General features: G+C 69.9%; 50 protein-coding genes and 1 pseudogene (2 of these 51 only partly in view). 17 read left to right on the plus strand and 34 right to left on the minus strand.

Going from position 1 to position 55784, the window contains the following annotated elements; genetic code table 11:
• The 4 genes from ACH4U7_RS04450 to ACH4U7_RS04465 all read left to right on the plus strand — a co-directional run.
• Position 1, plus strand: partial view of an ATP-binding protein gene (locus ACH4U7_RS04450; protein WP_398526542.1) — a 1-nt sliver only. It extends 2291 nt beyond the left edge of the window; a 1-nt sliver of its 2292-nt coding sequence is all that appears in the window; its start codon lies beyond the left edge, outside the window; its stop codon straddles the left edge of the window (only 1 of its three bases is visible, at position 1).
• A gap of 48 nt (positions 2-49) precedes the next feature.
• On the plus strand, positions 50-661 hold the full coding sequence (locus tag ACH4U7_RS04455; RefSeq protein ID WP_398526543.1) for a DUF6924 domain-containing protein: 612 nt from the start codon (positions 50-52) through the stop codon (positions 659-661).
• A 451-nt stretch (positions 662-1112) separates the two neighbouring features.
• Positions 1113-1691, plus strand: coding sequence for a hypothetical protein (locus ACH4U7_RS04460; protein ID WP_398526544.1), 579 nt, complete (start codon positions 1113-1115; stop codon positions 1689-1691).
• Between the two features lie 86 nt (positions 1692-1777).
• Positions 1778-1999 carry a hypothetical protein gene (locus ACH4U7_RS04465; RefSeq protein ID WP_398526545.1) on the plus strand — a complete coding sequence of 74 codons (222 nt, stop codon included), beginning with the start codon at positions 1778-1780 and terminating at the stop codon, positions 1997-1999.
• Positions 2000-2038: 39 nt separating this feature from the next.
• Here the strand turns inward: ACH4U7_RS04465 and ACH4U7_RS04470 are convergent, their stop codons facing one another.
• Positions 2039-2980: a LysR family transcriptional regulator gene (locus ACH4U7_RS04470; RefSeq protein WP_398526546.1), complete on the minus strand. Its 942-nt coding sequence runs from the start codon at positions 2978-2980 to the stop codon at positions 2039-2041.
• 138 nt (positions 2981-3118) lie between these two features.
• On the opposite strand from ACH4U7_RS04470, the gene ACH4U7_RS04475 reads away from it, so the two are divergent.
• The 3 genes from ACH4U7_RS04475 to ACH4U7_RS04485 are packed head-to-tail and all read left to right on the plus strand — an operon-like array spanning position 3119 to position 5542.
• Complete coding sequence (locus ACH4U7_RS04475; RefSeq protein ID WP_398526547.1) at positions 3119-4066, plus strand: zinc-binding dehydrogenase; 948 nt, start codon at positions 3119-3121, stop codon at positions 4064-4066.
• Positions 4063-5073 (plus strand): alpha/beta hydrolase family protein, encoded by a 1011-nt coding sequence (locus ACH4U7_RS04480; protein ID WP_398526548.1) that lies wholly within the window; start codon positions 4063-4065, stop codon positions 5071-5073. Before ACH4U7_RS04475 ends, ACH4U7_RS04480 begins: the two co-directional genes overlap by 4 nt.
• A 58-nt stretch (positions 5074-5131) precedes the next feature.
• On the plus strand, positions 5132-5542 hold the full coding sequence (locus ACH4U7_RS04485) for a hypothetical protein (RefSeq protein ID WP_398526549.1): 411 nt from the start codon (positions 5132-5134) through the stop codon (positions 5540-5542).
• 16 nt (positions 5543-5558) lie between these two features.
• Here ACH4U7_RS04485 and ACH4U7_RS04490 read toward each other — a convergent pair whose 3' ends face one another.
• The 6 genes from ACH4U7_RS04490 to rph form a co-directional block, all read right to left on the minus strand.
• Positions 5559-6149, minus strand: a complete 591-nt coding sequence (locus ACH4U7_RS04490; RefSeq protein WP_398526550.1) for a cysteine hydrolase family protein — start codon at positions 6147-6149, stop codon at positions 5559-5561.
• A 20-nt stretch (positions 6150-6169) separates the two neighbouring features.
• Complete coding sequence (locus ACH4U7_RS04495) at positions 6170-7522, minus strand: MFS transporter (RefSeq protein ID WP_398526551.1); 1353 nt, start codon at positions 7520-7522, stop codon at positions 6170-6172.
• Between the two features lie 134 nt (positions 7523-7656).
• A complete protein-coding gene (locus tag ACH4U7_RS04500; RefSeq protein WP_398526552.1) occupies positions 7657-8106 on the minus strand; it encodes a MarR family winged helix-turn-helix transcriptional regulator in 450 nt (149 codons plus the stop codon).
• Positions 8107-8237: 131 nt separating this feature from the next.
• Entirely contained in the window at positions 8238-10460 is a 2223-nt protein-coding gene (locus ACH4U7_RS04505; RefSeq protein WP_398526553.1) for a PQQ-binding-like beta-propeller repeat protein, read from the minus strand.
• 13 nt (positions 10461-10473) lie between these two features.
• Positions 10474-12675 carry a PQQ-binding-like beta-propeller repeat protein gene (locus ACH4U7_RS04510; RefSeq protein WP_398526554.1) on the minus strand — a complete coding sequence of 734 codons (2202 nt, stop codon included), beginning with the start codon at positions 12673-12675 and terminating at the stop codon, positions 10474-10476.
• Between the two features lie 180 nt (positions 12676-12855).
• Positions 12856-15453, minus strand: a complete 2598-nt coding sequence (rph, locus tag ACH4U7_RS04515) for a rifamycin-inactivating phosphotransferase (RefSeq protein WP_398526989.1) — start codon at positions 15451-15453, stop codon at positions 12856-12858.
• Between the two features lie 264 nt (positions 15454-15717).
• On the opposite strand from rph, the gene ACH4U7_RS04520 reads away from it, so the two are divergent.
• Positions 15718-16401 carry a maleylpyruvate isomerase N-terminal domain-containing protein gene (locus ACH4U7_RS04520; RefSeq protein WP_398526555.1) on the plus strand — a complete coding sequence of 228 codons (684 nt, stop codon included), beginning with the start codon at positions 15718-15720 and terminating at the stop codon, positions 16399-16401.
• A gap of 89 nt (positions 16402-16490) precedes the next feature.
• Here the strand turns inward: ACH4U7_RS04520 and ACH4U7_RS04525 are convergent, their stop codons facing one another.
• The 4 genes from ACH4U7_RS04525 to ACH4U7_RS04540 all read right to left on the minus strand — a co-directional run bounded on the left by ACH4U7_RS04525 (position 16491) and on the right by ACH4U7_RS04540 (position 23750).
• The gene (locus ACH4U7_RS04525) at positions 16491-17837 is read right to left on the minus strand and encodes an adenylosuccinate lyase family protein (RefSeq protein WP_398526556.1); all 1347 of its coding nucleotides are present in this window, start codon (positions 17835-17837) and stop codon (positions 16491-16493) included.
• Between the two features lie 8 nt (positions 17838-17845).
• Positions 17846-19246: a cation:dicarboxylate symporter family transporter gene (locus ACH4U7_RS04530; protein ID WP_398526557.1), complete on the minus strand. Its 1401-nt coding sequence runs from the start codon at positions 19244-19246 to the stop codon at positions 17846-17848.
• Between the two features lie 106 nt (positions 19247-19352).
• Positions 19353-20078, minus strand: a complete 726-nt coding sequence (locus tag ACH4U7_RS04535; RefSeq protein WP_398526558.1) for a GntR family transcriptional regulator — start codon at positions 20076-20078, stop codon at positions 19353-19355.
• Between the two features lie 63 nt (positions 20079-20141).
• The gene (locus tag ACH4U7_RS04540; RefSeq protein ID WP_398526559.1) at positions 20142-23750 is read right to left on the minus strand and encodes a CHAT domain-containing protein; all 3609 of its coding nucleotides are present in this window, start codon (positions 23748-23750) and stop codon (positions 20142-20144) included.
• Positions 23751-24314: 564 nt separating this feature from the next.
• Between ACH4U7_RS04540 and ACH4U7_RS04545 the strand changes: the two genes are divergently transcribed.
• On the plus strand, positions 24315-24875 hold the full coding sequence (locus ACH4U7_RS04545; protein WP_398526560.1) for a hypothetical protein: 561 nt from the start codon (positions 24315-24317) through the stop codon (positions 24873-24875).
• A 68-nt stretch (positions 24876-24943) separates the two neighbouring features.
• Here ACH4U7_RS04545 and ACH4U7_RS04550 read toward each other — a convergent pair whose 3' ends face one another.
• Together ACH4U7_RS04550 and ACH4U7_RS04555 are read right to left on the minus strand one after the other, a co-directional pair.
• Positions 24944-25135, minus strand: coding sequence for a DUF397 domain-containing protein (locus ACH4U7_RS04550; protein ID WP_398526561.1), 192 nt, complete (start codon positions 25133-25135; stop codon positions 24944-24946).
• Positions 25132-25941, minus strand: a complete 810-nt coding sequence (locus ACH4U7_RS04555; RefSeq protein ID WP_398526562.1) for a Scr1 family TA system antitoxin-like transcriptional regulator — start codon at positions 25939-25941, stop codon at positions 25132-25134. The genes ACH4U7_RS04550 and ACH4U7_RS04555 overlap by 4 nt, the downstream gene beginning before the upstream one ends.
• 170 nt (positions 25942-26111) lie before the next feature.
• Between ACH4U7_RS04555 and ACH4U7_RS04560 the strand changes: the two genes are divergently transcribed.
• The gene (locus tag ACH4U7_RS04560) at positions 26112-26531 is read left to right on the plus strand and encodes an ATP-binding protein (RefSeq protein WP_398526563.1); all 420 of its coding nucleotides are present in this window, start codon (positions 26112-26114) and stop codon (positions 26529-26531) included.
• A gap of 77 nt (positions 26532-26608) precedes the next feature.
• Here the strand turns inward: ACH4U7_RS04560 and ACH4U7_RS04565 are convergent, their stop codons facing one another.
• The 6 genes and pseudogenes from ACH4U7_RS04565 to ACH4U7_RS04590 all read right to left on the minus strand — a co-directional run bounded on the left by ACH4U7_RS04565 (position 26609) and on the right by ACH4U7_RS04590 (position 32062).
• Positions 26609-27580, minus strand: a complete 972-nt coding sequence (locus ACH4U7_RS04565; RefSeq protein ID WP_398526564.1) for a DMT family transporter — start codon at positions 27578-27580, stop codon at positions 26609-26611.
• Positions 27581-27649: 69 nt separating this feature from the next.
• Positions 27650-28375: an ArsR/SmtB family transcription factor gene (locus tag ACH4U7_RS04570; protein ID WP_398526990.1), complete on the minus strand. Its 726-nt coding sequence runs from the start codon at positions 28373-28375 to the stop codon at positions 27650-27652.
• A 499-nt stretch (positions 28376-28874) separates the two neighbouring features.
• Positions 28875-29631: pseudogene (locus ACH4U7_RS04575) on the minus strand (IS110 family transposase); the annotation flags it as partial.
• A gap of 322 nt (positions 29632-29953) precedes the next feature.
• Positions 29954-30154, minus strand: a complete 201-nt coding sequence (locus ACH4U7_RS04580) for a hypothetical protein (RefSeq protein ID WP_014176981.1) — start codon at positions 30152-30154, stop codon at positions 29954-29956.
• A 97-nt stretch (positions 30155-30251) separates the two neighbouring features.
• A complete protein-coding gene (locus ACH4U7_RS04585; RefSeq protein WP_398526565.1) occupies positions 30252-31130 on the minus strand; it encodes a hypothetical protein in 879 nt (292 codons plus the stop codon).
• A gap of 26 nt (positions 31131-31156) precedes the next feature.
• Positions 31157-32062, minus strand: coding sequence for an AraC family transcriptional regulator N-terminal domain-containing protein (locus tag ACH4U7_RS04590; RefSeq protein ID WP_398526566.1), 906 nt, complete (start codon positions 32060-32062; stop codon positions 31157-31159).
• Positions 32063-32151: 89 nt separating this feature from the next.
• Between ACH4U7_RS04590 and ACH4U7_RS04595 the strand changes: the two genes are divergently transcribed.
• Positions 32152-33183, plus strand: coding sequence for an aldo/keto reductase (locus tag ACH4U7_RS04595; protein ID WP_398526567.1), 1032 nt, complete (start codon positions 32152-32154; stop codon positions 33181-33183).
• Between the two features lie 24 nt (positions 33184-33207).
• On the opposite strand, the gene ACH4U7_RS04600 is transcribed toward ACH4U7_RS04595, so the two are convergent.
• Both ACH4U7_RS04600 and ACH4U7_RS04605 read right to left on the minus strand, forming a co-directional pair.
• Complete coding sequence (locus ACH4U7_RS04600) at positions 33208-34044, minus strand: YwqG family protein (RefSeq protein WP_398526568.1); 837 nt, start codon at positions 34042-34044, stop codon at positions 33208-33210.
• Between the two features lie 75 nt (positions 34045-34119).
• Positions 34120-35232, minus strand: coding sequence for a leucine-rich repeat domain-containing protein (locus ACH4U7_RS04605; protein ID WP_398526569.1), 1113 nt, complete (start codon positions 35230-35232; stop codon positions 34120-34122).
• Positions 35233-35364: 132 nt separating this feature from the next.
• Between ACH4U7_RS04605 and ACH4U7_RS04610 the strand changes: the two genes are divergently transcribed.
• Together ACH4U7_RS04610 and ACH4U7_RS04615 are read left to right on the plus strand one after the other, a co-directional pair.
• Positions 35365-36972, plus strand: a complete 1608-nt coding sequence (locus ACH4U7_RS04610; RefSeq protein ID WP_398526570.1) for a hypothetical protein — start codon at positions 35365-35367, stop codon at positions 36970-36972.
• A 106-nt stretch (positions 36973-37078) separates the two neighbouring features.
• Positions 37079-38302 (plus strand): TerD family protein, encoded by a 1224-nt coding sequence (locus ACH4U7_RS04615; protein WP_398526991.1) that lies wholly within the window; start codon positions 37079-37081, stop codon positions 38300-38302.
• Positions 38303-38516: 214 nt separating this feature from the next.
• Here the strand turns inward: ACH4U7_RS04615 and ACH4U7_RS04620 are convergent, their stop codons facing one another.
• Both ACH4U7_RS04620 and ACH4U7_RS04625 read right to left on the minus strand, forming a co-directional pair.
• The gene (locus ACH4U7_RS04620) at positions 38517-39971 is read right to left on the minus strand and encodes an alkaline phosphatase PhoX (protein WP_398526571.1); all 1455 of its coding nucleotides are present in this window, start codon (positions 39969-39971) and stop codon (positions 38517-38519) included.
• A gap of 167 nt (positions 39972-40138) precedes the next feature.
• Complete coding sequence (locus ACH4U7_RS04625; RefSeq protein WP_398526572.1) at positions 40139-41677, minus strand: hypothetical protein; 1539 nt, start codon at positions 41675-41677, stop codon at positions 40139-40141.
• A gap of 420 nt (positions 41678-42097) precedes the next feature.
• Here ACH4U7_RS04625 and ACH4U7_RS04630 point away from each other — a divergent pair, with 420 nt between their 5' ends.
• Both ACH4U7_RS04630 and dapA read left to right on the plus strand, forming a co-directional pair.
• Positions 42098-43933, plus strand: a complete 1836-nt coding sequence (locus ACH4U7_RS04630; RefSeq protein WP_398526573.1) for an endonuclease/exonuclease/phosphatase family protein — start codon at positions 42098-42100, stop codon at positions 43931-43933.
• Positions 43934-44047: 114 nt separating this feature from the next.
• Positions 44048-44941, plus strand: coding sequence for a 4-hydroxy-tetrahydrodipicolinate synthase (gene dapA / locus ACH4U7_RS04635; RefSeq protein WP_398526574.1), 894 nt, complete (start codon positions 44048-44050; stop codon positions 44939-44941).
• A 27-nt stretch (positions 44942-44968) separates the two neighbouring features.
• On the opposite strand, the gene dapD is transcribed toward dapA, so the two are convergent.
• The 11 genes from dapD to ACH4U7_RS04690 form a co-directional block, all read right to left on the minus strand.
• Complete coding sequence (gene dapD / locus ACH4U7_RS04640) at positions 44969-45967, minus strand: 2,3,4,5-tetrahydropyridine-2,6-dicarboxylate N-succinyltransferase (RefSeq protein WP_398526575.1); 999 nt, start codon at positions 45965-45967, stop codon at positions 44969-44971.
• A gap of 202 nt (positions 45968-46169) precedes the next feature.
• Positions 46170-46745 carry a TetR/AcrR family transcriptional regulator gene (locus tag ACH4U7_RS04645; RefSeq protein ID WP_398526576.1) on the minus strand — a complete coding sequence of 192 codons (576 nt, stop codon included), beginning with the start codon at positions 46743-46745 and terminating at the stop codon, positions 46170-46172.
• Positions 46745-47065: a DMT family transporter gene (locus tag ACH4U7_RS04650; protein ID WP_398526577.1), complete on the minus strand. Its 321-nt coding sequence runs from the start codon at positions 47063-47065 to the stop codon at positions 46745-46747. The genes ACH4U7_RS04645 and ACH4U7_RS04650 overlap by 1 nt, the downstream gene beginning before the upstream one ends.
• A 117-nt stretch (positions 47066-47182) precedes the next feature.
• Positions 47183-47521 (minus strand): metal-sulfur cluster assembly factor, encoded by a 339-nt coding sequence (locus tag ACH4U7_RS04655; RefSeq protein WP_043487842.1) that lies wholly within the window; start codon positions 47519-47521, stop codon positions 47183-47185.
• Entirely contained in the window at positions 47518-47982 is a 465-nt protein-coding gene (sufU, locus tag ACH4U7_RS04660; protein ID WP_089511309.1) for a Fe-S cluster assembly sulfur transfer protein SufU, read from the minus strand. The genes ACH4U7_RS04655 and sufU overlap by 4 nt, the downstream gene beginning before the upstream one ends.
• A gap of 11 nt (positions 47983-47993) precedes the next feature.
• The gene (locus tag ACH4U7_RS04665; RefSeq protein WP_398526578.1) at positions 47994-49250 is read right to left on the minus strand and encodes a cysteine desulfurase; all 1257 of its coding nucleotides are present in this window, start codon (positions 49248-49250) and stop codon (positions 47994-47996) included.
• Between the two features lie 60 nt (positions 49251-49310).
• Positions 49311-50078, minus strand: coding sequence for a Fe-S cluster assembly ATPase SufC (sufC, locus tag ACH4U7_RS04670; RefSeq protein WP_089511311.1), 768 nt, complete (start codon positions 50076-50078; stop codon positions 49311-49313).
• 7 nt (positions 50079-50085) lie between these two features.
• A complete protein-coding gene (locus tag ACH4U7_RS04675) occupies positions 50086-50409 on the minus strand; it encodes a bifunctional 3-phenylpropionate/cinnamic acid dioxygenase ferredoxin subunit (protein ID WP_014180620.1) in 324 nt (107 codons plus the stop codon).
• Positions 50406-51578, minus strand: coding sequence for a Fe-S cluster assembly protein SufD (gene sufD / locus ACH4U7_RS04680; protein WP_398526579.1), 1173 nt, complete (start codon positions 51576-51578; stop codon positions 50406-50408). Before sufD ends, ACH4U7_RS04675 begins: the two co-directional genes overlap by 4 nt.
• 84 nt (positions 51579-51662) lie before the next feature.
• Positions 51663-53084, minus strand: a complete 1422-nt coding sequence (gene sufB / locus ACH4U7_RS04685; RefSeq protein WP_398526580.1) for a Fe-S cluster assembly protein SufB — start codon at positions 53082-53084, stop codon at positions 51663-51665.
• Positions 53081-53893, minus strand: a complete 813-nt coding sequence (locus ACH4U7_RS04690) for a helix-turn-helix transcriptional regulator (RefSeq protein WP_398526581.1) — start codon at positions 53891-53893, stop codon at positions 53081-53083. Before ACH4U7_RS04690 ends, sufB begins: the two co-directional genes overlap by 4 nt.
• A gap of 196 nt (positions 53894-54089) precedes the next feature.
• On the opposite strand from ACH4U7_RS04690, the gene ACH4U7_RS04695 reads away from it, so the two are divergent.
• Positions 54090-55016: an ABC transporter ATP-binding protein gene (locus tag ACH4U7_RS04695; RefSeq protein WP_398526582.1), complete on the plus strand. Its 927-nt coding sequence runs from the start codon at positions 54090-54092 to the stop codon at positions 55014-55016.
• Positions 55013-55784, plus strand: the 5' portion of a protein-coding gene (locus ACH4U7_RS04700) for an ABC transporter permease (protein ID WP_398526583.1). It continues 2 nt past the right edge of the window; the window shows 772 of its 774 coding nt (coding positions 1-772); the start codon lies at positions 55013-55015; its stop codon straddles the right edge of the window (only 1 of its three bases is visible, at position 55784). Before ACH4U7_RS04695 ends, ACH4U7_RS04700 begins: the two co-directional genes overlap by 4 nt.

Genomic DNA, 55784 nt, shown 5'->3' on the forward strand with positions numbered 1-55784 from the left:
ATCGCCGAACGACAATGCGGCGAGGCGATGCGCCCAGCATCATGGAGCCGTGCTGATTGAAACCGAGTTAACTCCCCTGCTCCGTACGGACTTCGGCGACGACGAAGCCTGGCAGGCCGTCCGCGCGGCCGTGGCCGCCCCGGTGGGTGGCGGTCTGGTGCGGGCCGACACGGAAGCCGTGGACGACCGGCGGCTCGCGGGGCTCACGAGCGAGCAGATCGTGGCGTCGGTCGGCCCCGACGCCACGTACGCCGTCGTGGTCGTCGCGGACCGGCGGACCATGGCCGAAGCCGAAATGCCGCTGCTCGTCATTGCCCTGAGGGACGGGGCCGAACTGCGCTGCGTTCCCGAGGCGCTGTGGGCCCTACTCACCGATGCGGGTGTCCGGGGCATGGGGCTCGCGGAATTCCTGGATGACGTCGGCCCGGACGGCCTGTTCCGGGGCGTCGGCGGCCCCCACGGCCTGGAGCGGAGGCTTGCCGCCCTGGCAGAGCTGCGCGGAGCCGCTGCCGCCCACCTGAGCACATCGCAGGCGGCCCAGCGCCCGGAGATCCCCGGCCCGCCCCCGGCCGCGACGGTCCCCAGCAGGCCCGCCCCTCAAGCCTCCCCAGCAGCGCCGTCCGTACCAGCACGGCCCTTGTTTCCTCCCACGACCGACTGACCGGATCCGGGACAGGGCCCGAGGTCGTATCCGGCCCCGTGTGTCCCCGCCAGGAACGACCCGCCAAAATGGGGGGCGTTCCGAGCGGGAGGATGCGGTGTCGGCGGTCGTTGAAGTGCAGCAGGTCTGGAGGCCGCCCACTGCGGATCTGCGAGCCGGGCGACGTCCTCTGTGGTGGACCGTTGGCCCGGCGGCGGACCTTGCTGTCCTGTTCGTCCATCGGCGGCAGCTGCGGCAAAGCCCCTACGTCAAGGGCTGGGTGGGGTGGGGCCCGGAGGTCCCCTTCGAGGGAATGCTGGTGACGCGCCAGGCTGATGGATTCATTCAACGCCGCATGATCAAAGACGTACCGCTCCGGCCCAGTCACATCGCCCTCCTCCCGGACTCCCGGCTCCTCCTGGCAAGCGGTCGCGCCTTCGGGGAAAAGCCGGACTCGTGGGGGTCGAATGCCGTGGTGTGGTCTGCAGAGGGCGAGCAGGAGGGCACCTTCTGCGTCGGTGACGACATTCCTGTGCTGATCACCGACCGCGGTGGGCTGATCTGGACGGCCTACGGTGATGAAGGGATCTACGGAGGACATCCGGAGTCTGCGGCCGGGCTTGCCGGGTGGAGTGCTGAAGGCCGGGCGGTATGGGCTCCGGAAGGCCGCCTCCCTGATGTGCCCTTGGAGGGCTGCACCGCGGCCACCGAGGACGAGTGGGTGTGGCTGGTCTGGTACTCCGGCAGCAGCCGCGGCGGCACGTTCCTGACGCGGATCACCCCCGCCACAGGTGAGGTGACCAGTTGGCGCAGCCCTGTACGTGATCCGGACGGATTCGCCGTACGTGGCCGTCGAGCGGTCCTGACCAGGCGCGTCCACAACCAGCGGTCGACCGAAGTGATCCGGGCCGAGTTGATCGGCGATACGTGGAGCGTGACCGAGCGGGGCTCGGTACGAGTGCCCGGCCGGGTGGTCAAGTACTGCGGTCAGGGACGCGACGGCGTTCTGTGGCTTCGCGCCGGCGACACCTGGCTTCGCGTCGAAGCCTGACACAGCGCGGAATTCCACGCGCGCCCGGCGGCTCCCGGACGGTACGGTCGATGCCTCTCCGGCGGCGGCCGAAAGGAGCGCGCCCGATGCCCGCACCGTCCGGCTTCGCCTACCGACAGCGCGGCGACGGCAGCGTGGTCATCTCCCACAACGGCCGCGCGGCGACCACCCTGCGCGGCTCCCGGGCGGCACGGTTCATCGCCGAGGCCGAGGCCGGCGATCCGCAAGAGGTGATGGCGCGCTGGACCGGCAACTACCGCAGGGGCAACGAGCGCACCGCCCGCGACCACCCACGAAACCGGCACTGAACGACGATCACCAGCGTTGATCGGCACCCCTCAGGCCGCTCAGTCCCACCCCTCTCCAGTGTGAGGTTCGGGCAGCCAGTCCTGGGCCGGGTCGTACTCCAGCCACCGGCTACGCCCCGCCTCCGCCGCGAGGGCGCTCAGCAGGGCGGGCAGGTGAGGGGGTCCGCTGCCGCACCACAGCATCGACCAGGCGTACAGCGGCGTGGGGTCGACCAGCGGAACGGACCGGATCCCCGGAATGTGAGGAAGCGGCACATCGGCCGGTATCAGCGAGAAGCGGCGCGGGTCCGCGGACAGGTCGGCGAGGAAGCCGTCCAGCCCCAGGTTGGTGCCTTCGGCACGGTCTCGGATGCCGAACCGCTCGGCGAAACGGTGCAGGAAATCGAGCCGGTCCAGCGTCGCGGGAGCCCATAGCAGGCTGTTCCGCAGTTGCTCCGGCCGCAGGGCGGGCTCGTCCGCCAGTGGATGGTCCACACTCAGGACGGCGTCCACCGGCTCCAGCCGTACCAGGCGGTGTGTCAGCCCCGCGGGCAGCGGTGGATGGACACGGCCGAACGCGGCGTCGATGTCGCCGCGCAGCAGCGCCGCCGCCACCGACGGCAGATCACGGCCGTGTCCGAGTTCCAGCGGTGGTGGTGCGTCGCTGCCCGCCGCCACCTGTGCAAGCGTGCGCATGGGTGCGTAGAGGTGGCCCCATACATCGACCCGCAGCGGCCGGTGTTCGTCCAGGGCCGCGGCCACGGCCCGGTCCGCGGCGGCCAGCGTCTGCCGGGCCGGTTCCAGGAAGCGGTGGCCGGCGCGGGTCAGCTCCACCCCTTGGCCGGTGCGCAGGAACAGCGAGGTGCCCAGCACGGACTCCAGGCGCGCGATCCGCTTGGAGAGCGCCTGTTGTGAGATCGACAGCGCCTCGGCCGCCCGTCCGAAGTGCGCCTCCTCGGCGGCGAGAACGAAGGCGTGTACCTGCGCCAGATCGAGGTCCATGGCTCTCACCCTAGAGGTCCATCCAGAGAGGTACGCGCCTCTCGCCATGGGCGACAACCATGGGTGACAACCATAGGTTGTCGACTCACCCAGCGGGTTGTTGGCTCGTCCGGTGCCACCGCCGATTACATGATCCGCATGCAGAGACTGATCCCCACGGGAGATCCGGCGCGCCCGGTGGAGTTCACCGAGGACGCCCAGCCCGTCCCGGCGCCGGACGAGGCGCTGATCCGCGTCGAGGCGTTCGCGCCGAACCGAGGCGAGACATTCCTCCTGGAACGACCGAAGCCGGGCCTGATGCCCGGCAAGGACGTCGCCGGCCTGGTGGTGCAGGCAGCCGCCGACGGATCCGGCCCGCGGGTCGGCACCCGCGTGGTGGGCCACCCGCCCCGGGGCGGCTGGGCCGAGTACGCGGCCGTGCCCACCCACTCGCTCGCCGAACTGCCCGACTCCCTCAGCGCCGTCGACGCCGCGGCCCTGCCGCTGGCCGGCATCACCGCCCTGCGGCTGCTGCGCACCGCCGGCAGCGTGACGGGTAGGCGGCTGCTGGTAACCGGCGCCGCGGGTGGCGTCGGCCACTACGTCACCGAACTGGCCGCCGCCGCGGGGGCGGAGGTCACCGTGGTGACCGCCACCCCGTCGCGCGCCGAGCGGCTGCGCGCTCTGGGCGCCGCGGCGGCCGTACACGCGGTGGCCGAGGCGCGGGGGCCGTTCGACGTGGTGCTGGAGTCCACCGGCGGCGCCGATCTGCCGGTCGCGCTGTCCAAACTGGCCCCGGGCGGCACGCTGATCTGGTTCGGCCAGGCCAGCCGCACCCCTGCGACGCTGGACTTCTTCGACCTCCTCAGCGGCCCGGAAGGCGCCGTCATCCGCCACTTCCACTACGCGGGACCCAACGCGGACCCCAACGCGGGCCCGACCTACGGACACGACCTGGCCACCCTGGTGCGCCTGGTGCACGACGGGCGGCTCCATCCGGAGATCGGCCGCACCGCGGACTGGGCGAAGACCGCCGAGACCCTGGTCGACCTGCGGGAGCGCCGGATCCGCGGCAAGGCGGTCCTCACCACGGGGGTGGTGTCATGAACGTCGCCGATCTCGCCGCGGAGAATCTGACGCGCGCCACCGCCGCCGGTCTTGACCCGCATGAATACCAGCGTGTCACCGCCGAATTGACCTCGGTCGACGACTGGGGACAGACATTCATGAGGGCCGCTCGCCACCACCTCGTACGCGCGGAGCAGGCCGCCTCCCCGATATCGACCGGCGCGCACTACCAAGTGGCCGCGCGCTGGTTCCACTTCGCCACCCTGGGCCCGTATACAGACCGCGAGACCCAGGCTGCCGCAGAGGCGGCTGCACAGTCCGCCGCCGAGGCCGACGCCGCGATGCGCCGCGCGCTGGAGATTCTGGAACCCGGCGCCCGCCGACTCGACGGGCCCGCCTTCGCCGGCTGGCTCCGCGGCCCTGCCGACGCGCCCGCGACCGTCGTCGTCGTGCCCGGCCTGGACTCCGGCAAGGAGGAGTTCCACGCGGTCACCTCGGCACTGCTGCGCAGGGGCCTGGCCGTGTTCACGATGGACGGCCCCGGGCAGGGCACACTCGCGGCCACCACCACGGTCCGGCCCGACTACCACCAGGTGATCGGGCAGGTCGTGGACGCGCTCGGCGTCGACCGGGTCGGGCTCGTCGGCCTCAGCCTGGGCGGTTACTACGTCGCGGAGAGCGCCGCCCACGAGCCTCGGGTGGCCGCCGCCACCACCGTGAGCGGTCCCTTCCGCCTCGACTGGCCGGCCCTGCCGCCCCCGCTCCGGAACATCCTGACCCGGCGCGCCGGAGGAACCGGGGCGGCCCGCGACTTCGCCGCCCGGGTCGACCTGTCCTCGCTGGCGCCCCGTATCGCCTGCCCGCTCCTGGTGGTCGACGGCGGCCAGGACGACATCTCAGGAGTGACCTGCGGAGAGCCACTGGCCCGCCTGGCACCGCGCGGCGAGTATCTGCTCGTCCCGTACGGCGACCATCTGCTGGGCAACGCCCACGCGGACTGGCTGCCCGCGGCCGCCGACTGGATGTCCGAGGCGCTCGGAATGTGACGGTCTCCTGGTCGTCGGAGTATTCCCGGGCGGCGCACGGCCTGGCAGAGTCCCGATCATGAAAGACATTCGAAGACAGCAGCTGGGACTGCTCCCCGGAGTCGCGCTGGCCGCCACGCTGCCGGGGATAACGCTCGACGAGACGGGCGAGTCCCCGCTGTTCGGTTACTTCTTCGCGTACATCCTCTTCGCGGGCATCAGCACCGCGCTCTGGGCCACGCCCAAGGATCCGTACCAAGGGCTCCTGTTGCCGATCCTGGCAGTCATCGGCCTCATCCAGGACACGCTGGTGTGGTATCTCATCGCCTGGCTGTCCGAGGTCCGCGTGGACAGCGTGTGGTGGGCGCTGGCCGGGGCCTTCGTAGTGCGGGGGTGCTGCTGGGCCGCCGTGTGGATCCTGCCGTCCGGGACGTCCGGAACGCCGACACCGGACGGCACTTCGACGCCGGACGGCCCGTCAGAGACGTAACACGCGCCGAGCGTACTCACCCCACCGCCGCAACCCACTGGTCGACGGTGCTGACCTCGGCCTGCCCCGGGAACACCTTCTCGGTCAGCAGCCGGTGAACCTCCGGGTCGCGGTCGGCACAGCCGTCGGCCAGCACGGTGAGCCGGTAGTCGAGGTCGGCGGCCTGGCGCAGCGTGGACAGGACGACGCCGCTGGTCGCGAGGCCGGTCAGGACGAGACGGGTGATTCCGGCGGACCGCAGGACCAGCTCCAGATCGCTGCCGGTGAAGGCGCTGACCCGCTTCTTGGTGACCACGACCTCCCCGGGCCGTGGCGCGACGTCGGGGTGGATGGCCGCATGGGGGTCGCCCTCGGCGAAGGCGCCCGGAGGCAGGGCGCTGAACGTCGCGTTACGGTCGGACACTTCGGGGTGGCCGGAACGGAAGCCGATGACCACGTACACGACCGGGATGTCGGCGCGGCGGGCGGCGTCGATCGCGCGGCTCAGACGGGGCAGGTAGTCGGGGTCGTCGTGGACGCGGGCCACGATGCCCTCCTGGATGTCCATCACGAGCAGGGCGGTGTTGTCGGGCACGTTCACGTTCACTGAACCTTTCAATGCTGTCATCACTGTGATCAGGGAAAGCGCTAGGCAGAAGGAGACCGGTCGTCGGCCCCGATCCGGCCCAGCGAACGGTCAACGGCCGTGACCACCAGGAACACGGCGGCGACGGCGAGCATGAGCCAGGCCAGACCGTGCAGGCCGCCGGTGTCGGCACGGGCGCCGTAGAAGGCCCCGTACGCGCTGGAGGCGATGATCGCGCCGAGGTAGAAGAAGGTACGCATCAGCCCCGCCGAGGACCCGATCCGCTCCGGGTCGGCCTGGTGGTACACCGCGTTCTGCAGCGCCAGGTTGTTCAGCCCCTGCGGTACGCCGAAGAGCAGCGCGACGGCGACCAGCAGCCACACCGGGCTGTCCGGCCGCAGCAGGAGCATCGTGGCGCATGCGGCGATCTGCCCCAGGGCGCCGACGAGGAGCTTGCCGCGCACCTCGGGGCGGCGGCCGGTGGCGGTGGACACGGCGATCCCGACCAGGAACACCGGCAGCTGCGCGAGCCCCGCCTGCGATGCGCTCAGCCCCCGCCCCTCCTCCAGCCACTGGGGGTAGCCGTACAGAAAGACGTACGACACGACGGCGGCGAGGACGGTACGCCCGTACGTGAGGACCAGCGGCCGATTGCCGCCGAGCACCCGCAGGTCGATGAACGGCTCCGCCGCCCGCAGCTCCCGCACCGTGAACCCGGTCGCCGCCACCGCCACGAGCACCGGCAGATACCAGCGGTCGGCCCGCGGCTGCATCAGGAACAGCAGCAGCGCGACGAGCGTCGCGGCGAACAGCGCCATCCCGGCCAGGTCCAGCCTGATCCGCTCGCCGCCGCGCTCCGACGGGGTCGACGGGTCCGGCGGGGGCGCCTTGGGCAGCCGCCGGGCGCCGAGGATCAGACCGGCCACGGCCAGCGGGATGTTGACGGCGAACGTGGTGCGCCAGCCGCCCAGGCCGATCAGCAGCCCGCCCAGGGACGGCCCGATGACGGCGACGGTCTGGTTGGCGACCGCGAGCGCGGTCAGCACCCCGGCGGGGCTCTCCCGCCCCGTCCGCCGGGCCTCGCCCCGGATCAGATACATCGCTGCCGGATAGCCCGCACACGTACCGAACCCAAGCACCACCCGCGCGGCGATCAGCACGCCCAGATTCGGGGCCAGCACCCCCATCAGCCCCGCGACCCCGCCCAGCGACATCCCGGCGAGAAAGAGCCGGCGCGGCCCGTAGATGTCGATCAGCCGCCCCATCACGGGCTGGCCTATCGAGGTGGCCAGATAGAGCGCGGAGACCAACCACGCCGTCTGCGCGGGCGGCGCCCCGAGCGCGACGCCGATCGGCACCAACGCCACCGCGACGATGGTGGAGTTGATCGGGTTCAGCACCGAACCCAGGATCATCGGCGCGAGCAGCCTCCGGTCGAAGGAGTCCCGCGTCCCTTTCCCGGCCCTCCCGGCTCTCCCGGCCCTCCGCCGCGCGAGCGACTCGAACGGCCCGAGTGAAGCGAGCGAAACGAGCGACCTGAGCCGCGCGATCATGCGCCGCTGAGCCGGTCCAGCAGGGCCAGCGCCTCGATGATGGTCTGCCGCTCCTCCTCCGTATAGCCGGATTCGAGCGACCGGGCGAGCCATTCCTCCCCCGCCCGCCGCTTGTCGTCCACATACGCGGTGCCGCTCTCGCTCAGCGAGATCAGCTGCCGCCGCCCGTCGTCAGGATCGGGACGCCGCCGGATCAGCCCGCGCTCGTCGAGCACCCCGAGCGTGGCCGCCATCGACTGCGGCCGAACGCGCTCCGCCGCCGCCAGATCACTGGTCGAGGCCGGGCCGTCCTTGCTGAGCCTGCTGAGCACGGCCGTCTGCGTGGGGGTGAGCTCTTCGTTGTCGTACGTCTCCTTCAACCGCCGCCGCAGCCGCCCGACCACGACCCGGATCTCATGCGCGGCGCGCACGGCGGATGCGGGCATGCCGTCTGGGGTCTCTGTCATGCCTCCACCGTAATTTCTTCAGTCCAGCCTGTCCAGTTTTGACTGGGCAGGCTGGACTGAAGAAATTACCGCGCGCCGGCCGGAACCACCCCCGCGACCGGCGCTGACCGGAGCCGGCTGCGACGGCGGGATCAGCGGGTGATCGTGGCCGCGCGCAGGCGCCCGTCACCACTGTCGAAGTAGGCCACCCCGTCGGCGACGGTCGCCTCCGGCTCATGGTCATTCGCCAGGCGGGCCTGCCCCAAGGAGTCGCCGCTGTCGGCGTCCAGGAGGTACAAAGCGCCGGCTTCCGTACTGACGTAGACCGTTCCAGCCGTGACCGTGGGCGGCGAACTCACCCGTGGCGTCTGATACTTCCACAGCATTTTGCCGTCCTTCGCATTGACTGCGAATACCTGGCCGTACCCCGAGTCTTTTTCGCTGTTTCCGCTGATGTAGACGATCCCGTCAGCTACCACCGGGGGATTTGAATCCGAGAAATCGGAGAGACCGGTCCGGTATTTCCACAACAGGTCGCCGTTGTCGGCGTCCCGGGCGGACAGAATGCCGTCTTCGCCGACGGTGTGGATGACACCGTGAGCGACGGTAAGTGACGTCAGCGGGTCAGGGAGGATGTCAGCGCTGATGTGCACTTTCCACAACTGCTTGCCCGTGTCGGCATCCAGGGCATGGAGGTAGGAACCGCGTACGGTATGGGCGCCGTAGTAGACGACCCCGTCGTCGAAGGCCAGCGCGGTCCCCAGGCTGAGTGCCCGACTCCACCTCTTTTCACCGGTCTCGGCATCCAACGCGTACAGGGTGCTGCTTCGCGTGGCGAGCGAGTTGCTGTAGAAGTAGGCGGTTCCGCCGGCCATGACGGGGGCAGCGGATACGAGGTCGTCGGGTTTGAACTTCCACAGGCGACGGCCGGTGTCGGCGTCCAGGGCGTACACGCGGCTGGTGTCGGCGTTGGGAAAACCTCCGCTGCTGAAGGAGACCACCCCTTCGGTGACAGTCGCGGAGCTGACGATGTCCGTCGCCCGGTCGTATTCCCACAGCTGGTCGCCGGTGTCGGCGTCGAGGGCGTACACGCCGCGGTCTCTGTCGCCGACGTAGACCGTCCCGTCCTTGACCACCGGTGGCAAGTCCGTGCCTCGTCCCGAGGACCACAGCTGCCTCAGCACCGGTGCATGGGGCTTCTCGGTCTGCTGGGGCTTCTCGGTCTGCTTGTCGCCGGACTTACCGCCGGGGAGGAGCGTTGCGGTGACGATGACGGCGAGGACGGCGGTGACCGCGAGGCCCGCCACGACTCGGCCCCGCGTGAACACGCGCCTCTTGCCGCCGGGGGTGGATTCCGGTTGTGGGGGTTCCGCTGCCGGTGGGCCCAGGACGGATACCGTCCCGCGGATGGTGGGGGGAACGACTTCGGTAGTGGTCTGCCCGGTAGGCGCGGACAGCGGCTCGTTCCGCTTGCGGGTGATCTCGGCCGTCACCGGCTCAGGCAGCCAGTCGGCTTCCGTGAACAATCCGTCGGCCTGTCCGGCCTGTCCGGCCTGTCCGGCCTGCGAAGCCCGGCCCAGCTCTGTCACCAGGTCCGGCACGGTGGGTCGTTGGCCCGGGTCCTTGGCCAGACACCGGGCCACGACGTCCGCCAGTTCGGGCGGCAGGCCGGTCAGGTCCGGTTCCGCATGGACCACCCGGTAGTTCAAAGCGTGGGCCGAGCCGCTGCCGAACGGACCAGTTCCGGTCGCCGCGTAGGCCAGGACAGCGCCGAGGGCGAAGACGTCGCTCGCCGCTCCCACCGTGTCGCCCACCAGCTGTTCGGGGGACATGAAACCGGGCGTCCCGACCATCGCCCCGGTCAGCGTGAGCTTGGTGGCCTCGGACGCCAGGGAGATACCGAAGTCGATCAGCCGCGGGCCGTCCGCGGCCAGCAGTACGTTCGACGGCTTGAGATCGCGGTGCACCACATCGGCACCGTGTACGGCCTCCAGCGCCTCGGCCAGCGCGGCGCCCAGCGCCAGCACCGAGGACTCCTGCCAGGCGCCGTGCGCGGCCACCGCGGCATCCAAGGACATCCCCGGCACGTATTCGGTGGCCAGCCACGGCGGCATGCCCTCCGGGTCGGCATCCACCACCGCGGCGGTGAAGAACCCCGTCACCTGGCGGGCCGCCGCCACCTCGCGGACGAACCGGCGCCGGAAATCGGGATCGTCCGCAAGCTCGGCCCGTACCACCTTCACCGCGACCGCGCGGCCACCCGGTGACCGGCCCAGATACACCTGGCCCATCCCGCCACGGCCCAGCCGCCCGACGATCCGGTACCGCCCGACCCGCTCGGGATCCCCAGCCTCCAGCGGCGCAATCGCCCCCATCCCACTCCCCCGCTCACTCATCGGTGGCCGTGGCCGAGACCGCGTGCAGACGCCCGGCATCCTCGTAGTAGAGCGTGCCGTCGACGACGGTCACGTTCTCGCCCAAGTCCTCTTCCCGTACATGGTCGCCGCTACCGGCGTCCAGGGAGTACAGGGTGCGGCCACCATCGCCACCGTCGCTGAACAGGACGGTGTCGCCCACGACGGACAGCAATTCCACGTCTTCCAGGTGCGGCTTGTGCCGCCACAGCGGTTTTCCGTTGTCGGCGGAGAAAGCGCACACGTAGCCGTCGTTCTCGAAATAGACCACGCCGTCGGCGACTATCGGGTCACCTGCCCCGTCGGCTATGGCCGGGTCCCACAACTTCCCCTCGAAGCCACGCCTCCAGACCTCCCGGCCGGAGTCGGAGTCCACCGCATACAAAGTGCCGTCCTTGCTGCCGAAGTAGACGGTTCCGTCCGCGACGACGGGTGACGAAACAATCTCGCTGCCGGCCTTGAACTCCCACCGGTCGTCGCCGCTCTCCGCGTCCACGGCGTACAGAGTGCCGTCTCCGGCAGCCGAGACGGGATAGAGGACCCCGTCGGCGATGGTCACGCCTTCCCGCAGCGCGCCGTCGTACTTCTTCCGCCATATCCCTTCGCCCGTATCGGATCGCACCGCGGCCAGGAAGCCAGAGTAGGTCGCATAGGTGGTTTCGCCGACTGTCACGGGTGCCAAATGAACTCCGCGGTCCTTGAACTTCCAGAGTTCATCGCCGCTGTCGGCATCGAGGGCGTACATGTAGTCCTCGTCGCCGTAGTAGGCCATCCCGCCCGAGGCCCCCAACAGAAGGAGTGAGCCCCCCGTGCCGCGCTGATGCCACAACTCGTCGCCGCTGTCGGCGTCCAGGGCATACAGGCTGTCCTTGCCGTTGTCGAGGTAGACCCTGCCATCCGCCACCGTTGACAGTTCCATTTGGTCATCCAAAGCGTAGGACCACAGTTCCTTCCGCACCGGCTCCTTCCGCGCCGGTGCGCCGCTGGAGGCATCATCGCCCTGGCCGTCGCCGCCGGGCAGACGACCGGAGAGGAGCGCGGTCGTGTAGACGAGGGAGAGGACCGCGACAGCGACGAGCCCCGTCAGGACGCGGCGTCGGGTGAGTCTGCGCTTTCCGCCGCCGGGGGTGGAGTCAGACGGTGGGGGTTGCGCTGCCGAGGAGGCGGGGGGCGGTGTCGTGGCAACGGTGGTGGGAACGGGCGCGACGGTGGGAACGGGCTCGGTGGCGGGAACGGGCTCGGCGGTGGGCTGTTCGACAGGCTTGGGGAGGGGGGTGGCCTGCGCGCGGGCGATCTCCGCGGCCACCGGCTCCGGCAGCCAGTCGGCCTCGGTGAAGAAGGCGTCGGCCCGTCCGGTCCCGGACGCCCGGCCCAGTTCTTCCACCAGGTGCGGCACGGTGGGCCGTTGGCCCGGGTCCTTGGCCAGACACCGGGCCACGACGTCCGCCAGTTCGGGCGGCAGGCCGGTCAGGTCCGGTTCCTCATGGACCACCCGGTAGTTCAGGGCTTGGGCGGGGCCGGTTCCGAACGGGCCGGATCCGGTCGCCGCGTAGGCCAGGACAGCGCCGAGGGCGAAGACGTCGCTGGCAGCCGAGACCTCGTCGTCCACCAGTTGCTCGGGCGAGATGAAGCCGGGTGTGCCGATCACCACGCCGGTCTCGGTGAGCTTGGTCGTCTCGGCCGCCAGCGAGATACCAAAGTCGATCACTCGCGGGCCGTCCGCGGCCAACAGGACGTTCGAGGGCTTGAGATCGCGGTGCACCAGGACCGGCTCGCTGCGGTGAACGGCGTCCAGCGCCTCGGCCAGCGCGGCACCCAGCGCCAGCACCGACCTCTTCGGCCAGGCGCCGTGCGCGGCCACCGCCGCGTCCAGGGACATCCCGGGTACGTACGTGGTGGCCAGCCACGCCGGCGTGCCTTCCGGATCCGCGTCCACCACCGCGGCGGTGAAGAAGCCGGTCACCCCGCGGGCGGCCGCCACCTCCCGGGCGAACCGGCGCCGAAACCCCGGGTCGTCCGCCAGCGCCGCCCGCACGACCTTCACGGCGACCGCGCGGCCACTCGGCGACAGGCCCAGATACACCTGGCCCATCCCGCCACGGCCCAGCCGCCCGACAATCCGGTACCGCCCGACCCGCTCGGGATCCCCCGTCTGCAACGGTGCGAACGCCGCCATCCCGCCCCTCCCCGTTCCTGCTGAGGTGAAGAAGCGTAACGGGTACTACGTGCGTGTTCGGGTCCAAGGAGGGCACATAACAGCAAGTTGACGAGCACTCAGGGTCATCAACTGCTCGGCGTTGTTCTAGCCGGAAGCCACGGGCCGGAAGCTACGGATGGGGCTTCTCGGTGTGGTCGGTCAAGGCAGGATCTCGACGTACCCGTCGGTTCCGTGCACGCGGATCCGCTGCCCGTCCCGGATCAGCCGGGTGGCCTGCTCCACGCCCACGACGGCCGGCAAGCCGTACTCCCGGGCGATCACCGCGCCATGGGTCATCAGGCCGCCCACCTCCGTCACCAGTCCCGCGATTCCGACGAACAGCGGCGACCAGCTGGGGTCCGTGAAGGTCGTGACCAGGATGTCGCCCGCTTCGAGCTCGGCCTCCGCCAGGTCAAGGATGACGCGGGCCCTTCCCTCGATGGTCCCAACGGAAACCGGTAGACCGATCAGGGCACCGGCCGGCACGTCGTCGCGCCGGTACGCCCCGGTGACGGCCTCGCCATCCGAGGTGAGCACCCGGGGCGGTGTGAGCGCGTGGTACGACCGGAACGCGTCCTTGCGCTGCTGGATGAGCTGGTCATCCACCCGGTTCGAGCGCACGACGCCGTGGAGTTCCTGGAACGTGAGGTAGAAGATGTCCTCCTTCTCAGGAAGCACATTGGCCTGTACGAGGCGCTCGGCCTCCTCCAGCAGGGCCTGCTTGTAGACGAAGTAGCGGCTGACGATGCCGTACTTCGGGTACTCCCGGTACCCGATGAAGGTTCGGACCCGGTCGATCATCCGCTTGGCCTCGTCAGCCTTCCGGTCCCCGTCCGGCAGGGCCCGCAAGCGTGACAGCACGTCCTGTTCCTTCTTCTGTGCCTTCTGCCGCCCTTGCTCGAAGCGCCGCTCGGCGGCGCCCGGCCCGAAGTTCCTGACGTTGTCGAGGATGACGGGCACGAGCGTGGTGGGGCGCTCGCGCCAACGCGGCCTCGTGATGTCGATCTCGCCGACGCAGCGCATGCCGTACCGGTCGAGGTAGCCCTCTATGGCGTCGCGCGCCTCGGCCCCGCCCGCGAGCTTCCCCAGCTCGTCCAGGAAGCTCTCGTCCTCGACTCCCTCCAGGAACGCCACCACTTCCGGCCGCGGGCGGATCACGTCCGCGACGTCGAGCAGCGCCAGTCCCATCTCCGACGTGATGTTGTCGGGGGCGGACAGTGTGAGCGTGTCGGCGGCGTTCTTCTCGCCCAGCCACTCCTGCAGCTTGTCGTTGAGCCACCACGTGGCCTCCATCCCCGCCATGATCGCCTGCATGTTCAGCGGATCACCGAGGACTCGTTTGTGCTCCTCGAAGGCCTCCAGCAGGAAGTCGAACAGCTCCGGTCCGGTCTTCGTCCGGATGTCGCGCTCCAGGGCGGCGATGGACGCCTGGCTGCGCTCGATCAGCTCGATGACGATGGCCGGATCGGTCTCGACCGGAGCGGACGCACTGCGGGCCGAAGGCCCGCCAGGATCCGCGTCCGGGAGCGACGGAACGAAATCGTCGCGGTCGAGGACGGTCTCCAGAGCGTCCCTGACCAGCGGATCGCCTCTCCCCATGACGTCCAGGAGGGCGGCGCGGCTCGCGGGCGAGGCCAGGCGCCGGGTGGCGTCGACGAACAGCCTCCCGCCTGCCACGTGCATCGGCGCCATGGCCGTCAGCTGCCACACGGAGAGCCCCAGGGGCTTCATGGGGTCGGTCATCATCTGCTGATGACCGACGGAGACGTAGACGTGATTCTCCTGGTCGCCGGTCTCGGGGATGGGGAACAGCGTCGTGATCGGCCGGCTCTGAACGATCCGGAAGCCGTCATCGACCAGGCACCATTCGATGTCCTGCGGGCGGCCGAAGTGCGCTTCGATCCGCCGCCCGAGCTGCACGAGCCGCACGACCTGCGCATCCGTCAGCGCCGGCTGCTCCTGCCGCTGTGCGTCGATCGCCACTTCCTGCGTACCGCCGGCCGGCAGGGCGTGAACGGCACGCTGTTTGGCGGCGATCGCCTTGGCGACGACTTCGCCGTGTCGCACCTTGAAGACGTCCGGGTTCACCAGGCCGGAGACCAGGGCCTCGCCGAGGCCGAAGCTGGCGTCCACGGTGGCGACCTTCCGGTTGCCCGTGACGGGGTCGGCCGTGAACAGGATGCCGGACGCATGCGGGAAGACCATCTGCTGCACGACCACAGCCATGTGGACCGTACGGTGGTCGATGCCGTTCCGCTGGCGGTAGGTCACGGCTCGCTCGGTGAACAGCGAGGCCCAGCACCGGCTGACGTGCTGGAGGATCGCCGTCGGCCCCACGACGTTCAGGTACGTGTCCTGCTGGCCGGCGAAGGAGGACGTCGGCAGGTCCTCCGCCGTCGCGCTGGATCGGACGGCGTAGGCGGCTTGCTCGCCGAGCCGGGCGAGCGCGCGGGTGATCGCCGCCGCGAGATCGCCCGGGATGGCAATCCCTTCGATGGTCCGGCGAATCTGCGCGCTGAGCGTGCCGATCGCCTCCCGGTCGTCCGGGTTCAAGCGCGACAGCTGATCGAGCCGATCGTCGATCGACGGCGCCTCCGCCATGATCCGCCGGAAGGCGTCCGTCGTCACGCAAAAGCCACCCGGCACGCGGATGCCTTCGATCCGAGACAGCCCACCCAGGTGCGCGCCCTTGCCGCCAACGACCGCGACCTGCGTCTCGTCAGCCTCTTGAAGATCCAGCACGTACCGCTCGATCATCGCGATACCCCCGAGACAGCCGTGCTCCCTTGCACTGCCACTGGTTCGACGTGACCGCGTCCCCCGTACGTCGACAACAACACACGCACGTCGTGCCCTCATTTCGCAGGTTGTGGCCTCGGCCGACGATTCTGCGCCGCGACCCGGGTCTTGCCGCAAGCCCCCCGGTGCGCTATAGGTTGAGAGTGGCGGGGAGAGTTTTCTCCTCGCCTTTTGTTGTCCGCTCTCCGGGGTGGCGCGGAGGCCGCTGATAGCTTGATCGGCATGGATCAGGACCGGGTGCTGGAAGCGTTCCGCCTCGAAGCGGGGGAGCTCACCAAGGCGGTTGCCGGGCTGTCGGAGGCCGAGTGGGATCGTCCAACGCGATGTGAGCCCTGGTCCATTCGCGAGTTGCTGGGGCACGTCCGGGTAGTGATCGCCTGGCTGCCGCTGATGCTGGGCAGCCCGGCTCCGGACAGCGCCGAGGTCACTGCGGTGGGGTACTACCGGCCGGACGATCGGTTCAGCCCGCAGACGAACACCGCCCGCATCGACCTGGCCCGCAATCACGCGGCACAGTGCGCCGACGGCGCCGCTCTCGCCGACGACTTCGCCGCAACGTGGCAGCAGGTGGACCGGTTGTGCCGCGACCAACCGGAAAACCGTGTCGTAAGGACACGTCACGGCGACGCGATGCTGCTCTCGGAGTTCCTGATCACCCGGGTGGTCGAGCTCGCGGTTCACGGCCTGGACGTGGCGGAGGCGCTGGGATGTGAACCGTGGCTGACTGCGGAGGCCGGGACGGTTGTGCGGGAACTCCTGCTCGGATCCGGCCAGTTGGCCGCCGTACGCGAGCTGGGCTGGGACGGGCCGACCTTCCTGCGCAAGGCCACGGGCCGCGCGGCGCTCGATGCGGCGGAGACCGCGCGGGTCGAACAGCTCGGTATCCAGTGGCTCACGCTCGGCTGACGCCGGGTTGAGTCCCCCCGGCCCGGCGCGGGCCCGCGTCTGCGGTGGCCCGCGCCGTCTCCGTCGGGTCGTTCACATCGTGCCGACGGCTAAATCGTGCCGACGACGCTGCGGGTCATCGCGACCGCGCTGCCCAGATAGCGGGCGGGGTCGCACAGCTCGCTGATGCGCTCGGCGCCGAGTTGGTCCACCAGCTCGGCGTGCGTGCGGAGTTCGGCCTCGAGCGTGGTGCCGGTTTCGATGGCGGTGCGACACGCTTCGTAGACGACATCGTGGGCCCGCTGGCGGCCCAGAACAGGCGCGAGGTCCATCATGACCGCTTCGGCGACGATGAGCCCTCCGGTGATGTGGGTGTTCCGGCGCATCCGGTCCACGTTCACCTCCAGGCCGGAGAGCATGAACTCGGCCTGGTGGAGGGAGCTGGACAGGAGCAGGAAGGCTTCGGGCACGGCGGCCCACTCCAGGTGCCAGGGGCCGGTGGCGCGCTCGAAGTCCTGCATCATCGCGTCGAGTACGGTCGAGGACTTGTCGCGGAGCAGTTTGGCGGCGGCGAACATCAGCTCGCTGGAGATGGGATTGCGCTTCTGCGGCATGGTCGAGCTGGCCCCGCGCCCCGGAACGAAGGGCTCCGCGAGCTCGCCGAACTCGGAGGAGCACATCATCATCACGTCCCAGGCGATCTTGCCCAGCGAGCCGCCGACCGCGGCGAAGAGCGTGACCAGCTCCGCGAGCCCGTCACGGGCGACATGCCAGGTGATCTCGGGATCGCGAAGCCCCAGCTCGGCCGCCAGAACGGCACGCGTCTCCAGGCCCTCCCGGCCCGGGCCGAGCGAGGCCAGCGTCCCCGCGGCGCCCCCGAACTGCACCATCAGGGCACGCTGACGGGCCTGTTCCAGCCGCTCGGCGTGGCGGTCAAGGGCGGAGAGCCACACGGCGCAGCGGTAGCCGAAGGTGATGGGGAGGGCGTGCTGAAGGTGGGTGCGCCCGGCGGTGACGGTGGCGGCGTGCTCGTCCGCGAGCTGCCGGAGGGCGCGGCGTACCCGGTCGAGCTGGTCCTGGAGCAGGGCGACGCCTTGTTTGCACTGGAGCATCACCGCGGTGTCCATGATGTCCTGGGTGGTGGCGCCCCAGTGGAGGTAGCGGCCCGCGTCGCCGCACTGCTCGGCCACCTGCTTGACGATGGGCAGCACCGGGTAGCCGACGATCTCCGTCTCGGTACGCAGCCGCTCCAGGTCGAGGCCGTCGAGACCGGCCTTGGCGGTGATGTCGTCAGCGGCCTCGGCGGGGATGATGCCGACCTTGGCCTGGGCGCGGGCGAGGGCGGTTTCGGTGTCGATGATGCGCTGGACGTTGGCGGTGTCGCAGAAGATCTCGCGCATGGCGGGGGTGCCGAACATGTCGCGGAAGAGGAAGGAGTCGAAGACGGTACTGCTCATGGGCTGTCTCACTTTGTGATGGAGGGGGTGGCGTGGGCGGGTTCGGGCAGGGCGGGCGCCTCGGGCGCGGCCAAAACGCCGTCGGTCTCGGTCTCGGACTGCGCGAGGAACGCGGCGGGGTCGGCCAGGGCGCGCTGGACCTTGTCGACGTCCATTTCCTTGCACCACTTGGCCAGGACGAAGGTGGCGACCACATTGCCGAAGGTGTTGCAGAACGCCGTGGCCATGGACATGAAGCGGTACACACCGAAGAGGACGGCCGTGCCCTCGACGGGGAGGGTCCCGGTCGCCGCGACCGTGGAGGTGAAGACGACGAACGTCCCGCCGGACACGGTGGCCGCGCCCTTGGACGTCAGCAGCATGATCAGGAGCAGGCCGAGCTGTTCGGGGATGCCCATGGGGATCCCGTACGCGTTGGCGACGAACAGGGTGCAGATGGACATGTACAGCGATGTGCCGTCGAGGTTGAAGGCGTAGCCGGTAGGCACCACCAGGCCGACGCTCTGCTTCGAGCATCCGATTCTGGTCAGCTTCTTCAGCAGCCCCGGCAGGGCCGCCTCGGAGGAGGCCGTGCCCAGGACGAGCGTCATCTCGACGCGCACATAGCGCAGGATGCGCCAGATGTTGAATCCGGCGATCAGGCAGACCAGCCCCAGGATGCCGAACACGAAGACGGCGACGACCAGCCAGTACTGGAGGACGAGTTCGGTCAGGGCCAGGAGCATCTTGCTGCCGCTGGTGCCCACCGAGTAGGCGATGGCGCCGAAGGCCCCGATCGGGGCGAGCTTCATGACGACGTTGACGAAGGCGAAGAACGCCTCGGAGACGACCTCGAGGCCGGAGTTGATCTTCTCCTGCATATGCGGCTTGAGGGCCAGCAGACCAATGCCGAACAGAACGGCCACGAGCACGACCTGCAGCAGCTGACCGGAGGAGAAGGCTCCGACGAAGTTGTCGGGCACGATGTCCCGGAGGAAGGCGAGGACCCCGTGTTCACCCTCCCCGGCCGAGGGTGCCGGGGAGGTGCCGCCGCCCGAGGTGAGGCCCCCCGCGTCCTTGCCCACCCCGAACAGGTTCGCCGCCGCGAGACCGAGGAGCAGGGCGAGGGTGGAGACGACCTCGAAGTAGATCAGCGCCAGGAATCCGAGACGACTGGCCTTCTTCAGATCGCCGGCGGACGCGATGCCCATGACGACGGTGAAGAACACCAACGGGGCGACGCCCGCCTTGATCAGCGCCAGGAACAGGTCCCCCATGATCTTCAAGTCCACCGCGAAGCCGGGGAAGGCGAAGCCGACCGCGACTCCCAGAGCCATCGCGATGACGACCTGCGCCCCGAGCCCCCGGTACCAGCGCTTGCGAGCGGCGGGGGGTGAGGTGGCGTCCAGCAGCTGCTCCTGAGATCTCATGCGGGCACATCCTTGTCTAGACATGAGCTGTGTCTAGACAAGCATGCTCGCGGAAATATCTGTGTCAAGAGCTGTTCACAAAATGAGCGGCTGCCGCTGGTGGCCGCTACCTCCGCTGAAGAACCGTCTCGTAGACGAAGCGATCACCGGCGTGCGTGCTCACGGTGACCTCGAACAGGACGCCGGAAGCGTCGTAGTAGCGGCGTACGAACTCCAGCCCCGGGCTCCCCGGCTCCAACGCGAGATGCGCCGCCGCCTCAGCGGACACACTCACCGCCCGCACCTGCTGCACCACCCGCTCCACCGCGCGCCCCGTCCGGGCCTCGATCAGATCGGCGATCAGCTGGCGGCCCTCCTCCAGATCCCCGGCGACCGCCTTGGCGTCCTCCGGGCCCAGATACACCCGCGCCCAGGAAACGACCTCGTCAGAACGGTCAGGGTCCCGCCGGACCGAGGTCACACACACCTGCCTGGACCCCTCGGCCAAGCCCGTGACCTCGGAGAGCGCCGCGTCCACGGTCACGGGTTCGACCGACAGAACACTCCGCACGGCGGCCTGGCCGTACTGGGTCAGCTCCTCGACACTCCCCAGCTGCGCGGTGAACGCTGCCACCGGCGCCAACCGCTCCACGCGTGTGCCGGTCCCCGGGTGCCGCGAAATCAGCCCACCCAGCTCCAGACGCTTCAACGCCCGCCGCAGCGTTTCGCGCGAGACGCGGTATTCGGCGGCCAACTCGGGCTCGGTCGGCAGCAACTCCCCCACGGGCCACTTTCCGGCGGCGATCTTCTTCATGAGGTCACCGGCGATCACCACGTATCGCGGCTCACCCACGAAGAACTCCTTGCCTGCTCAGGACCGACCCGACCACCAAAATCCTAGAACACCGCCACTGGATCATGGGCCTACGTGCACATACGCAGCCCAGCTCAACGGATCTGTCGGGTCGCTCAGACGAAGCGCAGCCACGGAAGCATGAAGTGCGCGAGCGGCATTGCGGGCATCCGGGCGACCGTCGCGGTGGAGAGCGGCATAGACGTCGGTAGCCACATCCGGGGCCGAGCTGTCGTAGATGCTCCACATCGTCGCGATCACATGCCGGTACCCGGCCAACTGCATCGTCGCGGCCAGATGCATCGCCTCGTCGGGAACGTTCACGCCTCCGGCGGCGGTGTCACACGCCGACAAATACGCCAGTTCGGCGTGCGGTAGATGCAGCCCGTGGAGTTCGGCCACAGTGAGCCGCCCGTCGTACAGCAGGAAAGAACTCTGCGACGCGTCCATGAGGTTCTGCTCGGCATGGCAGGCAAAGTGGACCCACGAATTCTCGTCCAGAGCCTGTAATACCGCCTCGCGTGTGGCCCTCCGCCCAATCAGTGGCGGCGTGATCGAGACCTTCGGAAGGCTGGCGTGGAGTTCATCCAGTTCACGCTGCACTCCCGGCAGCGACGGCCGACCGGGAGTTTCCGGCATGCCAATGGCCAACAACCCGTCGAATGGTGGGCGTTCCTGCTGATCATCGTGGGCGCGACGCAGGGCCGTGAGAGTCGGCGTATACGAGGAGACGACAAGATCGGGCACAGTACGAGCCCCGGCCACCCGGGCTGCCTCGCTGAAGGCGGAGGCGGAGCGATGCCGAGGGTGGTGTCCGGCGGCGTGCAGCGGCAGTAGAGCAAGCCGGCCGGTGGGACACCACCACACACGCGGCGGCAGCCCGTCCGCGGTGTCCGAGGGGCCGAGGTGGTTCAGCACCGGCCCCGCTATCCGATCCCACAACCAGTCCAGCACGTCGTGCACAGCGTGACGTTCGGCTTCCCGATACAGAAAGGGCCGTTTACGCTGCCCGCGTCGTGAGAGCAGTACGTTGAGGAACGTCAACGCTTGCCCTGCCACATCGGCCTGACCAAGGTCCGGCAGGTCGATGACCTCGACCGGCGCGGTAGCGTCTCTGAGCAAGAGAGCGTGACAGGCGATCTCACTCACATTGATGATGACGACAGCCCCGTGGCCAGCCGCAAGTCTCAGCTCGTCGAATGGCACGGGGGCCAGAAAACGCTCGAACCCTTCCAGCCTGCGAACTTGTTCGATGAGATCATCCCATTCACGACACAGCTCGGCACGCTCCTGCGCCAATAGTTCGCGAGGCAGTGGAGACAGTGGGCTGTCCTCGTGCATTTGGGTCAGGTTGGTACTCGCAAAGGGCTGTCGGGCATCCAACAGCTCACGTACGCGCATCAGGCTGGCTGCCAGAGTTGGCGCCTTCTTCTCCAGTTCCGTCAGATCACCCCGGGTGTGGAGCGACTGGTTCTGGATGATCATCCGGCCCTGTTCAAGGATCTCGACGGCACGCTCCGGCTCGCCGGCCAGTATGTAGCAGGCAGCGGCATCGGAAGCGAGCCCAGACCATTCGGCCAGATGATTCTCTCGTGCCCTGCCGCTGAGTCCATGCCACGCCAGCTGTGGCAGGAGAAGCGCGGCCCGGCAGTACCCCTCTGCCGCGAGAGCGAAGTTGCCGAGTGCGACAGCTGTCTGTCCCCAGGTAGCGCAGCTTTTGATGCGGTCCGGCAGCGTGGCGACCGTGATATCCGAAGCGTGGCGGCAGCACCTGATGGCCTCACGCAGATCGGCGGGGTCGTGCTTGTGCCGGTATCGATGTCTCAGGGCTTCACCGAGGCTCTGCCAAGCCCCTGAAAGCCCGATCTCGTCGCCGCGCGCTGTGGCGACGGCCTCCCGGGTTAGGGCCACGGCACGATCAAGATCCGAACTCGCTTCCCGCTCGAGGACATCGACACCGACGGCGAGCACCTTGGCGAGACTCCCCAGAAGTTCCCAGTACCCACGATGCGTCTTGGGCGTGACGGCTACGGCCTGTTCGGCGGCCTCAACGGCTTCCTTGAGGTCTGCTGGTGATTCCTCGCGTCGGAAGCGGCTCAGCAGCAGGTCAGCGAGCATTGATTGATGGAGCCCCACGTCGGGGTGGTTGCGCGGCGCCGCCGCCACGGCCTCACGCGCCCATGTGATCACCTCGTCGAAGCCCTCCGTACCGAAGCTCTGCTGCCGACGAGTGAGCAGCACCTGGATGAGGTGAGATATCGCCATGGCGCGGTGGGGCCCCGGCGAGCCAGGCGGGTACGCCGCGACCGCCTCGGTCGCCAGTCGGATGGCACGGTCCAGGTCGGCCGGTTCCCAAGTGTGCTCGAACCTCAAAATGAAGGCCATGCTGAGGACGGACAATGCGAATGGGTTGTCCTCCGAGGCGGAGACCGCCTCGGTGCCAAGTCGAATGGCTGCCTCTAGATCCTCAGGTGACCTGCGCATGTCGTATCTGACTCGGTATGAGGACGCGAGATTTCCCAGAACGCGCCCCCGATCGTCGTCGCGCTCCGCAAGCGCGGCCAAGGCCTCCTCCTGGACACTGATGGCCCTGTCGATATCCGACGGATCCCCGGTCCGCTCGTATCGGAAGTACAGGGCCGCCCCGAGCTGGGTCAGAAACCGCGCTCGGCGGGTGTCGGGGGCTTCGGCGAGCACCCTCTCCATGATCTCAACGGAAGTGTCCAGGTCGGCGGTGTCTCCCAGCAGGTCGTAGCGCGTCCGTAAGCACTTTCTCAGTGTGGCCGTGTAGCCGCCGAGGTCAGGGTCCTCGGGACTTGCTGCTTCGAAGGCAGCCAGGCCCAGCTCTATTGCCTCATCAAGGTCGGACAGGGCGTCCATGCGCTCGTAGCGAAGAAGCAATGCCGACGCCAGACGATCCATCCGGGACGCCTGGTAACGATGTCCGGGCTGCATTTCGGCCACCGCCTGGCGTCCGGCGAGCACGGCCTGCTCCAGATCGGTCAGCGCACCGCCATGTTCGTAGCGGGACAACAGCAACTCGCACAACAACGTCAGACGGCGGGACAGCTCCGGATTCTCCTTGGCCGTGGACTCGACGGAAAGCCGACGGAGCTCGATGGCCTCGTCAAGGTCGTGCGACTGCCTGGTGCGCAGGAATCGAGTGGACAGAGCGGCGGCAAGCTGGGCCAGGGGCAGGCCCGGCACATCGCGTCCACTGACCGAGAGTTCGAGGGCACGGCGGAAATACGTCACGGCCTCATCGAGGGTCTTGATATCCCGCGTTCGCTCGTGCTCCTGGTACAGCCACCTTGCCTTGCCGTGTGCCTCCTCGGCCCGTCGGAGGAGGGTGTTGACGGCCTCGTAGAACTCCGCCGGCGCGCCAGCCGGATCCAGCTCAGCCTTGAGCAGAAGCAGCCTCACCGCATGGCCGAGGTCGGCGTACGAATCGCTGTCCGCACGGGAACCGTGCCGCGTCTGATAGAACTCCACGAGCGCGTCAAGCGCCCTGACGGAGACGAAGCGTTGGCCTGAGCCACCGTCCCGGATCATGAGCGCCTCGAGCTCTTTCGCCTCGTCCAGCGCCGCATCGTCGAACAGCGCCGACGCATCCCCCTGATCCCTGAACTGCGCCACCCGGGAGAGAAGCGCCGTAATCAGCCGCTCGCGCACGGCATCTACTCTACCGGTGCCAGGTTGCACACGAACGGACGGCGAGTCAGTTGGGGGCGATCACAGGATGCCGACGCCTGAGCACAAGAGCAGTGAACCTTGGGAACGATCCTCAGACTTCATATGGACCGGCAAGGCCTACGACCTGTTGGAGCAGAACCTCCTCCACGCCGAGATCATCTTCGACGGAGGTGTGCTGAGCTCCCGAGTTTGGGGAAGTTGTCCTCGGTGCGCGGGGCCGCTGGACGACAGGCAAGTCCTCACAGCGGTAAGCGACTTCATCACATCCCGGGGCACGGCCGCTGAAGAGTCTTCGGGCGGGGAACCGCCCTTGGTGGCCGTCGATGTCACGTGCCACTGCGGTGTGATGCACCCCAACGCACCTGAGGGCTCGCCGGGTTGCGGAGTCAGCTTCCGGGTGGAGATGGAAGCCGAAAGCGACCCAGCCGCTCATCAGGGACAGACATGACCGCGTACCGGCCCAGGCGGCCGACAAGCAGCCCATCCGCCTCCGACCTCGCCGAGCGGGACGCCTTTGCCGCCATGTCGGCCACGTCCCTGGACGTGGTCCGCACCAGCGCCGAGACCTGGAGAAACGGGCTTTCAGCCTTCGTCACCCTGGTCACCACGGGCATCGTGATCAAGGGGCGCGATACGACAAGTGTCTTGTCCACAGGATGGCGGATGGCTGTCACCCTGCTCATCGGCGGGGGGCTGCTCACCGCGATCCTCGGGCTGTGGCAGGCCCTCGCGGCTCAGGCCGGTACTCGGCCCAGAGCGACCACGCTGGCTGACATTCATCGCGCATACAGTTCCGTCGCGGCGTACCGGGTCGCCCTGGCCAACGCGGCCGCAACCCGTGTCCGGCGCGCGCAACACCTCGTTGCGGTCGCGCTGGCCCTCCTGCTCGCCGGCATCGTGGTCACCTGGTGGGCCCCCGCCGCCGACGCCAAAGGGCAGAAGCCTACGTACCTGAAGGTGAGTCACCAGGGGCGGTCCAGTTGCGGAACACTGCGGTCGGCGGATGGCGGATACCTCAGGCTCAAGAGTCCCGGAAGCCATGAACTGGCTGTGATTCCGCTGGCCAAGATCACCAATATGGGAATGGTCAAGTCCTGCAAATGAGCCGGACAGCACCTTCGGAACCCGTCGTCGCGGGCCCCGCGGGTGCGGGGCCCGTGGCGTACGGGGTTTCAGCAGTGTGCGGCGAACCCTACGAACTGGGTCCACGCGTCGGGGGTGACGGTCAGGATCGGGCCGGTGGTGTTCTTGCTGTCCCGGATGTGGACGGTGTCGGGGCGGGTGGCAACTTCGACGCAATCGCCGCCCTGTGCACCGCTGTAGCTGCTCTTGAACCACACCAACTCGCGTATGTCCGTGCTCATAGTTCCCCCAGCAACTTCTCGATGAAGATGGACGACTCCCGTGGTGTGAGAGCCTGGGCCCGGATGATCCCATGCCGCGCCGCGATGGCATGAACCTCATCTCGGCCAGTGATCAGGGTGCTGCACCCCTGACCCTCGAGATACGCGACCTGCTCGCCTCCCCTGGGGGTCATCAAAGTGAACGGGCCGTCGACTCCGGCGTTGTCCTCCCGGCTGAGAGGCATTACCTGGATCTCCACGTTGCGCTTCTCTCCGACAAGAAGCAACTGCTCCAACTGCCCACGAAGTACCTGCACCCCGCCAAGCGGCCGCCGCAGGACGGACTCCTCGATGACGAAGCCCAAGAGGGGCGCGGGCCGCGCCCCGAAAATGGCCTGACGCTCCATTCGCGCGACTACCCGCTGCTCGACGGTCTCTTCATCCAGCGGAGGTCGGTCCATCCTGAAGACGGCTCGCGCGTAGTCTTCTGTCTGCAGCAGCCCCTTGATCACGTGGGTGTCGTACGCCTGCACCTCAGCCGCCACCGCCTCCAACCGCGCCGCGTCGCGGAAGAACGCCGGATACCGCGCCTGCGCAAGCTCCTCCTTCATCGCCGCCAGCACGCCACCCGCGTCCAGCACCTCGTCGGCCTTGTCGACGAGCTCCGGCTTGGGGATACGCCGCCCGCACTCGACCGACGCCACCTGGTCCACGCTGTACCCGATCAGCGAGCCCAATTCCGCTCTGGTGAGCCCGGCCCGTTCCCGGAACAGCTTCAGCTGCTTGCCGAAGCCCCTCAGGAACGCGGACCGCTCTGTACCTGCCATGTCGCACCCTCCCGGCACACTTCGCGTGTTCGTACAGGCACCGTCCGTACACGCGCGCTTCCTGGCCAGGCTAGGCGCAGGCCCACAAGGCTGGCCCCATGACGACCGAAAATGCCCCCTCACGAGGGACAAGCCCGGAACAGTTCCCTCCAGCACCAGGCGAGTTCGCCATGCGCTTCACCTCGACTCCGCGCGGTGCGCGCCTCGCTCGGCGGCTCGTATCGCACCGGCTCGCCGCGTGGGGCTACCCGTACGATTCCGGCCCCAACGAGACCGCGACGCTCATCGCGAGCGAGCTGGTCACCAACGCCGTGCGCCACGGCCGCGTCCCCGGGCGCGACTTCCACGTGCGCCTGACCGCGCCGCCCGCCAGCCCCGACGCCGTGATCCGGATCGAGGTATCCGACACCCGCGCCGAGAAGCGCCCCACCCTCACCACGGCGGCACCGGACGCGGAAACGGGCCGCGGCCTCTACCTCGTCTCGCAACTGGCGGAGCGCTGGGCCGTCGGGCCCCGCCGGGGCGGCGCGCCCGGGAAAACGGTCTGGGCCGAGATCTCGATCGACGCCAAACCGTCGGACTCCTGCTGACACCTGGGTTTGCGGTGGATATGAGACGACGACACGCCGACGCCATGGCGTGTCGCTGTCTCATATCCACCGCAAAGTCACTGCGCGTCGGCCGGGGCGGGCTCGGGCCCGGACTCGGCGGGCCGCGCGGCGGGGGCAGAGGCAGGTGCGGACGCGCGGGGTGCGCGGGGGCGGGAGCGGGAGACGGCCACGCCGGTCAGGCACAGCGCGCCGCCGAGGAGGGTCAGCCACGCGGGGACCTCGTCGAGGAATGCCCAGCTCAGCAGGACCACGATGGCCGGGACGGCGTAGGTCGTGGCGCCCAGGCGGCTGGCGGGCATGCGGGCGAGGGCGTAGGTCCAGGTGGTGAAGGCGAGGGCGGTGGGCACCACGCCGAGGTAGAGCATGTTCAGCGTCGCGGAGGTCGGGGCATCCGGGAGTTCGGTGGCCAGTTGACCGGCGAAGGGGAGGCAGGCCACCGTGCCGACCAGGCAGCCGTACGCCGTGATCTGGAGCGGAGTCCCGTACCCGAGCGCGGGCTTCTGGGCGACCACGCCGGTCGCGTACGCCATGGCCGCGAGGAGGCACAGCACCACGCCGAGCACCGAGGTGCCGCCCTCGTGGCCGGACGAGGTCGACAGGCCGACCACCACCGCCCCGCCGAAGGACACCGCCATTCCGGCGAGCAGCCGTGGCGGCAGCGCCTCGCCGAGCAGCCGGGCCGCGAGGAAGGCCATCAGGATCGGCCCGACGTTGACGAGGAGGGCCGCCGTACCGGCGTCGACCAGGCGCTCGCCCCAGTTCAGGGCGACCATGTAGCCGCCGAACCAGACCACCCCCGACACGAGGATGCCGCGCCAGGCGCCGCGGGGCGGCAGCCCTTCGCGCCGTATCGCCACCAGGGCGAACAGCACCAGCGAGGCGGCCAGCAACCGGCCGAGTGCGAGCGCGCCCGGGGAGTACGCGGCCCCCGCGCTGCGGATGGAGACGAAGGCGGATGCCCAGGCGAGTACGGAGAAGGTGGCGGCGCCGGCCGTGAGGACGCCGGGCGAGGCGAGGCGGGAACTCATGCGCGCAGCCTAGGGTCTCAACATTTTGGTGTCCACCGAAATATTCGACTGCGAAAAGTTGCTCCGGGATCACTGCCAGGCGTCAGGCGTGAGCCCCAGGAGTTCACCGAAGGCCTGCTCCCCCGCGTCGGTCACCCGAAGCGCCCGCCCGCCCTCGCCCATCCGCGCCACCCACTCCACGCGCAGCGCCAAGGCGCACAGCCGCGCACCGGCCACCCCGCCCAGATGGCGGCGGCGCTCGGTCCAGTCCAGGCATGAGCTCGCGATCGGCCGGCGGCCCCGGTACTCCGACTCCAGATCGACGCCCGCGCGGGCGCACCACTCCCACCCCTCGTCGGTCAGCTCGAACACCCACTCCGTGAGCAGCAGTCCGCGCTCGGCCATGGCGTCGGTGACTGCCATGCCGAGCCGCCCCGCGAGGTGGTCGTAGCAGGTCCGCGCGCGGGCCAGCGGGTCGGATGCGGCGACGACCGGCACCGTGTACGGCGCGTCGCGGCCGGGGATGGCGTGTGAGGCGAGGGAGTCGACGAGGCGCGCGGTTTCCGCGTCGGCTATCCGTACGTAGGTGTGGCGGCCCTGCCGTTCGGTCGCGCAGATCCCGGCGTCCAGCAGGCGGGTCAGATGGCCGCTCGCGGTGGAGGGCGTGACCCCGGTGATCCGGGCCAGTTCACCGGCGCTCCACGTGCGTCCTTCGAGTAGCGCCATGCAGATCGCGGCCCGGGTCTCGTCGGCCATGGCGCCGGCGAGGGCGGCGAGGCGTGCGGCGGGCGGAGGGGAATCGGTCACGCCCCCCATCATGCCGCAACACTTCGGCGCATGCCGAACCTTTGCCCCGCAGTCAGGTGCCGCTTGGCGCCGCCGACGCTGCGCTGCGCGTTGCGAGTGGGTGCGCTTCGCTGTGCTGCGGGTGGGCTTCGCTGCGCTGCGGGTGCGCTTCGCCTGCGCCTGTGCGCCGTCTCGCGGCATTCGGCTCACGCGGGTGCGGGTTTCGTCTCGGACCCTCCGGGTCCAAAGCGCCAGCAGGAGGAGGGAAGGTGGCGGCTGGCCCGTTGTCCCGCTTCCTCGGCCCAGTGGATGGCTGAGCTCAGGACAGGCTCCGCTGCGCTCCGCCACAGCTGCTGCCGCGCGGTGGCCAAACCAGTCAGTCGGCTCTCCCCCCAACCCCCTCTTAAATAATCGCTTGATGCAGTACTTGATGCAGAGCAAGCACTTTTTTAGAGGTCTCCGAGTACCGGGCTCTCCACGGACTCTGCCGTTCAGGCGTGGAGCTGATCACCCGGTGCCACGTGAAGCTGGCCAGGGAGGGGATCACGACATCGAGGGTGCCGGTCCCGGGCACCACGACGGTCTGCTCGTCCAGCGCGGTGAAGACCTCGTCGATCAGCCGCTGGGCCATGCGCGGGGCTTTGGGCCGGATCACCTCCACGAGCCTGCGGCGGCCGGCTTTCCGCAAGCCTGCCGGGGAGCCGTAGCATTCCAGCAGCCAGGTGACGGCCTGGCGGTCCAGGCGTGGGCCCAGGACGCGTTCCAGGCTGGGGTGGAACTGGGTGAGCAGGCCGCGTATCCGGTTTGGAGGTGCGGATGGCCTCGGCCGCGAGGTCCTGGTCGAAGCCGACGAGCACGGTCAGTTCGGCGGTGATCTCGTCGCTCAGTTCCAGCGAGCGCAGTGCGTGGGGCAGGGTACGGGCGGCGTCCGCGATCACCGCGGCGTCCTTCGCGTCGGTCTTGGCCTCGCCCGGGTACAGGTCGGCGATCCGCCACATCGCCAGGCCCGACAGGTAGGCGACCTTGCAGCCCGCGTCCCGGGCGACCGTGAGCGGGAGGGCGCCGATGGAGGCGGACTGGTCCACGATCACCAGGACGGTTCCGAACTCCGCCGCGAGCTTGCCGATCACGGCCCGCAGCTTCGGCTCGCTGTTGGGCAGCTGCTTGTCGAAGACCCTCTTCCCGGCCGGGGTCAGCCCGTGCCCGTGGTGGGCACTCTTGCCTCGGGGGAGGGGCCCAAACCGGACCGGCGTCCACCGCTCCGGGCGACCCCGCCGCTCCGTCACCCGTCACCCGTCGCCCGGTGAGGGCCCATTGGGCTGGACGGCGACGATGCCTTCAGCACCCCCTCCCCTTCCCGCTGCTGGCCGCTTTGCGCCGAAGGCGCGAGACGATACCCGCACGCGGCGTCCGGACCATGCCGTCCAGCGGTCGCCGGCCCGTTCGTCGCGCTCGCGCGCCTGCGGTCCAGCGCACCGCTGGGCTGACCGGCTCGCCACCGCGCGGCAGCAGCTGCGGCGGAGCGCAGCGGAGCCTGCTTTGAGCTCAGCAACCCGCCGGGCCAAGGAATCGGGGCGCCGATCGGCCGCCCCCTTCCCTCGCGCGTTCTTACGAACCGCCCCAGGTCATATTGGCGACGGCCACGAACATCGCGAGGGCGATCGCCACCCCCTGAACGGCCTTCCCCCAGCCGGGCATCGGCTCGCCCCTCTTGGACGCCGAACGCGCGGCGAAGAAGGCAAGCGCCAGCCCGACGAGGACGATGGGACCGAGCAGCACGGACAGCCAATCGACTTGTACGGGCGTCATCGCGGATCTCCTTGTTCCACCTCGGTGACTGTCGGCACATCATGCGCGCGCACCACCGGGACCCCTCCCGGACGCGATATGCGCGATCAGACAGGACCTAGTAGCCCCTTGAGGAAGACCCTTCGAGTTCGGCCAGGGCAAGCTCATAGACACGGTGCTCATCCTCAGTCACCGGCTCCTCCCCCCTCCCGCCCTCTATCGCGGCGTCCAGCCACTCGTGGATGATCACCTCGATGATGTCCGGCACCCCCGTGCCCAACAGCATCTCCACCAACGGCCAGGCGTGCATCGTGACGGGAAACCTCGCCGCCCGGTGATGCTTCCTGGCTTCCTGCCATATCTTCCGCGCCGCCTCCGGGCCCTCGACATGGGCCGCGTCGTGCAGCAGACGGCACCAGCCGATGTCGAAGCGGTCGAAACAGCCGCTGAACTCACCGCCCCAGGGATCGATTTCGGCGACCTCGCGGAACAACACGATCGCAGCGGCCCGCTCGCCGGCGGAGTAGAGCTCGTGCGCCTGCCCCAACTTCGCATCCAGCCGCCCCTGCGGGGTCGCCCCGTGCTTGGCCACATAGGCGTCCATTTCCGCGAGGTAGTCGCTGAGCTCGGCTGCGCGGCTCCCTATGTGTTCGGCATATCGCCACAGCTCATCGGTCTCGTCGTCGTCGATGCCGTGGGCTTCGGCTTCCCGTAGCAGTGCGATGGCCCGGTCGCTGTCCTCGTCCATCTGGTCGGGGTCCGTGGCGTCCTCCTGGGAGTCCAGCCAGCCGTACGCTCCGGCGAGCGCCAGGGCACCTCGTACGTTCTCGTCCACGCCTGCGGTCGCCAGGTACGCCTCCACGGCTGACGCGACATCGGACCAGTACGTCTCGTCGGTCAGCTCTCCGGCAGGGGTGAAGAATGCGGTGAATTCCGACGGCAGCTTTCCGGAGATGATCACGCTGGTGACACTGGCGGGTACCGGCGGCAGGTCCATGCATCTTCCTTCAACGCGGTGGGGGGCTAGGACTGTACCGAGGCGCGCAGCCGGGCCGCGTCCTGGCCGGGGGGCAGTCCGTAGACGCTGCGGTATTCGCGGTTGAACTGGGTCGCGCTGACGTACCCGACCGCCTCGGCGGCCTGGGCCGCCGTCGTGTTGCCCGCGACCAGGCGCCGCCGCGCCTCCCGCAGCCGCAGGTGTTTCTGGAACTTGAGCGGGCTCATGCCGGTAGCGGCTTTGAAGTGCCGGTGCAGGGTGGCGGGGCTCATATGGGCCACGGCGGCGATCTCGTCGATGCTGAGCGGTTCGGTGTAGTGGGCGAAGATCCATGCGGCCGTCGCGCGCACCCGGGACGCGGCGGAGTCGGTCAGTGACCACTGGCGCAGGACGGGGCCGAGCGGGCTGCGCAGCAGCCTGTAAAGGATCTCGCTCTCGATACGGGCGGCCAGGGGGCGGATGTCGTCGGGGGTTTCGAGGAGCCGGACCCAGCGGGTGAGCGCGTCGATGAGTTCCGGGGCCATCGGCGCGGTGATCTGCCCGCCGACGGCCGCCGGCGAGGGCGCTCCCGGCCCGGCCGCACGCGGCCCCGCCGCCCCCAGCCCGGCCCCGTCGAGCTCCAGCAGCAGTTCGGCGAGCACCGCACCGTCGAGCCGCATGATCGCGGACCGGTACGGCACCTTCTCGAAGACGGCGGTGACGGGCAGGTCGAGCGTGTTCAGAAGCATTTCCCCGGGCGGAACGACCTGGCTGCGGTCTCCGACGACGGAGCGCTTGGCGCCGCCGGCGATGAAGCAGATCATCGGCTCGTACTGCACATCGACGGGGTCCATGGGCTCGTCGAGCGCGACCAGCAGGAGCCGGGGCACCGCGGTCTCGGTCCACATCCCCCGCCCGTGCCGGTCGATGGCCGCGGCGAGCTCGTCGAGCATGGGACACACCCTTTACGTGAGAGGATCAGGCAATCCTATGCGAGCTGTGGCCCATGACGCTCCGCAGCCGCGTTCCTAACGTGGACGGCATGACAGAGCGCAACACCAACCCCACGAACCCCACCGGCCCCACCGAACTCCCGCGCCGGAGGCTCGGCACCCAGGGCCTGGAAGTCGGGGCGATCGGCCTGGGCACCATGGGCATGACGATGGCGTACGGGGCCGGGGACGAGCAGGGCGGGATCGCCACCATCCATCGCGCCCATGAACTCGGCGTCACCCTCTTCGACACCGCCGAGCTGTACGGAATGGGCACCGGCAGCAATGAGCAGCTGCTCGGCCGGGCCGTGAAGGGCTTCCGCGACGAGGTCGTCATCGCCACCAAGTTCGGCTTCGACCTGACCGATCCCAGCAAGGTCGGGGCCCTGGACAGCCACCCGGAGCACATCCGCGAGGTCACCGAGAACAGCCTGCGCTACCTCGACACCGACCGTATCGATGTGCTGTACCAGCACCGTGTCGACCCGAACGTACCCATCGAGGACGTGGCCGGCACGGTCGGCGAACTGATCGCCGAAGGCAAGGTGCGCTACTTCGGGCTGAGCGAGGCGGGCCCCGACATCATCCGGCGCGCCCACGCCGTGCACCCGGTGTCGGTGCTGCAGACCGAGTACTCGGTGTTCGAGCGGGCCGTGGAGGTCGAGGTGCTGCCGGTGGTACGCGAGCTGGGCATCGGCTTCGTGCCGTACTCGCCGCTGGGCCGCGGCTTCCTCACCAGCGCGGTGAAGCCCGCCGCCGAGTATCCGGCGGACGACATGCGCAGCTGGGACGAGCGCTGGCAGCCCGGCAACTACGAGAAGAACCTGGCCGCCGTCCGGGAGCTCACCGCCCTCGCCGACGCCAAGGGCATCGCGGTCACCCAGCTGGCGCTGGCCTGGCTGCTGGCCCAGGGCGAGGACATCGTGCCGATCCCGGGCACCCGCAGCCCGCACCGCCTGGCGGAGAACGTGGCCGCCGCACACGTCACCCTCACGCCCCAGGACCTGGCCCGCATCCGGGAGATCCTGCCGCGCGGCGCGGCCGGTTCCCGCTATCCCAAGGGAATGATGCCGAACTGGTGACATCAGGCCCAGGGGCCGCAGAGGTCAGCAGCACTGCCAGGTGAACATGGCCCTCTCGAAGCGGCCCGCGGCCAGGTCGTCGGGGCGGATCAGCCAGTAGAGCGCGCCGCCGTCGCCCCACATCATGTCCAAGTCCTCGTCGGAGTCGAGCTGCGCGAGCAGCACCCAGCCCTCCGCCTCCTTCTCGATCCGAGGGTCCTCCCACGACAGGTCGCCGCCGCCCAGCGCGCCATGGGCCACCACGATCTCCACGGCGGTCTGGATGGACTGGGCATGGCCGCCGATCTGATGCGCGGCACCGCTTTGGTGACTCCACACCGCTCTCTCGAACGCTTCCGGAAGCTCGTCCTCACCGAACGCGGCGGTCAGCGCGACCGAGCGGAAGTCGGGCGCGCTCGGGCCCGTACGGACGGTCAGCGGCACCTCCGGAAACGGGGTGAGGCCCGCCGGCGCAGGCCGCTCGGGTGCGGTGGCGGACTCGGGCGGGAGGTGGAGGACGCGGGCACCGGCCCAGGTGTCCGGGTCGGCGGTGTCGACCAGCGCGTCGACGTCCTCGTCGTCGCCGTAGTAGAAGAAGGCGAGCCGGCCGTCCGCGGGCAGCGGTATGTCCAACTGCTCCCCGGGCAGCGCCGCGCAGTCGACCTCCGCCACGAACGGCAGCGGCCCATGCCCCTCCCACACCGGCCAGTCCACGCCCTCGGGCAGCCGGGGCAGTCCGCCGAGCCGGCCGACGACCGGATCGGCGGGCCCGGCCTTCCGCAGATGGGCGGCCGGGCGCAGCAGCGCGATCCAGCGGTCGGCGAGGTCGGGCGGCAGATGGGTGTGGGCCAGGGTGTGCAGCGGGTCAGGTGCGGTGGTCATACGGGTCATGATGGCGGGCGGGTCCGACAGTCGGACGTACGGGCCGACGTACGGGGGCGCTGCGCCCGCGGCACATCATGGGTCGTTGCGCAGGACACGGCCTTCGCCGAGGTGAACGACGAGGCGTTGGTGGTCCGCCAGCCACCTCGGCGCGTGGCTGAACCTGTTGCCGTCCAGCCGGAGCGAGGTGAGGGCCGGGAGGTCGGCCACCCATGCGGGCAGGTCGGTGAGTTCGTTGTCGCCCAGGTCAAGGCTGGTGAGCGCGGTGAGGCCGGCCATCGACGCCGGAAGTTCGGTGAGCCGGTTGCCGCGGAGGCTGAGACTCGTCAGCGCGGTGAGGCCGCCCAGCGTTTCGGGCAGCGCCGTGAGCCGGTTGAAGCCGAGGTTGATGCCGGTCAGCCCGGTGAAACCGCCGATCCATGGGGGCAGCTCGGTCAGCTCGTTGCGATCCAGGTTCAGCCATCGCAGGGCGGTGAGCCTGCTCAGCTCCGCGGGCAGCCGGGTGAGCCGGTTGCTGCCCAGCAGGAGATGGGTGAGGTTGGCCAGCTCCCCGAGCGATGCGGGCAGTTCGGCGAGGCGGTTGAAGTCCAGGTTGAGTTCGGTGAGGGCGGTCAGGTTCCCGAGTGTCCGGGGGATCTCGACGAGCTGGTTGCCGGACAGATCGAGCTCGCTGAGGGCGGCGAGATCGCCCAATGAGCTCGGCACGGTGGAGATGCGATTGCTGCCGACATCGAGGCTGGCGAGCTTTTTCAGGCCGCCCAGGAACTCGGGGAGCTCGGTGAGCCTGTTGTCACGAAGGGCGAGGTCGGTGAGTTCGGTCAGCTGCCGCACCCATATGGGTATCTCCGCGAGCCAGTTTCCGTTCAGCACAAACTCGGTGAGCGCGCTGAGGTTGCCCAGCGATGCCGGTAGTTCCTCCAGCCGGTTGTCGCTGAGGGAGAGGTGGGTGAGCCCCGTGAGGCCGCCCAGGAAGTCGGGCACCTCGGTGAACGTGCCGTCGCTGAGGTCGAGTCGGGTCAGCGCGGTGGCCTCGGCCAGCGAGGCGGGGACGACGGGCAGCGACAGATGACCGAGCTCCAGGGACGTATCGCCGTCGTCGATGACCTGGGCGATGAGTTCCTCCGCGTCCTCCAGGGCGAACGAATCATCGTCGTCGTCCATCTCGAACGGTTCGTCGTACTCGGACATGAGTGATCCCTCGGAACGGGCCGCTGTGACGGGAAGATCGAATTCTGCCGCGCCGAACCGCGGGGCGCCACCCGGGGGCCGGATCCAGGGCGGCGGTGGCATGCGCGGCGGCGCGAATGGTCTACTCCCGGGATGTATCTCACCGTCTTTCTGCTGGAGTTCCAATCGTGGTATTGGAAGCGCGAGTTCCGCGACGAACAGCTGCGGGACGCGTTTGCGGCGACGAATGATCCGACCACCCCGGAGGCGTTCGAGCAGGGCTTTCTGACGCTGCTGCGCAGCGGCGACACGGTCGCCTGCGGCATCGCGCTGGACTACTACGACCGTGCGGAGATGACGAGCCGGTATGTGGGAGGCAACCCGCTGGAGCCGCATGCGGAGGAGGTGTTCGCGGTCGCCCGTCGGCTGCTCGCGCAGCCGCCGAGGCCCGGGGACGCGATCGCCAAGGAGGGCGCCAACCACGCGAGCGCGCTGGCCGCCCTGGTGCGCGGTGGCCTGGAGCACGGGGACGCGGACGCGATCGCCGAGGTCCTGGCACGGATGCCGGACGGGGACCTGCGGTACCACGCCCTCGATGCCGCGCACCTCCTCGTGGACGAGGAGGAAGAGAACGAGGAGGAAGAGGCCGAGGAAGAAGAGGAGCGGGGAGACGCGGAGGAGGGAGACGCGGAGGAAGAAGTCGAGCAGGAGGGCGGCTGGGCTCCCGATCCACGGCTCGTCGCGCTGATCGCCCGGGTGGAGGCATGCCGTGATCGTGTCGCGGCCGTAGCCGCGCTGCGCGAAACCCCGGGAGCGGAGGCGACCGAGTCCCTTGTCCGTGCGACCGATGACGCCGAGTGGCGGGTCCGGCAGGAGGCCGCCGCGGCGCTGGCGGCGGGGACGCGCTTCTACGCACACCGCCCCCTGCTGGAACGCCTGGTTCGGAACTGGTCGGCCGACCAGCGGTCCACCGCGGCGGATGAGGTCCGCGACGCGCTCGCCGAAGGCCCGCACAGCCTGCACTGGGAAGGGGCCGAACCGCCGGGCGCGGAGCTGCGCGCCGCGCATCGCGAGCTGCGGTCCCCCACCGAGGAGGCCGCGCACCGGTCGGCGCTGCGCACCTTGCTGCAGAGCGAGTCGCCGGTGGCGGTGGGGATCGCGCTCGACCACTTCCACCTCGCCGAGGGGATCACCCGCTTCGGCCTCGACGACGCCGAGCACGCCCCGGACGTGCTCAGGGTCGCTCGCGCGGTCCTGCGGCAGCCGCCGTCCCCGGCCGCGCTGAGCCCGGAGACGGGGTTGGGCGCGAGCCACGCGAGCGCGCTGAACATCCTGAAGGAACTGGGCGAACCCGAGGATGCGGCGACGATCGTGGCCGCGCTGCGGTCGGACACCGCTCCGGCCGTGGTCCGCGAGTGTGCCGTGGCCGCCGCGAGCTGGTGCCTCGAACGGTGGGAAGCGCCGGACGAGCAGGTCGTCGACTCGCTCGAGGAGCTGATCTTCGACGGCACGGCGGACATGGAGCTGCGCACCGACGCGGTCAACGCGCTCTTCGGCCTGAACGAGCCGCGGATCACCGCCGTGCTGGTGCGCGCCGCCCGCTCTGTCGACTTGTCGATCCAGGTGGAGGGGGCCATCGGCCTCACCTACAGCCACCTGATCGATCAGCACCGGGAGCTGCTTCGCGATCTTGTCGCGTCATGGCCCGAGGAAGAAGCGGGGGACCGGGCCCGGATCGTGCGGGACGCGGTGGACGAGTGAGGTGATCGCCGCGGGCCTCCCCTCTTTGGGAACGAGAGGCGGGTCAAGGAACCGTAAGTCAAGGAACCGTAAAGCGGGCACGTTCGTTACCCCGGGCATGACCGCTATGACTCCCGGCTCGAATCTCCCCCTGTCCGTCGCGCGCGTGGCAGTGGATGTCACCGCCCCGGTGCGGCTGGACGTGTCGGGCCTGCTCCTCACCGCCAACGGCAAAGTGCGCTCCGACGACGACTTCGTCTTCTACAACCAGCCCGCCGGGCCCGGCGTGACCCACCGCGCCGGGGCGGGTGGGGCGGGTGACACGATCACCGTCGACACCGCCGCCGTGCCGGGCGACATCGAGAAGATCGTGGTGACCGCGAGCCTGGACGCGCCCGGGGCGACGTTCTCGGGCACCGAGCCGACGGCCACCGTGCGCGGCGCGGACGACGGCGCCGTGATCGCGACATTCACCCCGCCCCAGCTGGGCGCCGAGACCGCGCTCGTGGTCGTCGAGGTGTACCGGCGCAATGGCGCGTGGAAGGTACGCGCGGTCGGGCAGGGCTATGCGAACGGGCTGGCGGGCATCGCCACCGACTTCGGTGTGACGGTGGAGGAGCCCGCCGCGCCCGCGGCCCCCGCCCCCGCGGCCGTCCAGGCGCCGCCGCCCGCCGGTCCGCCCGCCGGTTTCCAGCCTCCGCCGATGCCCGCCGCCCCGCCGCCCGCTCCCCCGGCCGCCGCCCCGGCAGCCGCGGCCGCGGCGCCCGGCGCCGGGAAGATCAACCTCGACAAGGGCCGCGTCAATCTCCAGAAGAACCAGACGGTGTCGCTGGTCAAGGGCGGCCGACCGCTGCAGAGTTCGGTGAAGATGGGCCTGGGCTGGGAGCCCGCCTACCGCAGCAAGGACATCGACCTCGACGCGTCCGTGATCGCCTTCGGCGTGGACCGCAAGAAGATCGACGCCTGCTTCTTCGGCAAGCTCTCGATTCTCAACGGCGCGATCCAGCACTCCGGCGACAACCTCACCGGTGAGGGCGGTGGCGACGACGAAACCATCACGGTCCACCTCGGCGGGCTGCCGCCGGAGGTCACCGGCCTGGTCTTCACGGTCAACTCCTTCTCCGGCCAGAAGTTCACCGATGTCGCGAAGGCCTACTGCCGCCTGCTGGACGCGGGCACGGGCGAGGAGCTGGTCCGCTTCGACCTGACCCACTCCGAGCCGCGTACGGGCGTGATGATGGCCAAGTTCATCAAGCAGTTCTCGGGCGAGTGGGAGATGACCGCGATGGGCGAGTACGTGGACTCCCGTACGGTCCGCGGGATGGTCAAGCCCGCCGGCAAGGCGCTCTGAGCCGACCGAGACGACTGAGCCCGCTGAGCCAGGACGGGCCCGGCACCGGGGGCCCAGGCCGGACCGCCGAAGAGGGAGGAAGGTCGGCGCTCCGGCCCGGGCCGTCCCGTAGCCCGTACAACGAGCGGAGAGGGCAGAGGTGTCGCAGCGGTGTCGCAGAAAATACGGGCCGCCCCCGCCAGATGCGCGGGGGCGACCCGGAGCTGAGGGGTGATCAGCCGCGGGGGCGCTGGCGGCGCCAGGGGCCGGTGATGGCCAGCATGATGCCGGGAGTCTGGATGTTGGCGTAGAGGGTGCGGCCGTCGGGCGAGAAGCAGACGCCCGTGAACTCGCTGTACTCCGGCTCCTCGGCGGTGGCGATGTTGAGTTCGTTGCGCGCGATCGGGTACGTACGGCCGTCGTCCGTGGCGCCGAAGAGGTGCTGGACGCCCTCGCCGTCCTCGGCGATGACCAGACCGCCGTACGGCGAGACGGTGATGTTGTCGGGGCCGTCGAAGGCGCCGTCCTTGGACGGGTCGGGGTTGACGCCGAGCAGCACCTTCAGGGTCAGGGTGCGCCGCTTCGGGTCGTAGAACCAGACCTGGCCGTCGTGCGCGACCGGGCTCTCCTCACGGGCGTACGAGGAGACGATGTACGCGCCACCGTCGCCCCACCACATGCCCTCCAGCTTGCGGGCCCGGGTGACCTGGCCGACGTCGAACTGCTTGCGCACCGGGACCGACTTCGCGTCGCGGTCGGGCACGTCCACCCAGTCCACGCCGTAGACCGTGCCGGTCTTGGTCGCGCGCGACAGGTCGTCGACGAAGTTGCCGCCGGAGTCGAAGCACTTGGGGGCCTGCAGCACACCCGCGTCATCGGCGAGGGTGCGCAGCTTGCCGCGCCCGTGCTCGAAGCCGCGCGGCGGGACCCAGCGGTAGAAGAGGCCGTTCGGGCCGGAGGCGTCCTCGGTCAGGTAGAGGTGGCCGCGCTTGGAGTCGACGACGACGGCCTCGTGGGCGTAGCGCCCCAGCGCCTTGATCGGCTTGGGGTCGCGGTTGGCCCGGCGGTCGTGCGGGTCCACCTCGAAGACATAGCCGTGGTCCTTGGTCATGCCGTTCTTGCCGGCCTTGTCCTCGGTCTCCTCGCAGGTCAGCCAGGTGCCCCACGGGGTGGATCCGCCCGCGCAGTTGGTGGAGGTGCCCGCGATGCCGACCCACTCGGTGACATGGTCGCCGTGCTTGGAGACCTCGACGACGGTGCAGCCACCGGAGGCCGCCGGGTCGTAGACCAGGCCCTCGGTCAGCGGCACGGGGTGCGGCCAGTCGGCCCGCGGGCCCTTCAGCTCGTGGTTGTTGACGAGCAGCGTGGCACCGCGGGTGCCCTCGAAGGTGGCGGTGCCGTCGTGGTTGGAAGGGGTGGACTCACCGGACTCCAGCTTGGTCTGGCCGGTGCGGGTGATGACCCGGTAGCTGAATCCGGCGGGGAGCGCGAGGAGGCCCTTGGGGTCCGCGACGAGCGGGCCGTAGCCGAACCGGGCACCGCCCCGCTCGGCCGCGTCGGTGGTGGTCAGGTCCTCGGACGGCTCCGCGGCGAGCGCGCCGGGGGCGGTGGCGAGCACCCCGGCGCTGCCGACGAGGGCGACACCGGTATACGCGGAACTCTTCGCGAAGTCTCTGCGGGTGAGCGGCATCTTCATCTCCTGAATGGCCAGATCTGTCCACCGACTGCGCGCCTACGCTCCCGTCCCTGGCCGAACAACAGTTGAACTGGACGCGACATCGACGGTTCGATTGACACGGGCAGGCCGAACCAGCGCCAGGCTCCCGCAGGAGCGTCAGGCGCGTGACCGGTGGAGCGTCAGGCGCGTGAGCGCGCCTTGAAGGCCGCCTTCCGCGCTTCCTTGGCGGTCTTCTTGTCCGGATGCAGCCGCCCCATCGCCTCCAGCACCTCGGCGGTCGCCGGGTGGTCCACCCGCCACGCCGAGTCGAAGAAGCTCCCGGACTGCTCGACGAGGCCGCGCACCAGCTCCCGCAGCTCGGCGGAGTCGCCTTCGGCGGCGAGCTGGGCCGCGATGGTGTCCACCGTCAGCCAGAACACCATCTCCTCGGACGGCTCCGGGACGTCGGGCATCGCGTGTTCGGCCAGCCATACCCGGGCCAGGCCGCCCAGGTGCCGGTCGTCCAGCACCTCGCGCAGCGCGGGCTCGGCCGCGTCCCCGACCAGCGAGAGCGTCTGCTGGCAGGCCAGACGGCGCAGCGGCGCGCTCGTGTCGTCGCCGCGCGCGGCGGCCAGCAGCTCGCGGGCAGCCGCGTCGGGCGTACGGCGGGCCAGCCACTGCTCGGCCTCGGCGCGCGCGGCGGTCTCCGGGTGTCCGGGCAGGGCGTCCAGCAGGACCTCCGCGCCCTTGTCGGCCAGGTCGCCGACGACCGGGGCGTCGATACCGGCGTCCAGCATGCGGTTGCGCACGCCGAAGACGCCGAGCGGGGTGAGCCTGACCATGCCGTAGCGGGAGACGTCGTCCTCGTCGGGGCCGAGGGGGTCGGAGCCCAGGGGCGATCCGGCGGTCTCGGGGAAGCGGCCCTCGCCGTCGACCTCCTCGATCAGCGCCTCGTCCACGGGCTGGTACTCGACCAGGCCGGTCGGCTCCAGCATCCGGAACTGGTCGTCGAGGCGGACCATCGCCTCGGAGATCTCCTCGAGGATGTCGTCGGTGGGCTCCTCCATGTCCTCGGGGACGATCATGGCGGCGGCGAGCGCGGGGAGCGGCACGGCGCGGCCGGCGTCCTCCTCGTCCAGGGCGGTCAGCAGATACAGATTGCCCAGCACCCCGTCCAGGAACTCGGCCTCCTCCTCGGGGTTCCAGTCGATCTCGTCGAGATCGATCTCGCCGTCGTCGCCGATCTGGTCGACGATCTCGGCGAGGTCAGGGGCCGCCGCGTCGGCGAGTACGGTCTCGAAGCCGCCGAGCCAGATGTCCAGGACGTCCCGCGGGCTGCCCTCGCTGATCAGCCGCAGCTCCTCGCCGGGGGTGGCGATCCCCGTGGCTCCGTCCTCGTCGATGTCCCCCTGAGCCGTGGGCGCTCCCTCAGCCGTGGGCGCTCCCTCGGCCGCCGGCGCGGGCTCCTGGACCTCGATCAGCCCGGTGTCGACGGCCAGCTGCCAGGCCTCCGCCGCGTACCCCGGCCCGTCCTCGTCGGTGCCGAGGCCCAGGTGCTCGGCCGCCGCCCGAAGATCGGGCTCGGTGAGCACGCCGCCCGCCGCGACCGGCCGCTGTGGCCCGGCCCAGCGGGCGAGCCGTACCGCGCGGGCCAGCAGGGGGGCGCTGAGCGCGTCCCGGGCGAGTTCGGCCTCGGAGCGAAGCCGCACGGGCGGCAGGGTGGGGCGGTCTCCGGGCATCGGCGGAGTCATCTCCTCGGGAGCGGATGGAGCGGATGGAGCGGACGAAACGGCTGGAACGATTGAAACGGTTGAACGCGTGATGGAACTCTTGGGATGGATCGTGCTCGGGAGGGGCCGCGGCACTAGGGGCGCGACCGGTCCCAGCCTAGACGGAAGGTGGGGCTGTTTCGTCCCGATGTGCCGTCAAGGGGACGTCAGCCTGCGAATTCGGCCATCGACCCGGCATACGACATGAGCGGCCGACCCCACCGCGCCGGAGCACGCCCCACCCCCGCGCCGTGCCCCGGTTCACACCCCCGATCCCGCCCGTACACCAGCCATCCCTTGACAACTGCCCTGGTGAAGAAGGACATTGACGCGCGTAGACGCTTGGACCCCTGGTAACCGTCTCGTCGCTCCCTCATCGGAGGCCCCACCATGCCCCCACGCGCCCTGCGCGGTCCCGCCACCGTCACCGCCGTCGTCGCCTCCGCACTCGCGGCCGGGCTGCTCGCCGCCCCACAGCCGGCGGCCGCCGGCGAGATCCGGATCCATGACATCCAGGGCAGCACCCGAATATCCCCGTTCGCGGGCAAGCAGGTGTCCGAGGTCTCCGGCACGGTCACGGCGATCCGCGCCTTCGGCTCCTCGCGCGGCTTCTGGTTCCAGGACCCGCACCCCGACCGGGACCGGGCCACCAGCGAGGCGATCTTCGTCTACACCGGTTCGACGACCCCGTCGGTCGCCGTCGGGGACGCGGTGCGGGTCTCCGGCACGGTCAGCGAGTACTACCCGGGCGGTGCGGACGCCGGGCTCCAGTCGGTCACCGAGCTCACCAAGGCGACCTGGACGGTCGAGTCCTCGGGCAACGCGCTGCCCACCGCCTACGCGCTGGGCCCCTCCACCGTCCCCGACCGCTACGCCCCCGACGCATCGGGCGGCAATAGCGGCAATATTGAAGGGTTGCGGCTGCGCCCGAACTCCTACGCCCTGGACCGCTATGAGTCCCTGGAGGGCATGCGCGTCTCGGTCAAGGACACCCCGGTCGTGGGCGCGACCACCCAGTACGACGAGCTGTGGGTGACCGCCGAGCCCGGCCACGCCCGTACCGCCCGCGGCGGCGCGCTCTACAGCTCCTACCGTGACCCGAACGCCGGCCGGGTCAAGGTCGCCTCCCTCATCCCGTTCGCCCAGCGCCCCTTCCCCGTCGCCGATGTCGGCGACCGGCTGACCGGCACCACCGCGGGGCCGCTGGACTACGACAACTTCGGCGGCTACGAGATCCAGGCCACCGCGCTCGGCGAGCTCGCGGACGGAAACCTGGCGCGGGAGACCACCCGTAAGCAGAAGGCCGACGAGCTGTCCATCGCCACGTACAACGTGGAGAACCTGTCCCCCAAGACCGCGCAGGCGAAGTTCGACCGGCTCGCCTCGGGCCTCGTGGACAACCTCGCCTCGCCCGACATCGTCGCCCTGGAGGAGGTCCAGGACGACAACGGCCCGACGAACGACGCGGTCACCAGCGCCGGAGCCACGCTCAAGAAGCTCACCGACGCGATCAAGGCCGCCGGCGGCCCCGCGTACGAGTGGCGGCAGATCGACCCGACCGACGACCAGGACGGCGGGCAGCCGGGCGGCAACATCCGCGTCGCCTTCCTCTTCAACCCCGAGCGGGTCTCCTTCACCGATGTCGCGGGCGGGGACGCCACCACCGCGGTGCGGGTGACGGACGACGGCGGCAAGGCGGGCCTGTCGGCCTCCCCCGGCCGTATCGACCCCGAGAACCCGGTCTGGAAGGACAGCCGCAAGCCGCTGGTCGGGCAGTTCTCCTTCCGGGGCCGCCCGGTCTTCGTGATCGCCAACCACTTCAACTCCAAGGGCGGTGACCAGGGTCTGGACAGCCGCTTCCAGCCCCCGGCCCGCAGCTCGGAGACCCAGCGCACCGGGCAGGCCGAGGCGGTCAACGCCTTCGTCAAGAAGCTGCTGGCCGTGGACCCGCTGTCGCGGGTCATCGTCGCGGGTGACCTCAACGACTACCAGTTCTCGCCCGCGCTGGCCGATCTCACCAACGGCGGGGTGCTCACCGACCTGGTCACCGGGGAGCCGAAGGACGAGCGCTACGGCTATGTCTACAACGGCAATTCGCAGGTGCTGGACCACATCCTGACCAGCCACGCCGTGCGCCGCCCGGACTACGACATCGTGCACATCAACGCGGAGTTCGCGGACCAGTCCAGCGACCACGACCCGCAGATCGTCCGATTGAAGCCGTAGCAGTACTGAACTGTCGGACCAGCACAATTAAATAGACCTGTACCCCGAAGAGGCCCAGAATCCAGCGCAGGAAAACTCCCTGTCCCGTCCTCCTGCCGCACGGAGCGTTCACACATGTCCCTGGGCCCCTTCGGCCGTACCGCCGCCGCCATGATCACCCCGTTCGCCGAGGGCGGCGCCCTCGACCTCGACGGCGCCCAGCGCCTGGCCACCCATCTGGTGGACCAGGGCGGCTGCGACGGAATCGTGGTCAGCGGCACCACCGGCGAGTCCCCGACCACCTCCGACGCCGAGAAGGAGGCGCTGCTGCGGGCCGTCGTGGAAGCCGTCGGCGACCGGGCCCGGATCACCGCGGGGGTGGGTACCAGCGACACCCGGCACACCGTCGAGCTGGCCCGCTCGGCCGAAAAGGCCGGAGCGCATGGCCTGCTGGTCGTCACCCCGTACTACAGCCGCCCACCGCAGGACGCCGTGGCGGAGCACTTCCGTACGGTCGCGGACGCCGTCGGGCTGCCCGTGATGCTGTACGACATCCCCGCCCGCACCGGCACCGAGCTCGCCGCCGACACCCTGCTGCGGCTCGCCGAACATCCGCGCATCACGGCCGTCAAGGACAGCGCGTACAACCTGCTCAAGGCGGCGAAGGTGATGGCGGCCACCGACCTGGCCTACTTCTCCGGCTGCGACGAGCTGAATCTGCCGCTGCGGGCCATCGGCGGCGCCGGCTACGTCAGCGTCGTGGCCAACGTCGCAGGTCAGCAGGTACGCGCGGTGCTCGACGCATACGACGCGGGAGATCCGGGCGAGGCCGCCCGACGCCATCTGGCACTCACCCCGCTCATCGAGCGGATGATGGCCGCCGGCACGCCGGGGGTGGCCACCGCCAAGGCGCTGCTCGGCGCGCTCGGGCTGCCCGCGGGAACGGTCCGGGCCCCGCTGCTCCCCGCCGGCCAGGAGCTGACCGACGGACTGCTGGCCGCATACGGCGAGGTGGCGGGCGGCCGCTGACCCCGGGCCGCCCGCCCCACGCGTGGCTCAGTTGTGGCTGTGCAGCGCCTCGTTGAGGCCGCCCCACGAGCCGCTGCGCGGCAGCGCCTCGACCGCGCCGGTGGTGGAGTTGCGGCGGAAGAGGAGGTTGTTGACACCGGACAGCTCCAGCGCCTTGTGGATCGTGCCGTCCGGCAGGGCGACCCGGGTCCCCGCGGTCACATACAGGCCCGCCTCGACGATGCAGTCGTCACCGAGCGAGATGCCGATGCCCGCTTCGGCGCCCAGCAGGCAGCGCTCGCCGATGGAGATCGTCTGCTTGCCGCCGCCCGACAGCGTGCCCATGATCGACGCACCGCCGCCGATGTCCGAACCGTCTCCGACCACGACGCCCGCGCTGATCCGGCCCTCGACCATGGAGGTGCCCAGCGTCCCGGCGTTGAAGTTGACGAAGCCCTCGTGCATGACGGTGGTCCCGGAGGCCAGATGGGCGCCGAGCCGGACCCGGTCGGCGTCGCCGATGCGCACCCCGGCGGGGACCACGTAGTCGGTCATCCGCGGGAACTTGTCCACGCTGGTCACCGACAGCTGGAGCCCCTCAGCGCGGGCCGCGAGGCGGGCCCGCTCGACCTGGTCGACGGGGACGGGGCCGAGCGAGGTCCAGGCCACGTTGGCCAGCAGGCCGAACATGCCGTCCAGGCTCAGGCCGTGCGGCTTGACCAGGCGGTGGCTGAGCAGGTGCAGCCGCAGATACACGTCGTGCGCGTCGAGCGGCTTGTCGTCGAGGGAGCCGATGACCGTACGGACGGCCACGACCTCGACCCCGCGGCGCGGGTCCGGCCCGAGGGCCCCCCGGGCGGTGTCGCCCAGCAGCTCGGCGGCGCGCTCGTCGCTCAGCCGCTCGGTCCCGGCCGGGCCGGGCTCGGCGACCAGCTCGGGAGCCGGGAACCAGGTGTCGAGGACGGTGCCGTCCTCGGCGAGGGTGGCAAGACCGGCGGCGGCTGCGCCGGTGTGGGTGGTGCTGGTGGTGATGGCTGCGTCGGTCATGGTCAGAACGCTAACCGGAGCCGGGCCCGGGAGGCGAACCGGTCTCAGCGAGCGGTCCCGGGCGGCCGGACATCCGGTATCCGGGGCGGCTGGTCCCCACTGTCATCCGGTCCCAGCGCGCGGTCCCGGGCGTCCGGTCCACCGGCGTCCCGCGGTCTCAGCCCGCGGTCCCGGGCGTCCGGTCCACCGGCGTCCCGCGGTCTCAGCGCGCGGTCCCGGGCAGCCCGCCGTCCCCGTCCGCAGCCATGATCCGCGCCAGCACCACGCGGGTGCCCTCCCGGTCGTACGGGCGGTCCGCCAGCAGCACCTGCAAGGTCAGCCCGTCGATCAGAGCCACCACCGCGCGCGCCGCGGCGGCGTCGGGCACCAGTCGCGTCAGCATCCGGGCCATCTCGTCCAGGCACTCGGCGGCGAGCGGCCGCAGCCCCTCATGGCGCAGCGCGGCGAAGTACAGCTCATACTCCAGTTCCAACCGCGCCCGGTCGCCCGCGAACTGCTCCTCCAGCCACCGGGCCAGCTCGTCGGCGGGCGGCGCGGCCGGATCGACGCCCTCCGCCCAGCGCTCCACCTCCGCCAGCCACTCCGCGTTGATCTGCCGGAGCGCCGCGATCAGCAGATCGTCGAGGGTGCCGAAGTGGTACGTCGTCGAGCCCAGCGGCACATCGGCCGCGGCGGCCACGGTCCGGTGGCTGAGCCCCGCGATACCGCGCTCGCGCACCACGGCGGCTGCGGCGTCGATGATGCGCTGCCGCCGATCGGGGTCGTAGCGGCGGGCCATCAGTGGGCCCCGTCGAGGTTGAGCAGGATCACCCCGGCGATCACCAGCAGCACCCCGGCCACCTTGGCCGCGGTGGCGGCCTCCCCCAGGAAGAGCATGCCGATCGCCGCGATGACGGCGGTCCCGGCCCCGGCCCATATGGCGTACGCGGTGCCCATCGAGACCGTCTTGAGGGTCTGCGCGAGCAGCGCGAAGGCCGCCACATACCCGACCACGGTGACCAGCGAGGGCCAGAGCTTGCTGAAGCCTTCGCTGTACTTCATCGAGGTGGTGGCCAGGATCTCGGCGGTAATCGCTCCGGCGAGCGTCAGATACCCCATGCGTACGAGTGTACACAACGATGCGTACGGCCGTACGCAACCGACACCGAAAACACCCGGAATACGCGAACAGCCCCCGCGCCGAGGCGCGGGGGCTGTTCAGGCGTGCTGCTGCCGTCAGACGTTGAAGCCGAGGGCGCGAAGCTGCTCACGGCCGTCGTCGGTGATCTTGTCGGGGCCCCACGGCGGCATCCAGACCCAGTTGATGCGCAGCTCGTTGACGATGCCTTCGGTGGCCGACTTCGCCTGGTCCTCGATGACATCGGTCAGCGGACAGGCCGCGGACGTCAGCGTCATATCGAGGGTGGCGATATTGGCGTCGTCGATGTGGATGCCGTAGACGAGACCCAGGTTGACCACGTCGATGCCCAGCTCGGGGTCCACGACGTCGTACAGGGCCTCGCGGACCTCTTCCTCGCCGGCCGGCTTGACGGCCGTTTCCACGTTGTCACTCATGCGATCTTCCCTTCGGCGCGCTCGCCCAGCGCCTGGGCGGTCGCGTCCTTCCACGCCATCCAGCTCAGCAGGGCACACTTCACCCGGGCCGGGTACTTGGAGACGCCGGCGAACGCGACCGCGTCCTCCAGCACCTCCTCCATCGCGTCGTCCGGCTCGGTCTTGCCCTTGGACTGCATCAGCTCCAGAAACGTTTCCTGGATCCTGCGCGCCTCGCCGATCTCCTTGCCGACCAGCAGCTCATTGAGCACGGAAGCGCTGGCCTGGCTGATGGAACAGCCCTGGCCGTCGTAGCTCACATCCTCGATGGTCTCGCCGTCGAGACGGACCCGGAGGGTGATCTCGTCCCCGCAGGTCGGATTGGTGTGGTGTACCTCGGCGTCCCCGTCCCTCAGACCCCGCCCGTGCGGGTGCTTGTAGTGGTCGAGGATCACGTCCTGATACATCGAATCAAGCTTCACGCAGCACGCCCCTACCCGAAGAAGTTCCGAACGTGCTCCAGGCCCTCGACCAAGGCGTCGACCTCGGCCGGGGTGGAGTACAGATAGAACGACGCTCGCGTGGTCGCGGGAATTCCGTACCTGAGGCAGACGGGCCGGGCGCAGTGGTGGCCGACCCGGACCGCGATGCCCTGCTCGTCGAGCACCTGACCCACGTCGTGGGGGTGGATGTCGCCGAGCGTGAAGGAGATCGCGGCGCCGCGGTCCTCGGCCGTGGTCGGGCCGATGATGCGCAGATCGGGGACCTCCAGGAGCCTGCGCACCGCGTACTCGGTGACCGCGTGCTCATGGCGGGCGATGTTGTCCATGCCGATCGAGGTCAGATAGTCCACGGCCGCGCCGAGGCCGACGGCCTGGGCGATCGGGGGCGTACCCGCCTCGAACTTGTGGGGGGCCGGGGCGTAGGTGGAGGAGTGCATCGAGACGGTCTCGATCATCTCGCCGCCGCCGAGGAACGGCGGCAGGTCCTCCAGCAGCTCCTGACGGCCCCACAGCACGCCGATGCCCGTCGGGCCGCACATCTTGTGGCCGGTGAAGGCCACGAAGTCGGCCTGCAGCGCCTGCACATCCATCGTCATATGAGGGGCGGCCTGCGAGGCGTCGATGACGACGAGGGCGCCGACCTGCTGTGCGCGGCGGACGATCGCCTCGACCGGGTTGACCGTGCCCAGGATGTTGGAGACCAGCACGAACGAGACGACCTTGGTCTTCTCGGTGATGATCTCCTCTATGTTCGACAGGTCGAGCCGGCCGTCGTCGGTGAGGCCGAACCACTTCAGCTTCGCGCCCGTGCGCTGCGAGAGCAGCTGCCAGGGGACGATGTTGGAGTGGTGCTCCATCTCCGTGATGACGATCTCGGTGTCGCTGTCCACGCGGTAGGGCTCATCGGCCCAACCCAGCATGTTGGCGACGAGGTTGAGCGATTCCGAGGCGTTCTTGGTGAAGATCACCTCGTCCCGGCTCGGCGCGTTGATGAAGGCGGCCACCTTGTCCCGGGCGCCTTCGTACAGCGCCGTGGCCTCCTCGGCGAGCACATGCACTCCGCGGTGCACATTGGCGTTGTGCACCTCGTAGTACTCGCTGAGTACGTCGAGCACCTGACGCGGCGTCTGCGACGTCGCCGCGTTGTCCAGGTACACGAGCTTCTTGCCGTCGTGGACCAGCCGGTCCAGGATCGGGAAGTCCTTGCGGATCGCCTCGGTGTCGAGGAGGCCCGGCAGCTGTGTCATGTCCCTGCGCCTCCGTACACGTCGCCGAATGCCTCGCCGCCGAAACGGCCCCTGTCGTCGTCACTCACTCGTCGCGCCGCCCTTCACATAAGCCTCGTAGCCCTCTTCCTCCAGCTTGTCCGCGAGCTCCGCGCCGCCGGACTCGGCGATCCGGCCCGCCGCGAAGACATGGACGTAGTCGGGCTTGATGTAGCGCAGGATGCGCGTGTAGTGGGTGATCAGCAGGGTGCCGACCTCACCGGTCTCGCGAACGCGGTTGACGCCCTCGGAGACCACGCGCAGCGCGTCGACGTCCAGACCGGAGTCCGTCTCGTCGAGGATCGCGATGCGGGGCTTCAGCAGCTCGAGCTGGAGGATCTCGTGGCGCTTCTTCTCACCGCCGGAGAAGCCCTCGTTGACGTTGCGCTCGGCGAAGGCGGGGTCGATCGAAAGGCGCTCCATGGCCTCCTTGACCTCCTTCACCCAGGTGCGCAGCTTCGGCGCCTCACCGCGGATGGCGGTGGCCGAGGTGCGCAGGAAGTTGGAGACGGAGACCCCGGGGACCTCCACCGGGTACTGCATGGCGAGGAAGACGCCCGCGCGGGCCCGCTCGTCGACGGACATGGCCAGCACGTCCTCGCCGTCCAGCGTCACCGTGCCGCCGGTGACCTGGTACTTGGGGTGACCGGCGAGCGAATACGCCAGCGTGGACTTGCCGGAGCCGTTGGGGCCCATGATGGCGTGGGTCTCGCCCTGCTTCACGGTCAGGTCGACACCGCGCAGGATCTCGCGGGGGCCGCCTTCGGCCTCGACGGAGACGTGCAGGTCGTGGATCTCAAGCGTTGCCATGGGGGCCTCAGGACTCCTGGGTGACGGAGACGAGCACGTCGTCCCCTTCGATCTTTACGGGGTATACGGGGACGGGGCGCGTCGCGGGGAGGCCGGACGGCTTGCCGGTGCGCAGGTCGAAGCTGGAGCCGTGCAGCCAGCACTCGATCTGGCAGTCCTCCACCTCGCCCTCGGACAGCGAGACGTTCGCATGCGAACAGATGTCGTTGATCGCGAAGACCTCGCCCTCGGTGCGCACGAGCGACACGGGTACGCCGTCGAGCTCCACCCGCTTGGGGGTGTCGTCTTCCAGCTCGCTCAGCGCGCAGGCGCGTACAAAGGTCTGGCTCATGCGACGGACGCCTCCAGCTCGGCCTCGATCTTGGCGATCAGGCGCTCCTCCAGCTCGGGGATGCCGATCTGCTGGACGAGCTCGGCGAAGAAGCCGCGGACGACAAGACGGCGGGCCTCGTCGGCCGGGATGCCGCGCGCCATCAGGTAGAACAGCTGCTCGTCCTCGAAGCGGCCGGTCGCGCTGGCGTGGCCGGCGCCGACGATCTCGCCGGTCTCGATCTCCAGGTTCGGCACCGAGTCGACGCGCGCGCCGTCGGTCAGCACGAGGTTGCGGTTGAGCTCGTAGGTGTCGGTGCCCTCGGCCGCGGCGCGGATCAGCACATCGCCGATCCAGACCGCGTGGGCGTCCTTGCCCTGGAGCGCGCCCTTGTAGGCCACGTTGCTCCGGCAGTGCGGGGTGTCGTGGTCGATGAAGAGCCGGTGCTCCTGGTGCTGGCCGTTGTCGGTGAAGTACAGGCCGTAGAGCTCGGCCTCACCGCCCGGGGCGCCGTAGATGACGCGCGGGTGGAGGCGCACCAGGTCGCCGCCGAAGGTGACGACCACGGACTTGAACGTGGCGTCGCGGCCGACCAGCGCGGTGTGCTGCGCGGCGTGGACGGCGGTGTCGTCCCAGTCCTGGATCGAGACGACGGTGAGCTTGGCGCCGTCGCCGACCAGGAACTCGACGTTGGCCGCGAGGGTCGCGTCACCGGTGTGGTCGATGACCACGACGGCCTCGGCGAAGGCGCCGACCTCCACGACCTGGTGGCCGTAGGCGGTGCCGCCCTCGCCGTGCACGGAGATCCGCACGGGCTCGGTGAGCACGGTCTCCTTGGCGACGGAGACCACCGAGGCCTTCTCGAAGGAGCTGTACGCCTGCGCCGCGACCCGGTCGACCGGCTTGCCGGCCTTGCCCAGGCGCGGGTCCGTACGGTCCACGGTCTCGACGGTGACGCCCTCGGGGGCGCTCACCTCGACCCGCACACCGCCGGTGGCCTCGGCGGTGCCGTCGTGCAGACCGCGCAGCCGCTCCAGCGGAGTGAACCGCCAGTCCTCCTCACGGCCATGCGGCACCGGGAAGTCGGCCACGTCGTACGACGCGATGGCGCCGACCCTCGCATCGGTGGGCTGGCCCACCTGGATGGCACCGTCCGTGGTGGATCCGGCCGGAATGGTTTCAGCAGCCATGGCAGCTGTACAGCTCGCTTTCTGGTGACGTACCTCGGCCCTCCCTCAGGACGGCCGCCGCGGGTATCGGGGAAGGGTCCGGCGTCAGCCGACCGCGCCTTCCATCTGCAGCTCGATCAGCCGGTTGAGCTCAAGCGCGTACTCCATGGGGAGTTCGCGCGCGATGGGCTCGACGAAGCCGCGCACGATCATCGCCATGGCCTCGTCCTCGGACAGGCCGCGGCTCATCAGGTAGAAGAGCTGGTCGTCGCTGACCTTGGAGACGGTCGCCTCGTGGCCCATGGACACATCGTCCTCGCGGACGTCCACATAGGGGTAGGTGTCCGAGCGGGAGATGGTGTCGACCAGCAGCGCGTCGCACAGCACATTGGACTTGGAGCCCTCGGCGCCCTCGCCGATCTCGATCAGACCGCGGTAGGAGGTGCGGCCGCCGCCGCGCGCCACCGACTTGGAGACGATGTTGGACGAGGTGCGGGGCGCCATGTGGACCATCTTGGCGCCGGCGTCCTGGTGCTGGCCCTCGCCCGCGAAGGCGATGGACAGGGTCTCGCCCTTGGCGTGCTCACCCATCAGATAGACGGCCGGGTACTTCATGGTCACCTTGGAGCCGATGTTGCCGTCGACCCACTCCATGGTCGCGCCCTCGTAGGCCACGGCGCGCTTGGTGACCAGGTTGTACACGTTGTTCGACCAGTTCTGGATGGTCGTGTAGCGGCAGCGGGCGCCCTTCTTGACGATGATCTCGACCACCGCGGAGTGCAGCGAGTCCGACTTGTAGATCGGCGCGGTGCAGCCCTCGACGTAGTGGACGTACGCATCCTCGTCGACGATGATCAGCGTCCGCTCGAACTGGCCCATGTTCTCCGTGTTGATCCGGAAGTAGGCCTGGAGCGGGATCTCCACGTGCACGCCCTTCGGCACGTAGATGAACGAGCCGCCGGACCACACCGCCGAGTTCAGCGAGGCGAACTTGTTGTCGCCGACCGGGATCACCGAGCCGAAGTACTCCTGGAAGAGCTCCGGGTGCTCCTTGAGGCCGGTGTCGGTGTCCAGGAAGATGACGCCCTGCTCCTCAAGGTCCTCACGGATCTTGTGGTAGACGACCTCGGACTCGTACTGCGCGGCGACACCCGCGACGAGGCGCTGCTTCTCGGCCTCCGGGATGCCCAGCTTGTCGTACGTGTTCTTGATGTCCTCGGGCAGCTCTTCCCAGGAGGCGGCCTGCTGCTCCGTCGAGCGCACGAAGTACTTGATGTTGTCGAAGTCGATACCGGAGAGGTCCGAGCCCCAGGTGGGCATGGGCTTCTTCTCGAAGAGCTTGAGGCCCTTCAGCCGGAGCTTCAGCATCCACTCAGGCTCGGACTTCTTCGCCGAGATGTCGCGCACGACATCCTCGGAGAGGCCGCGTTTGGCCGAGGCACCGGCCGCATCGGAGTCGGCCCAGCCGTACTCGTAGTTGCCCAGCCCCTCGAGCTCGGGGTGAGCAGTCTCCGTGGGGAGAGTCATTCGGGGTTCCTCCCGGCCGTGCTGGCAGATGCTGTGGTGATCTTGGTCTTGCTGGGGGTCTTGCTGGGGGCGGCCTTCTCGGCCTGGCTGGTCCCGGGGATGTAGGTCGTGCACACCCCGTCGCCATGGGCGATGGTGGCCAGACGCTGCACATGAGTCCCGAGGAGCTGGGAGAAGGCCTCGGTCTCCGCCTCGCACAGCTGCGGATACCGCTCGGCCGCATGGGCGACCGGGCAGTGGTGCTGGCAGAGCTGCTCGCCGACCGGTGCGCTGCGCGCCGTAGCAGCGTACCCGTCCGCGGACAGTGCGCGGGCAAGGGCTTGGGCGCGGCTGTCGGGTTCCGCGGCCTCGATGGCCTGGCGGTACGCCACGGCCTGGGCGGCGAGCCTGGCGCGCGCGAACGCGGCGACCGCGGCCCGGCCCGCCTCGCCACCGCCGGCGCTCTGCTCGATCCAGCGCAGGGCGTCCACGGCCAGCTCGTCGTACGCCTGGTCGAAGGCGTCGCGCCCGCAGTCGGTGAGCGCGAAGACCTTGGCCGGGCGGCCGCGGCTCCGCGCCCCGTACACCCTCTTCTCGCGGGGCTCGACGACGCCGTCGGCGACGAGGGTGTCGAGGTGGCGGCGCACGGCCGCCTGGGTCAGCTCGAGCCGCAGGGCGAGCTCGGCCGCGGTGGACGGGCCATGGTCGAGGATGGAGCGGGCGACCTTGTTACGGGTGCCGTGCTGCTCATCGGGCGCGGGCACGGGCACGGCAGATCGCGCGGCCGCCTCGACCGCGCGTCCCGCCGGAGCTTCGCTCGCGTATTTCACAACGCCATTGTTGCGTAATTCCCCGGGGAGGTACAAGCGAGGTCCCGGCGGCGGTCCGGTGGATTGCGTCACTAAGGCACACCTAACCGCGATGCCCGGCCTGCCTGCGGAAAGAGGCCCGGGCCTGCCTGCGCGAACAAGGTCCGTCCCCGCCCTGCCCGCCAGCTCCCCCCGGGTGATTCGTAGACTGCCGGGCATGCGAGAAGAGCCCGCGGTCGACATCCTCGGCCTCGTCAAGCGATACGGCTCGAAGACCGCCGTGGACGGGCTCGACCTGTCCATCGCGCGGTCCACCGTGACCGCCGTGCTCGGCCCCAACGGGGCAGGCAAAACGACCACTGTCGAGACCTGCGAGGGATACCGGCGGCCGGACGCCGGCACGGTCCGCGTCCTCGGCCTCGACCCCGTCACCCAGGCTGCCGCGCTACGCCCCCGGATCGGCGTGATGCTGCAGTCCGGAGGGGTTTACTCCGGGGCGCGCGCAGAAGAGATGCTGCGCCACACCGCGGGCCTGTACGCCCACCCCCTCGACGTCGACCACCTCATAGAACGGCTCGGCCTCGGCTCCTGCGGCCGTACGACCTACCGCCGGCTCTCCGGCGGCCAGCAGCAGCGCCTGGCGCTCGCCATGGCCGTCGTCGGCCGCCCCGAACTGGTCTTCCTCGACGAGCCCACCGCCGGCCTCGACCCGCAGGCCCGGCGCGCCACCTGGGACCTGGTCCGCGATCTGCGCCGGGACGGCGTGACCGTCGTGCTGACCACGCACTATATGGACGAGGCCGAAGAGCTCGCCGACGACGTCGCGATCGTCGACGGCGGCAAGGTCATCGCCCAGGGCAGCCCGGAGCAGCTGTGCCGCGGCGGAGCCGAGAACACGCTGCGCTTCAGCGGCCGCCCCGCGCTCGACCTGGCCTCGCTGCTCAAGGCCCTGCCCGCCGACTCCACGGCCGACGAGCTGACCCCCGGCTCGTACCGCGTCACCGGCAAGATCGACCCGCAGCTGCTGGCCACCGTCGCCTCCTGGTGCGCCCAGAACGGCGTCATGCCGGACCGGATCTCGGTCGAGCGGCACACCCTGGAGGACGTCTTCCTCGAGCTGACCGGCAAGGAGCTGCGCGCGTGACCGCCCCGGGAACCTTCACCCCACAGCCGGGCCCGGCCCCGCTGCCGCGCATGATCCGCGCCCAGGCCGCCCTGGAGACCCGGATGCTGCTGCGCAACGGCGAGCAGCTGCTGCTGACCGTGATCATCCCGTCCCTGCTGCTGGTGCTGTTCAGCAGCGTCGACATCGTCGACACGGGCTCGGACGGCAAGACCGTGGACTTCCTCGCCCCCGGCGTCCTGGCGCTCGCCGTACTGTCCACGGCCTTCACCGGACAGGCCATCGCGACCGGCTTCGAGCGGCGGTACGGCGTCCTCAAGCGGCTCGGCGCCTCGCCGCTGCCGCGCTGGGCCCTGATGACCGCCAAGACCTGCTCCGTGCTGGTCACCGAGGTGCTGCAGATCGCGCTGCTGACTGTGATCGCCCTCGCCCTCGGCTGGTCCCCGCACGGCAACCCGCTCACCGTCGCGCTGCTGCTGCTCCTCGGCACGGCCGCGTTCTCCGGCCTCGGCCTGCTGATGGCGGGCACCCTCAAGGCCGAGGCGACCCTCGCGGCGGCCAACCTCGTCTTCCTGCTGCTGCTCGTCGGCGGCGGGGTGATCGTGTCGCTGGACAAGTTCCCGGACGCGGTGCGCGGTGTGCTGCAGCTGCTGCCGATCTCGGCCCTTTCGGACGGGCTGCGGGACGTACTGCAGGACGGGGCGGGGGTGCCGTGGGGCGACCTGGGGATCCTGGCGGTGTGGGCGGTGCTGGGGCTGGGGGCGGCGGCGCGCTGGTTCCGCTGGGAGT

It is taken from the genome of Streptomyces sp. NPDC020845, assembly GCF_044334165.1.
In the GTDB taxonomy this organism is placed as follows: domain Bacteria; phylum Actinomycetota; class Actinomycetes; order Streptomycetales; family Streptomycetaceae; genus Streptomyces.

What these genes read in the sequence shown, in the direction of transcription:
- ACH4U7_RS04675 (WP_014180620.1), bottom strand. Translation starts at nt 50,409, where the DNA reads ATGAGCCAGACCTTTGTACGCGCCTGCGCGCTGAGCGAGCTGGAAGAC.
- ACH4U7_RS04505 (WP_398526553.1), bottom strand. Translation starts at nt 10,460, where the DNA reads ATGGGGGCGATTGCGCCGCTGGAGGCTGGGGATCCCGAGCGGGTCGGG.
- ACH4U7_RS04570 (WP_398526990.1), bottom strand. Translation starts at nt 28,375, where the DNA reads ATGGGGGGCGTGACCGATTCCCCTCCGCCCGCCGCACGCCTCGCCGCC.
- ACH4U7_RS04665 (WP_398526578.1), bottom strand. Translation starts at nt 49,250, where the DNA reads ATGACACAGCTGCCGGGCCTCCTCGACACCGAGGCGATCCGCAAGGAC.
- ACH4U7_RS04520 (WP_398526555.1), top strand. Translation starts at nt 15,718, where the DNA reads ATGGATCAGGACCGGGTGCTGGAAGCGTTCCGCCTCGAAGCGGGGGAG.
- ACH4U7_RS04490 (WP_398526550.1), bottom strand. Translation starts at nt 6,149, where the DNA reads ATGACAGCATTGAAAGGTTCAGTGAACGTGAACGTGCCCGACAACACC.
- ACH4U7_RS04585 (WP_398526565.1), bottom strand. Translation starts at nt 31,130, where the DNA reads ATGGACCTGCCGCCGGTACCCGCCAGTGTCACCAGCGTGATCATCTCC.
- ACH4U7_RS04615 (WP_398526991.1), top strand. Translation starts at nt 37,079, where the DNA reads ATGACTCCCGGCTCGAATCTCCCCCTGTCCGTCGCGCGCGTGGCAGTG.
- ACH4U7_RS04485 (WP_398526549.1), top strand. Translation starts at nt 5,132, where the DNA reads ATGAAAGACATTCGAAGACAGCAGCTGGGACTGCTCCCCGGAGTCGCG.
- ACH4U7_RS04590 (WP_398526566.1), bottom strand. Translation starts at nt 32,062, where the DNA reads ATGCTCGACGAGCTCGCCGCGGCCATCGACCGGCACGGGCGGGGGATG.
- ACH4U7_RS04555 (WP_398526562.1), bottom strand. Translation starts at nt 25,941, where the DNA reads ATGGCAGGTACAGAGCGGTCCGCGTTCCTGAGGGGCTTCGGCAAGCAG.
- ACH4U7_RS04650 (WP_398526577.1), bottom strand. Translation starts at nt 47,065, where the DNA reads ATGGGGTATCTGACGCTCGCCGGAGCGATTACCGCCGAGATCCTGGCC.
- ACH4U7_RS04495 (WP_398526551.1), bottom strand. Translation starts at nt 7,522, where the DNA reads ATGATCCTGGGTTCGGTGCTGAACCCGATCAACTCCACCATCGTCGCG.
- ACH4U7_RS04510 (WP_398526554.1), bottom strand. Translation starts at nt 12,675, where the DNA reads ATGGCGGCGTTCGCACCGTTGCAGACGGGGGATCCCGAGCGGGTCGGG.
- ACH4U7_RS04550 (WP_398526561.1), bottom strand. Translation starts at nt 25,135, where the DNA reads ATGAGCACGGACATACGCGAGTTGGTGTGGTTCAAGAGCAGCTACAGC.
- ACH4U7_RS04480 (WP_398526548.1), top strand. Translation starts at nt 4,063, where the DNA reads ATGAACGTCGCCGATCTCGCCGCGGAGAATCTGACGCGCGCCACCGCC.
- ACH4U7_RS04625 (WP_398526572.1), bottom strand. Translation starts at nt 41,677, where the DNA reads ATGCCCGGAGACCGCCCCACCCTGCCGCCCGTGCGGCTTCGCTCCGAG.
- ACH4U7_RS04580 (WP_014176981.1), bottom strand. Translation starts at nt 30,154, where the DNA reads ATGACGCCCGTACAAGTCGATTGGCTGTCCGTGCTGCTCGGTCCCATC.
- ACH4U7_RS04610 (WP_398526570.1), top strand. Translation starts at nt 35,365, where the DNA reads ATGTATCTCACCGTCTTTCTGCTGGAGTTCCAATCGTGGTATTGGAAG.
- ACH4U7_RS04595 (WP_398526567.1), top strand. Translation starts at nt 32,152, where the DNA reads ATGACAGAGCGCAACACCAACCCCACGAACCCCACCGGCCCCACCGAA.
- ACH4U7_RS04600 (WP_398526568.1), bottom strand. Translation starts at nt 34,044, where the DNA reads ATGACCACCGCACCTGACCCGCTGCACACCCTGGCCCACACCCATCTG.
- ACH4U7_RS04655 (WP_043487842.1), bottom strand. Translation starts at nt 47,521, where the DNA reads ATGAGTGACAACGTGGAAACGGCCGTCAAGCCGGCCGGCGAGGAAGAG.
- rph (WP_398526989.1), bottom strand. Translation starts at nt 15,453, where the DNA reads ATGATCGAGCGGTACGTGCTGGATCTTCAAGAGGCTGACGAGACGCAG.
- ACH4U7_RS04560 (WP_398526563.1), top strand. Translation starts at nt 26,112, where the DNA reads ATGCGCTTCACCTCGACTCCGCGCGGTGCGCGCCTCGCTCGGCGGCTC.
- ACH4U7_RS04500 (WP_398526552.1), bottom strand. Translation starts at nt 8,106, where the DNA reads ATGACAGAGACCCCAGACGGCATGCCCGCATCCGCCGTGCGCGCCGCG.
- ACH4U7_RS04645 (WP_398526576.1), bottom strand. Translation starts at nt 46,745, where the DNA reads ATGGCCCGCCGCTACGACCCCGATCGGCGGCAGCGCATCATCGACGCC.
- ACH4U7_RS04475 (WP_398526547.1), top strand. Translation starts at nt 3,119, where the DNA reads ATGCAGAGACTGATCCCCACGGGAGATCCGGCGCGCCCGGTGGAGTTC.
- sufC (WP_089511311.1), bottom strand. Translation starts at nt 50,078, where the DNA reads ATGGCAACGCTTGAGATCCACGACCTGCACGTCTCCGTCGAGGCCGAA.
- ACH4U7_RS04695 (WP_398526582.1), top strand. Translation starts at nt 54,090, where the DNA reads ATGCGAGAAGAGCCCGCGGTCGACATCCTCGGCCTCGTCAAGCGATAC.
- ACH4U7_RS04620 (WP_398526571.1), bottom strand. Translation starts at nt 39,971, where the DNA reads ATGCCGCTCACCCGCAGAGACTTCGCGAAGAGTTCCGCGTATACCGGT.
- dapD (WP_398526575.1), bottom strand. Translation starts at nt 45,967, where the DNA reads ATGACCGACGCAGCCATCACCACCAGCACCACCCACACCGGCGCAGCC.
- ACH4U7_RS04525 (WP_398526556.1), bottom strand. Translation starts at nt 17,837, where the DNA reads ATGAGCAGTACCGTCTTCGACTCCTTCCTCTTCCGCGACATGTTCGGC.
- ACH4U7_RS04605 (WP_398526569.1), bottom strand. Translation starts at nt 35,232, where the DNA reads ATGTCCGAGTACGACGAACCGTTCGAGATGGACGACGACGATGATTCG.
- sufB (WP_398526580.1), bottom strand. Translation starts at nt 53,084, where the DNA reads ATGACTCTCCCCACGGAGACTGCTCACCCCGAGCTCGAGGGGCTGGGC.
- ACH4U7_RS04465 (WP_398526545.1), top strand. Translation starts at nt 1,778, where the DNA reads ATGCCCGCACCGTCCGGCTTCGCCTACCGACAGCGCGGCGACGGCAGC.
- sufD (WP_398526579.1), bottom strand. Translation starts at nt 51,578, where the DNA reads ATGGCTGCTGAAACCATTCCGGCCGGATCCACCACGGACGGTGCCATC.
- ACH4U7_RS04530 (WP_398526557.1), bottom strand. Translation starts at nt 19,246, where the DNA reads ATGAGATCTCAGGAGCAGCTGCTGGACGCCACCTCACCCCCCGCCGCT.
- ACH4U7_RS04565 (WP_398526564.1), bottom strand. Translation starts at nt 27,580, where the DNA reads ATGAGTTCCCGCCTCGCCTCGCCCGGCGTCCTCACGGCCGGCGCCGCC.
- dapA (WP_398526574.1), top strand. Translation starts at nt 44,048, where the DNA reads ATGTCCCTGGGCCCCTTCGGCCGTACCGCCGCCGCCATGATCACCCCG.
- ACH4U7_RS04470 (WP_398526546.1), bottom strand. Translation starts at nt 2,980, where the DNA reads ATGGACCTCGATCTGGCGCAGGTACACGCCTTCGTTCTCGCCGCCGAG.
- ACH4U7_RS04630 (WP_398526573.1), top strand. Translation starts at nt 42,098, where the DNA reads ATGCCCCCACGCGCCCTGCGCGGTCCCGCCACCGTCACCGCCGTCGTC.